The sequence below is a fragment of the Lysobacter hankyongensis genome (genome assembly GCF_039543145.1).
Classification (GTDB): domain Bacteria; phylum Pseudomonadota; class Gammaproteobacteria; order Xanthomonadales; family Xanthomonadaceae; genus Lysobacter_I; species Lysobacter_I hankyongensis.
Genome location: NZ_BAABJE010000010.1, coordinates 57025 through 114279 on the forward strand (window position 1 = coordinate 57025; position 57255 = coordinate 114279).

Consider the following 57255-nt stretch of genomic DNA (forward strand, 5'->3'; position numbering starts at 1 on the left):
GGTCGCATCAAGCTGAATCTGTCGAAGACCCGGCAGATCGACTTCCGTGTCAGCACCCTGCCCACGCTGTTCGGCGAGAAAGTGGTGCTGCGTATCCTCGACGGCAGCGCCGCGAAGCTCGGCATCGAAAAGTTGGGCTACGAGCCGGACCAGCAGAAACTGTTCCTCGACGCGATCAAGAAACCCTACGGCATGGTGCTGGTGACCGGCCCGACCGGCTCCGGCAAGACCGTCTCGCTGTATACCGCGCTCGGCATCCTCAACGAGGAAGAGCGCAACATCTCCACGGTCGAAGACCCGGTGGAAATCCGCCTGCCCGGCATCAACCAGGTGCAACAGAACCAGAAGCGCGGCATGACCTTCGCCGCCGCCCTGCGCAGCTTCCTGCGTCAGGATCCGGACGTGATCATGGTCGGCGAAATCCGCGACCTGGAAACCGCCGAAATCGCGGTCAAGGCGGCGCAGACCGGCCACATGGTGCTGTCGACCCTGCATACCAACGATGCGCCGCAGACGATCTCGCGCCTGATGAACATGGGCATCGCGCCGTTCAACATCGTCTCGTCGGTGAGCCTCGTGATCGCGCAGCGACTCGCGCGCCGGCTCTGCGGCAACTGCAAGAAAGAGTCCCACCTGCCGGAACACGCACTGCTGGCCGAAGGCTATACCTCGGATGAAGTGCGCGAGGGCATCACCATGTACGAAGCGGTCGGCTGCCCCGAATGCACCGGCGGCTACAAGGGCCGTACCGGCATCTACGAGGTCATGCCGATGACCGACAAGATCCAGGCCATCATCCTGCAGGGCGGCAACTCGATGCAGATCGCCGAAGCCGCACAGGCGTCCGGCGTGAACAACCTGCGCCAATCCGCGCTGCTCAAAGCCAAGAACGGCATCACCAGCCTCGCCGAAATCAACCGCGTCACCAAGGACTAACCCATGGCCGCTTCCCGCACCGCCGTCAAGAACGCCCCGACCGAACGCGCCGGCAACACCATGCCGATGTACGTCTGGGAGGGCACCGACAAACGCGGCATCAAGATGAAGGGCGAACAGCAGGCCAAGAACACCAACCTGCTGCGCGCGGAACTGCGTCGCCAGGGCATCACGCCGACCGTGGTGAAGCCCAAACCCAAGCCGCTGTTCGGTGCCGCCGGCAAGAAGATCACCGCGAAGGACATCGCGATCTTCAGCCGCCAGATCGCCACGATGATGAAATCCGGCGTGCCGCTGGTGCAGGCGCTGGAGATCATCGGCAACGGCCAGAAGAATCTGCGCATGAAGAACCTGGTCGATGCCGTACGCATGGACATCGAGGGCGGCTCCTCGATCTACGAGGCGATGAGCAAGCACCCGATCTACTTCGACGAGCTGTACCGCAACCTCGTGCGCGCCGGCGAATCGGCGGGCGTGCTCGAAACCGTGCTCGACACCATCGCGACCTACAAGGAAAACATCGAAACCCTGAAGGGCAAGATCAAGAAGGCGCTGTTCTACCCGGCCATGGTGATCGTGGTCGCGATTCTGGTCAGCTCGATCATGCTGATCTACGTGGTGCCGCAGTTCGAGGACGTGTTCAAGAACTTCGGCGCCGAATTGCCGGCCTTCACCCAGCTGATCGTGACCTTCTCGCGCTTCCTCGTGTCCTATTGGTGGATCATGCTGTTCGCGGTGGTCGGCAGCGTGGTGTCCTTCGTCTTCGCCTACAAGCGCTCGCCGGGCTTCCAGCACTTCCTCGACCGCGTGATCCTGAAGGTGCCGGTGATCGGCCAGATCATGCACAACTCGGCGATCGCGCGGTTCGCGCGCACCCTCGCCACCACCTTCAAGGCCGGCGTGCCGCTGGTGGAAGCGCTTGAGAGCGTCGCCGGCGCCACCGGCAACGCGGTCTACGAGAAGGCGGTGTGGCGTATCCGCGACGACGTTTCGGTCGGCTATCCGGTCAACATGGCGATGAAACAGGTGAACCTGTTCCCGCACATGGTCATCCAGATGTCCGCGATCGGCGAAGAGGCCGGCGCGCTCGACAGCATGCTGTTCAAGGTCGCCGAGTTCTACGAGCAGGAGGTCAACAACGCGGTGGACGCGCTGACCAGCCTGCTGGAACCGATGATCATGGTCATCATCGGCGTGCTGGTGGGCAGCATGGTCGTCGGCATGTATCTGCCGATCTTCAAGCTGGCCGCGGCCGTCGGCGGCTGATCGCCGGGCCCGCGCATCGATGGCATTTCTCGACCAGAACCCGGCCCTCGGTTATCCGATCGCGGCCGGGCTCGGCCTGCTCGTCGGCAGTTTCCTCAACGTGGTGATCCTGCGCCTGCCGAAACGGCTGGAGTGGGAGTGGAAGCGCGACGCGCAGGAAGAACTCGGACAGCCCGAACTCTACGACCCGCCGCCGCCCGGCATCGTGGTCGAACGCTCGCACTGCCCGCACTGCGGCCACCAGCTGTCGTGGTACGAGAACATCCCGGTGCTGAGCTGGCTGGCGCTGCGCGGCCGCTGCCGCAGTTGCAAGGCGCCGATCTCGATCCAGTATCCGGCGGTGGAACTGCTGACGATGCTGCTGGTGCTGACCTGCGTGTGGCGGTTCGGTTTCGGCTGGCAGGGCTTCGGCGCATCGCTGTTGAGCTGCTTCCTGATCGCCGGCGCGGGCATGGACCTGCGCACCAAGATCCTGCCCGACCAGATCACTCTGGTGTTGCTGTGGCTGGGACTGATCGCCAGCGTCGACAATCTCTTCATCCCTGCGAAGGCCGCGATCGCCGGCGCCGTGCTCGGCTATGTGTCGCTGTGGGCGGTGTACTGGGTGTTCAAGCAGCTCACCGGCAAGGTCGGCATGGGCCACGGCGATTTCAAACTGCTGGCCGCGCTCGGCGCCTGGGCCGGCTACAAGGCGCTGCTGCCGATCGCGCTGATGTCGTCGCTGGTCGGCGCCATCATCGGTTCGATCTTCCTCGCCATGAAGGGCCGCGACCGCAACACCACGATTCCGTTCGGCCCCTATCTCGCCATCGCGGGCTGGATCGTGTTCATCTGGGGCGATCAGATCATCGGCACCTACATGCGCATGAGCGGCCTGGACTGACACCGTGGCCGCGTATTGCGTCGGCCTGACCGGCGGGATCGCTTCGGGCAAGACCGCAGTCGGCCGCGCGTTCGAAGCGCTGGGCATCGCCGTCGCCGACGCCGACCTCGCCGCGCGCGAGGCGGTCGCCGCGGGCAGCGCAGGCCTGGCCGAAGTCGTCGCCGCCTTCGGACCCGACATCCTCGCCACCGACGGCAGCCTCGACCGCGCCGCGATGCGCCAGCGCGTGTTCGGCGACGACAGCGCGCGCAAACGCCTCGAAGCCATCGTCCATCCGCGCGTGCGCGAAACGCTGATGCGCCAGTGCGCGCAGGCCCCCGGTGCCTACGCCATCGCCGCGATCCCGCTGTTGACCGAAGTCGGCGGCCGCATCGCGTATCCGTGGCTGCAGCGCTTCCTCGTCGTCGACGCGCCGGTCGAGACCCAGCGCGCCCGGCTGATCCAGCGCGACGGCATCGACGCCGCACTCGCCGACAAAATGATCGCCGCACAGGCCACCCGCGAACAGCGGCTGGCGATCGCCGACGACGTGATCGTCAACAACGGCTCACTCGATGATCTGCAGCGACATGTCGCGGCGCTGGATGCGCGCTATCGTGCGTTTGCGGGCGCTGCATAATCGCACTTCCCGCGAAAAGGCGGCAGGCATATAGCCTTGATACCATCGTTGTCACCGACACCCTGATATCGACGAGTGAAGCTTCATTCACTGTGTAAAGTCGACCGACTTCCCGCAGATCGTTCCCGAAACGAAGGCGACAACCAAAATCCAACCCGACACACTCGCCGCTTAACCGCTTCTACCGAAGCCCGGGTGTCGGGTAGTTACCAAACTTGTACAAGCGGCCAAAACAAGAAGCCCGCGCACTGCGCGGGCTTCTTGTTTGATCGGCTAGCGAGAAGTCAACCTGATCCTACTCGCTTGGGTTGGAGACTTCACTCAAGGCAAATCGCTTTCGCTGTAGAGGCTAACTCTCTCGATGATTCATACGTAATCAGCCATTCCCCATCTCTTTGATGGCTAAACATCAACTCAACATCTCGGCCGGGAATACTTGCGCCCGCCTTTTGCCGCCGAAGCGCAACAGTGATGTACGCGGTATCAGCGTCACCCTCTCCAACTCCCTTGTAGTCTGCGCTTACGGGGCAGCCAATCTGATTCTTAGAGAGATATTCGTTAACTTGCTTCAAAATACGGTCTTCTTGAGGCCTGCCTGTGCATCCAACAAAAAAAATAACGATAAGCACGAGAGCAGCTGTCCGAAAATCAATAGCCATACATCACTCCAAGAGTGCAGCACTTCGTGCATTCATCAACAATAGAAGCCTCATCGCCTCCTGTGTTGGAGCAATTCTGCTTTTTAGAACAATCGAATCCTTTTTCATTCGCAGCAAGATCATCCGGCTGGAACGCCCAAGGTCTTTGTCTGCTATACCTTCCGCTCAAGTCCCAAAGATCATGGACATAGAAACCCTGATACTCGTTCACTATGCCGGAAAGACGGGTAATACCGACCCCATATTTTTTCGACAAAATGCAACTGACTGTGCAGTGCCTTTCGAACGAGTTTCTTTCTCCGGGGAAAGTTCTATGTCCCCACACACGCCAAGTTCTCATCCCATTATAAATTTCTGTCGGTGTCGGCCCTGATGGCCGAGTAACGCCGCCAACACGTCCACCTGATCTCCTAGGCGAACCAGGTGTTCCAAAGCCCATCAGTCCTTCTGGATCAATGGCTGTAAGCGGATTTCCACCGACGTAACCATACGTACTGATGCCGCCCGCAAGCCCAATCGGATCACTCTGACTGTATCTCCCTGTGCCGGACTCATAGTCCCGGAAGTAGTTGTAATTGAGCCCGCTTGCCGCATCATACCGCTGCCCCGGGAACCGCATATCGAACACAAACGCGATGCTGTCGCCGTCCGTGTCCTGATCCGGCGCGGTGTTACCGAAGGCCTCGCCCGTCAACTCCCAGCGCCACACCGCAGTGCCGCCCGCACCGCGCGCGGGATCGACCACCACCCGCGGCGTGCCCAGCGCGTCGGCTTCGATGTAATGCAGCTTCTGCGCAACGCCTGAGCCCGTGAGCACGCCCACCGGCAGATCGCCCAACCACACGATCTGCTGCGCCGGCGCACCGGCACTGTCGTACTCGCCTAACCATTGCCCGCTCTCGGCGTACAAACTGTAGCGGTCGTCGTTCGCCGCCAGCCACGTCCGCACCTGTTCGCCGCGGCCGTTGTAGGCGTAGTTGCGTTTCACGATTCCGGATTCGAGGTACTGGCTCATCCGGTTGAGGTCGTTGTAGGCAAAGGTTTTCGCCGCGCCGCCGATCTGCGTAGTGTTGCCGGCGTCGTCGTAGCCGCGCGCTGTCGCGCCGACGCTGTTCAGGCGATGACTGCCGCTGCCGTACCCATAGGCCGTCGTCGCGCCGCTCACGGTCGCACTCGTGCGGTTGCCGGTCGGGTCGTACGCATAGGCTTCCAACACCGCGGCGGTGGCGCCGTCCTTCGTTTCGACGAGGCGATTCAAGCCGTCATAACCGAAGGCACGCAGCGGCGGTTCGGCCTGCGCCGCGGTCCGCAACTTCTTGAGATTGCCGACTTCGTCGAACTCGTAGCCCAGGCTCAAGCCGCCGGGACCGATCACCTCGACGAAGCCCGGCTGATAGTTCTGATTGAGACTGCGCTTCATCACCCGACCATTGCCATAAATCCACTCGGCGACCGGGCCGAAGGGGTAATACGTCGCATTGGCGAGCACGACCTGCCGGGTCCCGCCCGCAGGCGTCGCGCCGACTTCGCTCACGCGGCCCAGCGCATCGTGGACGTAGTCCACCACGGCGCCATCGGGATAGACCATGCCGGTCATCTGCCCGGCGGTGTTGAACAGATAACGCAGCGTGAAGGTCTGGCCGTTGGTGACCTGCACCTTGCGCACGAGGTTGCCGAACCGGTCGTAGCAGTAGCTCGTGCTGCCGCTGCCATCGACGATCTTCGTCAGCCGGCCAACACTGAAGCCTTCGCCGCTCTGGCAGACCGCCTGCGTCGTGTCGTAGACGTAGCCGGTGTTGAGCGACGCGGTCGGATATGCGATCGAGGTCAATCGATTCAACGCATCGTAGCCGTAGGTCGTGGTCACGCCGCGCGCATCGATCTGCGAGGCCCGGTTGCCGGCGCTGTCGTAGGTGTAGGTCGTGATGCCGGTGTCCGGGCTCTGCAACTGGGTCAGATCGCCGAAGCCGTTGTAAGCGTAGTTGGTATCGAGACCCTTCGGATCGTTGACCTGGGTCAGGTTGTCCAGCACGTCGTAGCTGAACTTGGTTTCGGCCGCGATGCCGTTCATGTCCTGCAGGGTGCGGCTGAGACGATTCAACGGGTCGACGTTGTTGTCCGCGACCCGGCTGAGCGGATCGGTCGCCTGGTCAAGGTTTTCGTTCACGTCGTAGGTGAACGATACCGTTCGATTGTAGGCATCGGTTCGCGATTGGAGTTGTTCCAGCGCATTGAATGCGCGCGAGAGATTGCGCATCAACACGCCTTGATCGTCCTTGATCTGCTCCTGAGTTCGATTCCCGGCGCTGTCGAGCGTGTAGACGATGCTGTTTCCCTCGGCGTCGACGATTCCGACAAGACGCCGGGCGCCATCGTACGTGAACGACAGGAACGCCCCATCGGGCGAAGTAAACTTCTTGACTGTGCCCGTCGGCCAGTACTCGATCGTTGAGATCTGGTCGTCGCTCTCCAATGCGGGGTTCGCCCCACGGATCTTGTGCGCAGTCAGCCAACCCTGAAGGTTGTAGACGAAATCGACAACGATCCCATCGGCATCCTGCACGGACGTCGGCTTGCCGTACATGTTGTAAGCAAGATACTCGACGAACTGCCCGAGCGGGTTCGTGACCCGTTTCAACTGCCCTTTCCGATAGAGGCAGCCAGCCGGATTCGATGCGCACGAAGCATGATCGTTGGCATAGTACGAATACGTCGTCTTGTCCAGAACGTCGGTACGTGGCCCATCGACCGACGTGAGCAATGCGCGCATCGGACAACTTCCCGCCAGCACGTCGGCATCGGTGCAATGATTGTAGGTGACCGTCCTGGACGCACTGGTGGCGGGGTCGATGATCGTTTGCGTCTGGACCAGGCCCAGCGAGTCGTAAGTCCATTCGCGGCGCTGTTTGGTTATATAGCTCGATCCGGATTTTTTCTGGATGTCGATCGAACTGATTTGATAGAGGCTGTTGCGGCTCGTCCTCACCGCACGCTCGATGGTGGTGCCATAGGCATCTAATCTGGCCGCACGGTAAGACCCATCCGTCGAATATTCGTAACGGGTAATGTTTTGCGCCTTGTCCCGGCTTTCGAATATGCGCGGCCCGGCATATGTCGTGTACTCGCTGCCTCCCGAACCGACAACAGCGGTCGCGCGTCGATAGCCGCTGCTGTTCGACATGGTATACGTCTTTGTCTCGCCCGACGGCGTCGTCACCGTCGCCTGCGTATCGCCTGTATAGGTGAGTTCCGTCTTTTCGACCACGCCACCAGCCGAATGCAACTGGCTGAGTCTGACGCGGCCACGGCTGTCGTAGCCAAACGTCGCATATCGCTGACCGTCCTCGGCGGTGATCCCGGTCAACGCATGCGGATCGTTGGCATCCGAGTATCCCGACTCGTTGTAGTGGTAAGTCCTGACTCTTCCATCCGGGTACTGGACCGACTGCAGATTGCCGGCAGTATCGTAGGCATAGCCGACCTGGGAGCCATCCGGAAGCACCACCACCGAGAGTCGGTCGTTCGCATATTGAAAGGCGAGCGTACGTCCGAGGTTATCGACGGCCCCGATCAATCGATCGGAGTAGTACGTGAAATCGATCTTCCATCCGGAGCTGGATTGCGACTCGATTCTGGTCAGTCTCCCTGCAGAATTGAACGTTCGAAGGATGCCATTCTCGGAATACAGGATGTATGTTCCGTTCGCCTGCTGGTCCAGTACGCGCACCGAATCATCAACCGATGCGTATCGGGAAGTCGTACCCACGCGGGTAAAGGCTTCGATGTAACCGTCATCACGAATCATGCCGATACTGCCCGAAGGCGCGGTCACGATACGATCAGAGTAGGAATGAACCCAACCAGGCGCCAGTTCCGGCAACATCCCCGCCTGCCGTATGGAATGATAAGAACGGACGAAGGAACGACCTGAAAATTCGAAGTCGGTTTCGAACCGCGCCTTGTCCCCGGTCGCCGGATAGCATGGATTCTCGCTCGCCGGTTTCGAACATGACTGCATCACCTTGGCTGTGATGGTCGGGAACGGGCCGGAAGGCTTGCAGACCTGATACGCGTCGTAAAGCACGAGAGTGGGAGAGAGCCCTACGCTTGGATGGTAGCCGTCCTTCGGCTCATAACCCGCAGGGCATACGTAGGATGTGAACATGTACAGCGGCACGCTGCGGGCGACCGGAGCAGACCATCCAGGGCAGAAAATGGTCCATTTCAGGACTCTCGCATTCGACTGCCTGTTGTGGCGCAGGAATCCGGTCCAGAGTCCATTGTTGAATGCCCATATCTTCGACTGCCTGAATGGCACGTCATAAGTGTTCTCCGGACTCACATCCGTGATCGTGCAAGCGGGATTGGATGCCTGCTGTTGCGCCATGAAGTTGGTGATCATGACGGACTCGTTCAGGCACGAATTCGGATAGACAGGATCACCGCTGGGAGGACAATATGCTGGCGCCGGATTTCCGACGTCGATCAGATAGACCGATGAATTCATCGGCGGGACGATGTCATCGACCGTATATTCGATCGTCCATTTTTTCAGTTCCGATGCGTTCCCGATCGCGCCCTTCTTTTTCTTGAGGCGGGAGCCATAAACCGATGCGGCCCGCATGGCATTCTCGGCATCGACCTGTTTCTGATAACAAATTCCCGCGTAGCAATACTCGTAGGAGTCGCTCTGTGCCGAGACAGGCGCAGTCCCGAGCAGAGAAAGCACGGCGATCAACGCGAAACTGGCGAACCAGCCATATCCATGCACTGAAAGGAAAACCCGCAAGCGGCCTACGAAATGACGGGGCGCATCGGACCTCCTGCATCCCGCCGCCGATTTCGCGATCTCGCCTTCCAGGCGACCGTCAGCATTCATCCAACGCAGGAAGGCAATTCTCTTCATGGCACCGTCCTTGTGATCTCACGGGATTACCACGGCGAACAGCCGTCGGAAGACAGCCTTGAATCGCACCGCTCGACCAAATTAGCCGGAAGCCTCCCGCGATACCGGGAGGCTCGTCTCATCGCAGGAGATCAGGCATGGCAGGCAGCAACAGAAGCGTTCAGCTACCGCTCGATATGCATCAATCGCTTTTTATCACCACCCCACCCTTCATCACGAACGGCACCGCTTCCAGCAGGGTCACGTCCTGCGCGGGATTGCCCGGCACGGCGATGATGTCGGCGTAGCGGCCGGTTTCGAGAATGCCGACATCGCTGCGGCCGAGCGCGTCCGCGGCGTTGATGGTGGCGGACTGGATCGCCTGGGTCGGGGTCATGCCGTAACGCACCATCACCGCGAACTGCTTCGCGTTGTCGCCGTGCGGGTAGATGCCGGCATCGGTGCCGAAGACCATCTTCACGCCGGCCGCATGCGCGCGGCGGAAATTCTCGCGCTGCACATCGGCGAGTTCGCGGTCCTTGCGCAGGTTGTCTTCGAGCACGCCGTTCTTCGCGCCTTCGGATTGGGTGTAATCGGTGTTGTAGATATCCATCGAGAGATACGCACCGAACTGCTTTGCGAGGCGGATGCCCTCGTCGTCGAGCAGGCTCGCGTGCTCGATGGTGTCGACGCCGGCGCGGATCGCGTCGCGGATGCCGGAGGCGCCGTGCGCGTGCGCAGCGACCTTCACGCCCCACATGTGCGCCTCGTCCGCGGTCGCCTTCATCTCGGCATAGGTCATCTGCTGTTGGCCGGATTCGGTGTTGCGCGAGAACACGCCGCCGGTGGCGCAGATCTTGATCACCTGCGCGCCGTACTTGCGCACTTCGCGCACCGACTTGCGCGCCTCGTCGGGATTGTCGGCGTTGTAGGCGTTGCGATCGTGCATCGACGGCGGAAAATAGGTCGAATCGCAATGTCCGCCGGTGGCGCCGAACGCGTAGCCCGCGGGCACGATGCGCGGCCCCTGCACGCGACCTTCGTCGATCGCCTGCTGCAGGCCCACATCGTTCCAGTCGTCGGAGCCGAGGTTCCGGATGGTGGTGAAACCGGCCATCAGCGTCTTCTGCGCGTGCGTCACCGACACCGCCGACCAGAAGCGATCGTTGAACTGCAGGTAGCTGTAGCCGCTGTAGGTGGGATCGCTGTCGATATGCACGTGCATGTCGATCAGGCCGGGCAGCAGGGTGACATCGCCGAGGTTGTAGCGGCGCACATCGGGCGCGACGATGGCAGCGCCGGGGCCGTGGGCGACCTGTTTGATGCGCCCGCCTTCGACCAGCACCTGCACATTCTCCAGTACGCGACCGCTGCGGACATCGAGCATGCGCGCGGCGGTGACGACGGACGCCGGCGGCGGCGCTTCGCGCCCATGTGCGGAAAACGCGGCGGCGACGAGCGCGAGGCCGCACACCAGGGTGTTGAGACAAGGCCTGCCAGGACGCGGATGACGCATGATCGAACCCCCATCGACGGATCGGGCAAGCGTACGCGCTGGGCGTGCCGCGGTCGAGCCGACCAACGTCGAGGCTGGCTACGCGGCTCAGCCCGCGGGCTGGAATTCGATCGCCGCCACCGGGGCCAACCAGGGCAGGAGCCAGTGGTCCACCAGCAAAAACGCGAACAGCGCCATCAGATAGACGATCGAGTAGTTGAAGGTGCGCATCGCGAAGAACTCGTCCGGCGGATCCAGCAGCTTCCACGCGTACCACAGGAACACCGCGCCCAGCACCAGCGCGCCGCCGAGATAGAAATATCCGCTCATGCCGACCGCCCAGGGCAGCACGCTGATCACCAGCAGCAGCACCGTGTACAACAGGATCTGCCAGCGGGTGTATTCGACGCCATGCGTGACCGGCAGCATCGGCACCAGCGCGCGGGCGTAATCCTCGCGACGAAAGATCGCCAGCGCCCAGAAATGCGGCGGCGTCCACACGAAGATGATGAGCACCAGCAGCAGCGCGTGCGCCCAGTCCCATTCGTTCTGCATGCCGGTGACCGCGGCCCAGCCCAGCAGCGGCGGCGCGGCGCCGGCGATGCCGCCGATGACGATGTTCTGCGGCGTGGCGCGTTTCAGCCATGCGGTGTAGACGATGGCGTAACCGATCAGCGACGCGAACGTCAGCAGCGCGGTGATGCGGTTGACCATGGAGATCAGCATCGCCATCGACAGCGCGCCGAGGAACACCGCGAACGCCAGCACCTGCGCCGGCTTCAGCGCGCCGGTGGCCAGCGGGCGGTGCGCGGTGCGCGCCATCACCCGGTCGATGCGCTGGTCGATCAGGTGATTGATCGCCGCGGCGCTGGACGCGGCCAGCCAGATGCCGATGAAACCGAACACGCTTTCGCGCAGCGGCGGCAGACCGGGCACCGCGAGGAACATGCCCACCAGCGCGGTGAACACGATCAGCGCCACCACCCGCGGCTTGGTCAGGGCCCAGTATTCGCGCATCGGGAAGGTCATGTCAGTCCGTCGGCGGGCGCAGACGCGCGAGCAGCCCGACCAGCAGGAACAGCAGCAGCGCGGCGCCGGCGTTGTGCAGCGTCGCCACCCACAGCGGCAGCCCCATCACGACGTTGCCGATGCCGAGACCGACCTGGGCCAGCGTCAGCAGGCCGAGGACCACGCCCGCGAGCCACAGTCCCGGCGTGCGGATCAATTTGAAGGCCAACGTGAGCAGGTAGAGGAACACCACCACCGCCATGCCGCGATGGGCGAGCTGGATCGCGATGCGCGAGGCGCCATCGAGCACGCCGCCCTCGTAGTCGACGCCGATGCCGCGCCACAGCACGAAGCCTTCGCGGAAATCGGTCGGCGGCAGCCACTGGCCGACGCAGGTCGGGAAATCGTTGCCGCAGGCCAGCGCGGCATAGTTCGCGCTGACCCAGCCGCCGAGCGCGATCTGGATGCCGACGACGGCGACCGCGCCGATCAGCCAGCGGCGCATGACCGGGACGCCGGCGATGCGCACCGGGCTGCCGGTGGCGCGCCAGGCCATCCAGGTCAGCATCGCGAACGTGCTCATGCCGCCCAGCAGGTGGCCCATCACCACCACCGGTTTGAGCAGCAGCGTGACCGTCCACATGCCCAGCAGCGCCTGGAACACGATCAGCATCAGCGTGAGCGTGGAGGCGCGGGACAGATCGTCGTTGCTCCATCGCAGGGCTGCGAGCAGCAGAATCGATTCGCCGAGCACCGCGCACGCGATCGCGGCCTCGTGCATGCCGCGCATGTACAGCGGGATGCCCACCGCGATCAGCGCGGCCGCGGCCAGGACCTGGGCGACGCCGAAACGGCGCCGGCGTGCGGCCAACAGCGCGAGGATCAGCACCAGCGTCCCGAGCACGGCCGCGGCGTGGCGGTGCACCTGCTCGCGCCAGGCCTTGTGCACTTCCAGCGGCCGCACATCGAGCGCGGTCGGATGGTTCACTTCCGCGGTGACCGACGGCCAGGTGGCGCGGCCGTAGCAGGTCGGCCAGTCCGGACAGCTCAGACCGGCATGGGAGAGCCGCACGAACGCGCCGAACACGATGACGCACAGCGCCAGCGCCACCGCCAGCCACGCGATGCGGTGATAGTGGCGATAGATCGGCGCCTTCGGCGCGGCCGGCCGCGCATCGGCGGCCTGAAGCGATTCGTTCGACATGGGGGCGGGCGGGATGGGAGCGGACGACATGGCGGCGGGTCTGGCCTATTTCAGCTTGAGCAGCCGGGACATGTCCTGGCGGAGATGGGCCGGATCGAACCCGGGAGCGTAACGCAGAACCACGAAGCCGTTGGGGTCGATGACGTAGACCGGCACACCCTTGGGGTCGTCGAGGCGCGGCAGCCCGGCGCGCAGCGCCGCATCGTCGCGGAGTTCGCGGAATTCCGGTCCGCGCTCGATCCCCGCCGGCGGCACCCCGACCCACAGCAGATGCACGTCGGTGGCGTCGCGGCCGAACAATTGCCAGACCAGATCGAGCTGGCCCGCCAGCGCGACGCAGAGCTGGCCGCAATCGGCAGGAGGCGCCACCACGATCCGCCACCGCCGTTCCACCGGGTTCCATCGATAAGCGCCGCCACCGGCCAGGGTCGGCGTCAGCGCGCGCAGATCCGTCGGCGGCTGCAGCAGCTCGCCATGATTCTTCATGCCGGCCGGGCGCCAGCCGGAGAAACGCAGCAGGCCCGCCAGCGCGAATCCGCCGAAGAAGATCGCGAAGATCGCGATCAGCATGAGCCGGTTGCGATTGCGGACACCGCCGGGAGCGGCAGGCGGGGAGTCGGGGGTCGGGTTCATCAGGATGCACTCCGGTGTCGTTGCGCGGCGCGACGGGCGCGCCAGGTCAGCAGCAGCGCGGTGATCAGCACGGCCAGAGCCAGCGCGAACCATTGCACCGCATAACCCAGATGCCGTTCGGGCGGCAACGTGTTGGGCAGGATGTCGAAATCGCGCTGGAAACCGAAACCGGCGTCCGGCGCCGGGCGCAACACCCGCGGCGCGAGCGTCGGCGCCTGCAGCGGAACGCGCAGCGCCTGCAGGTCGATCGTCGTCGTCAGCAGCGTGCCGTCCGCCAGCGTCGCGGGCGCGCCCATGCCCAGGCCCGCACCGGGCGGTGGCAGCAGCAGGCCCGACAGCGCGGTCCGCGAGACATCGCGCGGGACCGGCGGCATGAGGCGGTCCAGCGGCAGCGCGACCCAGCCCAGATCGACCAGCAGCGGCGGCCCGCCACGCACGTCGAACCGCCGGTATGCGCGCACACCCACCCTGCCGGCGTGCTGCTGGTTGTCGAGCAGCACCGCCGGCGCGTCCGCGAAGCGGCCCTCGATCTCGACCCAGTCGTAGCGCTGCCGCCGCGAGGCGTCGCCGACGACCGACAGCGGCTGCGGCACGCGCGAAGCCAGCGCCCGGGACGCCGCCTCCAGCATCGCGCGCTTCTCGTGCGAGCGATCGAGCTGCCAGACGCCCAGGCGCGCGAACAGCGCCATCGTCAACAGAGCGATCGCCCACAGGAACAGCGGATGGCGGCGCGGATTCACCCCGGTGCCCTCAGCGCCTGCGATAATCGCACCCGCAAACCGCGCCGATCCGCGCGCCGTCGGAGTGCCTCATGAACGATTCGTTGAAGACCCTGCTCATCGTCGGGGTTCTGATCCTGATCGTGTGGAACCTGGGAGCCGGCCTGTACTACATGCTGGTCGACAAGGGACAGACCAAACGCACCGTTAACGCCCTGACCCGGCGCATCGCGTTGTCCGTGGGGCTGATCCTGCTGCTGATCCTGGCGATCTTCATGGGCTGGATCGAACCGCACGGCATCGGTCGCAATCCCGCGGGCTGATCGCTCGCACTCATACGGGCGACGGCGCCGGAAGGATTCGTTCCCCGGCTGACTGCCGCACGCGTCCGCAGACGTTTTCACAGACACGAAGGCCGGCGCAATGCCGGCCTTCGTTCGCGTGACGCGCCGATGCGCGTTACAGCACGTAGACGAACAGGAACAGGCCCAGCCACACCACGTCGACGAAGTGCCAGTACCAGGCCACCGCTTCGAACGCGAAGTGCTGGTCCTTGCTGAAATGGCCCTTCGCGCAGCGCAGCCACATGATCGCCAGCATCAGCGTGCCGAGGGTCACGTGCGCACCGTGGAAGCCGGTGAGCATGAAGAAGGTGGAACCGTAGATGCCCGAACCCAGGGTGAGGTTCAGTTCCTTGTAGGCGTGGATGTATTCCTCGGCCTGGTAGAACAGGAACAGGCAGCCGAGGGCGACCGTGGCGCCGAGCCACACCAGAAGCGCCTTGCGGTGCGCGGCCTTGAGCGCGTGATGCGCCAGGGTCACGGTCACGCCGGAGGTCAGCAGGATCAGGGTGTTGATCAGCGGCAGGCCCCAGGCCGGGATGGTCTGGAAGTGGCCGCCGACGTTGCCGGGGCCGCTGCTCGGCCAGGCCGCGGTGAAGTCCGACCACAGCGTGGCGTTGGTCATCGCGCCGTCGCCCTCGCCGCCCAGCCACGGCAGCGCGAACTGGCGGGCGTAGAACAGCGCGCCGAAGAACGCGGCGAAGAACATCACTTCAGAGAAGATGAACCACACCATGCCCATGCGGAAGGACACGTCGACCTGCTTGTTGTAGAAGCCGCTGACCGATTCGATGATCACATCGGCGAACCATTTGAACAGAATGAACAGCAGGCCGAGCAGGCCGGCGAAGAACACCGACTTGCCCCAGCCGATGTGGTTCAGCCAGCTGGCGAGACCAACCATGGTGGCGAAGAGGAAGACCGAAGCGAACACCGGCCACTTGCTGCCGTGAGGCACGAAGTAGACATTCGGGTCGTGGTGATCGGCGTGCGCTTGAGCCATGGCGGTCGTCTCGCGTGAAGTATTCGAATGGAAAATCGGGAAAAGGTCAGGGCGCGCTGCGCTGCGCATCGGCCGAGGCGCCGGACTTCGATCCGGAGAGCCTGGCCGTCAGCACATCGTTCTTGAAGAAGGTATAGGACAGCGTGAGCGTGCGCACGTCCTGCGGCAGATCCGGATCGACGATGAAACGCACCGGCATCTCGCGCGACTCGCCGGCGGCGAGCGTCTGCGCGGTGAAGCAGAAGCATTCGGTCTTGTTGAAGTATTTCGAACCGAGCGCCGGCGCCACCGACGGCGTGGCGCTGCCGACGATATCGCGGTCGCTGGTGTTGCGCGCGATGTAGGCGGTTTCGTAAATCTCGCCGGGCCGCACCTGCATGCTCAACTGCTTCGGGGCGAAGGCCCAGGGCAGCTTGGAATTGACGTCGCCGTCGAACCGCACCGTGATCATGCGGTCGTGGCCTGTCGCGGCGGCGGCGGTCTCGGCGGGGCCGCGTTCGAGGCGGATGCCGAACACCTTCTCGCAGGCGATGCGGTACAGCGGCACCAGCGCGAAGCTGAAACCGAAGGCCAGCAGCGACACGGCGACCATGCCACCGACGCCGAAGCGGCGCGCGCGTGCGGCGGATGTCTCGGCGCTCATTTCGCCACCACATTGAGCAGCATGAAGCCGACGTAAACCGCGACCGCGATGCCCGCGAACACCAGCGCCGTGCGCCGCGCGGAGGCGCGGCGTTCGGCCATCGGGTCCCGGGTGGGGGTCGGTTGTCCGGTCATGGCGTCGCGGGTGCTCGCAGGATCGATCCGCAGGGCGTCAGTGCGTGATGTCGCCGTGGGCGAGATCGCCTTCACGGATCACCGGCGGCGTGGTGAAGGTGTGGTGCGGAGCCGGCGACGGCACCGTCCATTCCAGGCCCTTCGCGCCTTCCCAGGCGCGGGCTTCGGCCTTGGCGCCGTGCTTCAGCGAATGCCACAGCACGTAGGCCATGATGAACGGGGTCGCGAACATGCCGAAGGCGCCGATCGAGCTGACGAGGTTCCAGTCCGCGAACACGACGTTGTAGTCGGGGATGCGGCGCGGCATGCCGGCCAGGCCGAGGAAGTGCTGCGGGAAGAACAGCAGGTTCACGAACACCACCGACCACCAGAAATGGAACTTGGCCAGCGTCTCGCTGTACATGCGGCCGGTCCACTTCGGCCACCAGTAGTACACCGCCGCGATGATCGCGAACAGCGCGCCGGTGACCAGCACGTAATGGAAGTGGGCGACGACGAAATAGGTGTCGTGGTACTGGAAATCGGCCGGGACGATGGCGAGCATCAGGCCCGAGAAGCCGCCGATGGTGAACAGGATCACGAACGCGATCGCCCACAGCATCGGCGATTCGAACGAGATCGAGCCGCGCCACATCGTGGTGACCCAGTTGAACACCTTCACGCCGGTCGGCACCGCGATCAGCATGGTCGCGAACATGAAGTAGATCTCGCCACCGAGCGGCATGCCGACGGTGAACATGTGGTGCGCCCACACGATGAACGAGAGGAAGGCGATCGAAGCGGTGGCGTACACCATCGCCTGGTAACCGAACAGCGGCTTGCGGCTGAAGGTCGGGATGATCTCCGACACCACGCCGAAGGCCGGCAGGATCATGATGTAGACCTCGGGGTGACCGAAGAACCAGAAGATGTGCTGGAACATCACCGGGTCACCGCCGCCCTTCGCGCTGAAGAAGCTGGTCAGGAAGAACTTGTCGGTGAGCAGCATGGTCACGGCGCCGGCGAGCACCGGCATCACCGCGATCAGCAGGAAGGCGGTGATCAGCCAGGTCCAGCAGAAGATCGGCATCTTCAGCAGATCCACGCCCGGGGCGCGCATGTTGAGGATGGTGGCGATGATGTTGATCGCGCCCATGATCGAGCTGATGCCCATCATGTGGATGGCGAAGATCGCGAACGACAGGTTGTATCCGCCCTGCAGCGACAGCGGCGGATACAGGGTCCAGCCGCCAGCGGGCGCGCCGCCCGGCAGGAAGAACGTGACCAGCAGCAACGCGAAGGCGAACGGCATGATCCAGAAGGACCAGTTGTTCATGCGCGGCAGCGCCATGTCCGGCGCGCCGATCTGCAGCGGCACCATCCAGTTGGCCAGACCGACGAAGGCCGGCATCACGCCGCCGAAGATCATGACCAGCGCGTGCACGGTGGTCATCGAATTGAAGAACTCGGGGCTGACGTGCTGCAGGCCCGGCGTCATCAGTTCGGTGCGGATCACCACCGACATGCCGGCGCCGATGATGAACATCACGAAGCTGAACACCAGATACAGCGTGCCGATGTCCTTGTGGTTGGTCGAGAAGAACCAACGCTCCACGAAGCCCTGCTTGTGGTCGTGCGCGTCGTGGTGATCTGCGGCGTGGGTGGTGGTGGCCATGACTTACCTCGAAAGTGGAGCGATCAACCGGCCTTGGCGGCGGTTGCGGCGGCGTTCTGGTCGGCAGCGGTGGCGGTCGCCGGCGCGGCGGCTTCGGCGGCGGGCGCCGCTTCGGCCGGCGCGGCATCGGCAGGCGCCGCTTCCGCGGGCGCGGCCGGCGCCGGAGGCGCGTTCTTCGCGCGCTGCTCGGCCAGCCACTGCTGGAATTCGGCCTTCGACACGGCCTTCACCACGATCGGCATGAATCCGTGGTCCTTGCCGCAGAGTTCCGCACACTGGCCGCGGTACACGCCCGGGGTTTTGATCTCGGTCCAGGCGTCGTTGACGATGCCCGGGATGGCGTCCTGCTTCCAGCCCAGCGCCGGCACCCACCATGCGTGGATCACGTCGTCGGCCTTGATCAGGAAATGGATCTTGGTGTCGACCGGAACGACGAGGGGATTGTCGACGTCGAGCAGATAGTTCGGATGGTCGGCGCCGCGCGCATCGACGCCGCTCTGGCGGATCTGGTCGCTCTTGCGATCGAGGCGGCTGGTGAAGCTGACGGTGTCGCCCGGCTTGTCGCCCGGGTATTCGTAGTGCCACAGCCACTGATAACCGGTGACCTTGATGGTCATCGCCGCATCGCGGGTGTCGTACATCGCGATCAGCTTGCTGGTGGCCGGGAACGCCATCATCACCAGCAGCGCCACCGGCACCACGGTCCAGATGATTTCCAGCTTGGTGCTGTGGGTGAAGTCCACGTCGGGCTTGGCGCCCTTGGACTTGCGGAACTTGAACATGGCGAAGGCCATGGCGCCGAAGACGATCAGGCCGATGACGACGCAGATCCACAGCGCGAGCATATGCGCGTCGTAGGCGTGCTTCGAGGACTCGGTGACCCCCTGCCCCATGTTCAGCTGCCAACGTTTCGGGTCGGCGGACTGGGCCATCGCCATCATCGGAATCAGGAGCGCGACCAGCGGCAGCGCCGCCAGCATCCGACCCCATCCCGTCACACACGCACGCGTTCGCACCATGGTCCAACACCCCGAAGTCGCGACTCGACCGAGTCGATGCAGATGAAAGAGTTACGTAGGAAGCCGGGCGGCAGAGGCAGGCGGAAAAACCTGTCCGGCCCGAAGCGATTCCCGGGAAACCCGAGAATGGTAGCCGTTCGCCGCAGACAGGGGCAAGGGAAGCCGGTCGCGCATACGCGGGCGAAGGGGTACAAATGCAGGCTTCGGCACTGCTAGTATCCGCGCCTCGCCGCCCTTCGGACCGCCGTGAACGCCCTTCTGACCCCCGAATTGCCGGCCACGCCCGACCCGCGCCGGGCCGCCATCACCGCGGCCTGGGTCCGCGACGAAGCCGAGCACGTCCGCGAACTGCTGGCCGCCGCCCGTCAGCCGGACCCCGACCGCGCCGCTGTCCAGGCCACCGCTGCCGACCTGGTGCGCCGGGTCCGGGCCCGGGCGCAGGACCAGGGCGCCATCGAGGCCTTCATGCGCCAGTACGACCTGGGCAGCGAGGAAGGCGTGCTGCTGATGTGCGTGGCCGAGGCCCTGCTGCGCATTCCCGACCAGGACACCGCCGACAAACTGATCCGCGACAAGCTCGGCGACGCCGACTGGAAACGGCACATGGGCCAGTCGGACTCGGTGCTGGTCAACGCCTCGACCTGGGGCCTGATGCTGACCGGCAAGCTGGTTGATCTGGCCGACGACACCAAGCGCGACGTCCACAACGCCTTCAAGCGCCTGATCGGCCGCGTCGGCGAGCCGGTGATCCGCCTTGCCGTGCGTCAGGCCATGCGGATCATGGGCCACCAGTTCGTGATGGGGCGCACCATCGACGAAGCCCTGTCGCGCAGCCGCAAGGGCGACAGCGCGAACTACCGCTATTCGTTCGACATGCTGGGCGAAGGCGCGCTGACGACGAAGGATGCGCTGCGCTATCTCGACGCCTACCGCATGGCGATCCACGCCATCGGCAGGAGCGGCCCGGGCGGCGATTTCGTTTCCGCGGATGTCTTCGCCGCGCCGAGCATCTCGGTCAAGCTCTCCGCCCTGCATCCGCGCTACGAACACGCCAAGCGCGCCCGGGTGTTCGCCGAACTCGGTCCGCGCCTGCTGGAGCTGTCGCAGCTCGCGAAGCGCTACGGCATCGGCCTGACCATCGACGCCGAGGAAACCGACCGCCTCGAAATGTCGCTCGACCTGATCTTCCAGGTGCTGTCCGACTCTTCGCTGGCGGGCTGGAACGGCTTCGGCATCGTCGTGCAGGCGTATCAGAAGCGCGCGCCGTTCGTGATCGACTTCATCGCCGACCGCGCCCGCGCGCTGGGCCGGACGATCCCGGTGCGACTGGTGAAGGGCGCGTACTGGGACAGCGAGGTCAAGCGCGCGCAGGTCGACGGCCAGGCCGGCTATCCGGTGTTCACGCGCAAACCCAATACCGACGTGTCCTATCAGGCCTGCGCGCGCAGGTTGCTCGACGCGACCGACGCGATCTATCCGATGTTCGCGACCCACAACGCGCAGACGATCGCCGCGATCCACCGGATGGCGCGGGACAGCGCCTACGAATTCCAGAAACTGCACGGCATGGGCGACGACCTCTATGCCGAAGTCATTCCGGCGGATCGCCTGAACGTGCCCTGCCGCGTCTACGCGCCGGTGGGTTCGCACGAAGATCTGCTGCCGTATCTGGTGCGCCGCCTGCTCGAGAACGGCGCCAATTCCAGCTTCGTCAATCGCATCACCGACGAGAGCGTCGCCATCGACGACCTCATCCGCGACCCGGTCGAAACCGTGTCCGCGTTCGACAGCATCCCGCATCCGCGCATCCCGCTGCCGGTCGATCTGTACCGCAGTTTCGGGCACGAGAGAGACAACTCCATGGGCATCAACCTCGCCAACGATTCGCAGCTGCAGGCCCTCGCCGAGCAGATCAACGCCGCGGGCGCCGGCAGTTGGCGCGCCATGCCGCTGGTGCCGGGCGCCAACCTCGCCGCCGACGCCGAATCGCGCGGCATGCTCGCGGTGACCAATCCGGCCGATCGCCGCGAAACCGTCGGCCGCTGGCAGCCCGCCGACAGCGCGACCGTCGAAAAGGCCCTGCAGAACGCGGTCGCCGCGCAGCCCGGCTGGGACGCCACCCCGGCCGCCAGCCGCGCCGCGATCCTCGAACATGCCGCGACCCTGCTGGAAGCGCGCATGCCGCAGTACATGGCGATGTGCACCAAGGAAGCCGGCAAGACGCTGTCCGACGGCGTCGCCGAAGTGCGCGAGGCCGTGGATTTCCTGCGCTATTACGCCGCCCAGGCGCGCAAGCACTTCGCGGTCGAAGCCCTGCCCGGCCCGACCGGCGAGTCGAACACGCTGCAGCTCGCCGGCCGCGGCGTGTTCGTGTGCATCTCGCCGTGGAATTTCCCGCTGGCGATCTTCATGGGCCAGGTGGCCGCGGCGCTGGCCGCCGGCAACAGCGTGATCGCCAAGCCCGCCGAACAGACCAATCTCATCGGCCATGCCGCGGTGAAACTGCTGCACGAAGCCGGCATCCCCGAAGCCGTGCTGCAGTTCCTGCCCGGCGATGGCGCCACCGTCGGCGCCGCGCTGACCCGCGATCCGCGCGTCGCCGGCGTCGCCTTCACCGGCTCCACCGAGACCGCCCGCGCGATCAACCGCGCGCTGGCCGGGCGCGAATCCGGCGCCATCGCCGTCCTGATCGCCGAGACCGGCGGCCAGAACGCGCTGATCGCCGACTCGTCCGCCCTGCCGGAACAACTGGTCAAGGACGCGCTGTCGTCCGCCTTCACCTCCGCCGGCCAGCGCTGCTCGGCCGCGCGCGTGCTGTTCGTGCAGGAAGACATCGCCGACAAGGTCGTGCACATGCTCGCCGGCGCGATGGCGGAACTGAAGGTCGGCGATCCCGGCCTGCTGTCCACCGACGTCGGCCCGGTGATCGACGCCGACGCCCTCGCGCTGCTGGAAGACCACGCCGCGAAGATGGCGAAGGACGCGACCCTGATCGCCACCGCGACCACCGACGACAGCATCGAACACGGCACCTTCTTCGCGCCGCGCGCGTGGGAGCTGAAGTCGTTGTCGCAGCTGACCCGCGAAAATTTCGGCCCGGCGCTGCACGTGATCCGCTGGAAGGCCGAGGATCTCGACCAGGTCGTCGACACCATCAACGCCACCGGCTTCGGCCTGACCCTCGGCATCCATTCGCGCATCGACGAAAGCATCGACCGCATCGTCCAGCGCGCGAAGGTCGGCAACATCTACGTCAACCGCAACCAGATCGGCGCGGTCGTCGGCGTGCAGCCCTTCGGCGGCCAGAACCTGTCCGGTACCGGCCCCAAGGCCGGCGGCCCGCACTACCTGCCGCGCTTCGCGACCGAGAAGACGGTCACCGTGAACACGACCGCCGCGGGCGGCAACGCGTCGTTGTTGACGCTTGGAGACTGAGCATCGGCGATGCATCGACGCCCTGCGCTCGCGAGGCTGCGCGGCGTTCCGCCACGCAGCCTGCGCAGGTTCGGATCGCTCGGATGGGCCGATACCGAGCGCGCAAAGCGTGTGTTGCTGACACCGGGCCCGCCCGAGACTGAAGACTGAATATTGAGAGCGGCCGCCATGGGGTTTTTCGACGATTTCTCCAGATTCTTCCAGACCAGCACCACCAGCCCGCTCCCGCACCGGCTGAACGGCCGCCACGACGCGATCATCGCGCGCAATGCGGCACGGCTGGCCGGCAAGCGCGTGCTCGACATCGCCAGCCACGACGGGCGCTGGAGTTTCGCCGCGCTGAAAGCAGGGGCAGCGCATGTTACCGGCATCGAACCGCGACAGTCGCTCGTCGACAACGCCAGACAGACCTTCGAGCATTACGGCATCGCAAGCGACGCCTACGCGCTGCACACCGGCGACGCCTTCGAATTCCTCAGGAAACGCGAATTCGACGTCGTGCTGTGCCTCGGCTACTTCTATCACACGATCAGGCATGCGGAACTGCTCGACCTGATCGAGCGTACGGGCGCCGGCTTCATCGTGATCGATACCGAAATCACCGCGCCGCAGGATGCCCTGCCGGACGTGGATTCCACGGATCCGCGCCTCGTGTTCGGCAACCCGTATGGCATCCAGCTGGTCCGCGACCAGGTCGAAGATCAGCAGATGGCCTTCCCCGACGCGCTGACGCGCAACGGATATACGCTCGCAGGGCGCACGTCGCGCGCGGCGATCCGCTATATGGCGGATCACTTCGGTTTCCGCACCGACGAATTCGACTGGCCGGCGCATTTCCGGGAACACCCTGAACAGCGGTCTGCAATGGTGGATTACGACGAAGGCTGGCGCAGCACGTTCTATCTCGACCGACGCTGACACATCCTGCGTTCCCGCGCCAGCCTGTACGCGCGCGACAGGCGCGGCCACAATCCGGCACAACGCTCATTCGCGCAATCCCGATGCCCAGTACCGAAATCGCAGTCGCCGCCCTCCCCGCCCCCACCCGCTCCGCCGCCGGCATCGCGACCGTCATCGCCGACACCATCGCCGCGGAAATCGTGGCGAAACCGGCGCAGGTGCGCGCGGCGGTCGAACTGCTGGACGAAGGCGCGACCGTCCCGTTCATCGCGCGCTATCGCAAGGAAGTCACCGGCGGACTCGACGACACCCAGTTGCGCGATCTCGAATCGCGGCTGGTGTATCTGCGCGAGATGGAAGAACGCCGCGACGCGATCCTCGCGTCCATCGCCGAGCAGGGCAAGCTGACGAAGCCGTTGCTGGACGAGCTGCTCGCCGCCGACAGCAAGGCGCGACTCGAAGATCTGTATCTGCCGTACAAGCCGAAGCGGCGGACGAAGGCGCAGATCGCGCGCGAGGCCGGGCTGGAGCCGCTCGCCGATGCGATCCTCGCCGATCCCTCGGTCGCGCCCGACGAACGCGCGAAGCCTTTCATCGATGCCGACAAGGGCGTGGCCGATGTCGCCGCCGCGCTCGACGGCGCCCGCGCGATCCTGATCGAACGCTTCGGCGAGAACGCGGCGCTGGTCGGCGAACTGCGGCAGTGGCTGCAGGACAAGGGCGTGCTGCGCGCGAAGGTCGCCTCAGGCAAGGAACAGGAAGGCGCGAAATACCGCGATTATTTCGATCATTCCGAAGCGTTGGCGACGATTCCTTCGCATCGCATGCTCGCGCTGCTGCGCGGCCGGCGCGAAGACGTGCTGACGATGGATCTCGAACCCACCGCCGACATCGAACAGGGCCACGCCTATGCCGAAGGCCGCGTCGCGCTGGCCGCGGGCATCGCCGCACAGGGCCGTCCCGCCGACAAGTGGCTGACCGACACCTGTCGTCTGGCCTGGCGCGCGCGCCTGCTGCTGAACCTGTCGCTGGAACTCGTCACCGCCGCGCGCGAAAAGGCCGAGGCCGAGGCCATCGCGGTGTTCGGCGACAACCTCAAGGACCTGCTGCTGGCCGCGCCCGCCGGCCCGCGCGTCGTGCTCGGGCTCGATCCCGGCCTGCGCACCGGCGTGAAGGTCGCGGTGGTCGACCGCACCGGCAAACTCGTCGCCACCGACACGATCTATCCGCACGAACCCAAACGCCAGTGGGACGCTTCGATCGCCGCGTTGAAGCGCCTCTGCGCCGAACACCGGGTCGAACTGATCGCCATCGGCAACGGCACCGCATCGCGCGAGACCGACAAGCTCGCCGGCGAACTGATCGCGAAGCATCCGGAGCTGAAGCTCACCAAGGTCATGGTCAGCGAGGCCGGCGCCTCGGTGTATTCGGCCTCGGAACTGGCGGCGCGCGAATTCCCGAACCTCGACGTCAGCCTGCGCGGCGCGGTGTCGATCGCGCGCCGGCTGCAGGACCCGCTGGCGGAACTGGTGAAGATCGAGCCCAAGGCGATCGGTGTCGGCCAGTACCAGCACGACGTGAATCCGTACGCGCTGGCGCGTTCTCTCGACGCGAAGGTGGAGGACTGCGTGAACGCGGTCGGCGTGTTCGTGAACACCGCATCGGCGCCGCTGCTGACTCGCGTCTCGGGCCTGTCGTCGTCGGTGGCGGACAACATCGTCGCGTTCCGCGACCAGCACGGCGCGTTCAGATCCCGCCGCGACCTGCTGAAGGTGCCGCGTCTCGGCGAGAAGACCTTCGAACAGTGCGCCGGCTTCCTGCGCATCGCCGATGGCGACCAGCCACTGGACGCCTCATCGGTGCATCCGGAAGCCTATCCGGTGGTCGAACGCATCGTGCAGGCCACCGGCAAACCCATCGCCCAGTTGATCGGTGATGCCGCGACGCTGCGCAGCCTGCCGCTCGACCGATTCACGGACGAGCACTTCGGCCTGCCGACCGTGCGCGACATCGTGAAGGAACTGGAAAAACCGGGCCGCGACCCGCGTCCGGAATTCAAGGCCGCGCGCTTCGCCGACGGCATCGAGACCATCGGCGACCTGCAGCCGGGCATGGTCCTGGAAGGCGTGGTCACCAACGTCGCCGCGTTCGGCGCCTTCATCGATATCGGTGTCCACCAGGACGGCCTGGTCCACATCTCCGCGCTGTCCGACAAGTTCGTGAAGGACCCGCGCAGCGTGGTGAAGGTCGGCGACGTGGTGAAGGTGAAGGTCATGGAAGTGGACGTGCCGCGCAAGCGCATCGCGCTCACCTGCCGGCTCGACGACGTGCCGGGCGAGTCGCGCGGCGGCGGTCGCGACGACGCGCGCCAACCCAACGCACGCCAGACCGGCCCGCGCCAGGGTGGCCAAGGTGCGGCTGGCCAGGGCCCGAAAGGCGGCGCCCCCGCGAAACCGCGCCCCGGCCAGTCAGCACCGCCCGCCAACACCGCGATGGCCGACGCCCTGCGCGCGCTGAAGCGCTGACGCCGACGTCCCGGGCGCATCGATCCGGGACGTTACAATGCCCCGATGCCTCCCAGCGCCGCCATTCCCGCAGAGCGACTCCGCCTGTCCGTCGCCCCGATGATGGACTGGACCGACACGCACTGCCGCAATTTCCACCGGCTGCTGGCGCCGCATGCGCGGCTGTATACCGAGATGGTGCATGCGAACGCCGTGATCCACGGCGACCGCATGCGCCTGCTGGCGAAGGACGACGGCCAGCATCCGGTGGCGCTGCAGCTCGGCGGCAGCGAGCCGGCATTGCTGGCGCAGGCCGCACGCATCGGCGCCGAGCACGGCTTCGACGAGATCAACCTCAACTGCGGCTGCCCGTCCGACCGCGTGCAGGCCGGGCGTTTCGGCGCCTGTCTGATGCGCGAGCCGTCGCTGGTCGCCGACTGCGTCGCCGGGATGATCGCGGCGACGCCCGACACGCCGATCACCGTGAAATGCCGGCTCGGCGTCGACGACGATCACGAGTGGGAGCGCTTCCTCGCCTTCATCGACACCATCGCCGCCGCAGGTTGCCGGATGTTCGTGGTCCACGCGCGCAACGCCTGGCTGCAGGGGCTGTCACCGAAGGAGAACCGCGAAGTGCCGCCGCTGCGGTACGACTGGGCCTATCGGTTGAAGCATGAGCGGCCTGCGCTGCAGGTGATCGTCAACGGCGGCATCGCCGATCTCGACGAAGCCACGGCGCACCTGGGCCACACCGACGGCGCGATGCTGGGCCGCGCCGCGTATCACGACCCGTATCTGCTGCATCGACTCGATGCCGCATGGTTCGCCGGCGAGACGCGCACGCGCGGCGAGTTGTTGCGCGCGTGGCGGCCGTACGTGCAGGCGCAGCTCGAACGCGGCACATATCTGAAGCACATGACCCGGCACATCCTCGGCCTGTACCACGGCGAACGCGGTGGTCGCGCGTTCCGCCAGATCCTCAGCGAAGGCGCGCATCGGCCCGGCGCCGACTGGTCGCTGGTCGAACAGGCTCTGGCCGTCACCGAAATACCGCAAGGCCTGCCGTTCGACGAACGCGCCGCCTGATCGCACCGAGACGCCGACGCCCATGCTGACCCGCGACACCGCCGCCTTCATCGATTTCGCGCGCAGGAGCGCGCACGATTTCGGCCCCGCCACCGCCAGCGCAGCGTTCCTGGTCGCACCGGACGGTTTCGGGCTCGCCACTGAATCCGCCACCGACAATCGCTACATGGCAGAAGCCGCGGCCTTCGATGCGGCCCGCGCGTCGGCACAGCACCGCGAGCTGCAGCGCGCACTGTCCTCGGAGCTGCCGGTGGTGTGCTTCGCCGGCGATCCGTCGACGCCCGACGCGGTATTCCCGAACAACGTGTTCGCGACCGCCCGCGGCGATGCCCACAGCGGCGCGCAGGGTTCGGCCCGCCTGATCGTGGGCCGCATGCGCCATCCGGTGCGCCAGCGCGAAGCGATGCGGCCCGATATCCGCAGGTTCTTCCATGAAAGCCTGGGGTACGCCGAGATCGACCTGTCGACCCAGACCCACGTCTGCGAATTGACCGGCGCGCTGGCGATCGATCGCGCGCGAGGGCTCGGCTTCTGCGGCCTGTCCGAGCGCTGCGACGAAGCCGGCGCACGCAGAATGCACGATGCGTTCGGGCTGCGGGCGACGCTGATGTTCGACCTCGCCCCGGGCGAGTACCACACGAACGTGGTGCTGGCGGTACTGGCCGGACGCGCTGCCCTGCTCTGCCCCGACGGCTTCGCGGACGCGGCCACGGTCGAAGCGATCGCGACGATCTACGCGCCGCATGCGATCCGGCTGTCGTCGGCGGAACGGTCGGCGTTCGCCGGCAACGCGATCTCGCTGCACCCGGACACGGTCTGGATGAGCGCGACCGCGGACCGGGCACTGTCCGAAGCGTCGCGCGCGGCCTTGGCGACGGCGGGCTTCACCGTCCGCAGCGTCGAGCTGGACGCCATCGAAGCCGCCGGCGGCTCGCTGCGCTGCTGTATCGGCGAGGTGTTCTGAGCGCGCAGGACGAATGACGGACTGAATGCCGCCCACCCGTCAGCCCGGCGTAAGAAAAAGTTAAGGACGGATTCACTGCCCGGTTTCGAGAATGCCTATCCCAAGCGCGATGATCCGTTCCAGTATCGTCGCCGCCACGACCAGAGTGATTGCCCATGTCGCTGTCCCGCCACCCGCTGAAGCTGTCCGTTCTGGCCGTCGCCCTCGCGGGCGCCACGCTGCCGGCGGTCGCACAGCAGGGACGGCGCCCCCAGCCGCCGCCGGAACCGCCGCGCAACGGCCAGGACGACTCGGTCTCGGACGCCGTGCGTCGGATCGAACGCGCCAACCGCGGACAAGTGCTCAGCGCCGAGCGCATGCAGTACGACGGTCGCGACGTGACCCGCATCAAGGTCGTCGACGACGAAGGTCGCGTCCGCATCTACATGGATGACCCGCAGCCCGCCAACGATGGTCGCCGCAAGCCGCAGCGCGACGAGAACCCGCCGCGTCGTCGTGGCGGCGACGACGACTGAGCACAATGCACGATTGGCGTTGCATCGTGCGATTCGCAGCATCCGCTTAAGCGAAATCTGAACAGGCCACCCCGTCGATGCCCGACGGTCGCGATGCGCGGCTATGCTCCAATCCTGAACGAAACGCCGGTCCCCCGCCGGCCTGGAGCGACCGATGCGCATTCTCCTCGTCGAAGACGAAGCCCCTCTCCGCGAAACCCTGGCCGCCCGGCTGAAACGCGAAGGATTCGCGGTGGACACCGCCCAGGATGGCGAAGAAGGCCTGTACATGGGACGCGAAGTGCCGTTCGACATCGCGATCATCGACCTCGGGCTGCCGAAGATGTCGGGCATGGAACTGATCCAGGCCCTCCGCGCCGAGGGCAAGCAGTTCCCGGTGCTCATCCTCACCGCCCGGTCGAGCTGGCAGGACAAGGTCGAGGGCCTCAAACAGGGCGCCGACGACTATCTGGTCAAACCCTTCCACGTCGAGGAATTGCTGGCGCGCATCAACGCGCTGGTACGGCGCGCCGCCGGCTGGAGCAAACCTTCGCTGGAATGCGGCCCGGTCACGCTGGATCTCGCCGCTCAGACGGTCAGCGTCAACGGCGGCAACGTCGACCTGACCAGCTACGAGTACAAGGTGCTGGAATACCTGATGATGCATGCCGGCGAGCTGGTCTCGAAGGCCGACCTGACCGAGCACATTTATCAGCAGGATTTCGACCGCGATTCGAACGTGCTCGAAGTCTTCATCGGCCGCCTCCGCAAGAAGCTCGATCCCGACGGCGCCCTCAAGCCGATCGAGACCGTGCGCGGCCGCGGCTATCGTTTCGCGATCGCGCGCACCGGAGACGCTTGAGCCGCCCGGCGCTGATCGTCTCTCGCCGCTGCGCATCGCCGCGCAGCGGCGGTGCGTCCGGTCTGTCGACATGCTCCCATCGGCGGCGCCATGCCCACCCGTGAACGTCTCTATCACTGGCGCCCGCGTTCGCTGCAGACGCGGCAGTTGCTGGCGGCCAGCCTCGGTCTGATCGCTTTCCTCGCGCTGGCGGGCTATGCGCTCGACCGCGCGTTCCTCAATACCGCCGAAAACATCATGCGCGAGCGCCTGCGCGACTACGCGCTCGACTTCGCCGGCAAGACCGAATTCAGCCGCGGCGGCGACCTCGTGCCGCCGATGGAAGGACAGCTGCCCGATCCGCGTCTGAAACGCCCCGGCAGCGGCCTGTACGCGCAGATCGTGCTGCCGTTCGCGGTGTGGGAGTCCGACTCGGCGCAGGGCCCGGAACTGCCGGACGTGAAGATGCTCGCGCCCAAACAGCAGAAGTTCGAAGGTCCGCTGGAGATCGTGCGTTCCAACGGCACCCGCGCGCGCGCCTATCGCTATGGTTTCGGCCTCGCGTGGCCCGGCGACGATCTGTCCGACGAAGTGCCGTACACCATCTACGTCATCGAGGACACCGCCCGGCTGCAGAATCAGCTGGTGGTGTTCCGGCGCGCGCTGTGGGGCTATCTCGGCGGCGTAGGCGTGCTGCTGATGCTGTTGCAGGTCCTGGTGTTGCGCTGGAGCCTGCTGCCGCTGCGCCGGGTGATCGACGAACTCAAGCGCGTGCAGCGCGGCATCGCCACGCGGATGAGCGAGCGCCATCCGCGCGAGCTGGAACCGCTGACCGAAAGCATCAACGCCTTCATCGAGAGCGAGCGCGAAAATCTCGACCGCCAGCGCAACATCCTCGCCGATCTGGCGCACAGCCTGAAAACGCCGCTGGCGGTGCTGCGCAGCCGCATGGACAGCGGCACCGACGGTCCGGAACTGCGCGCGGAACTGGACGAACAGCTCAAGCGCATGAACGACCTGGTCGGTTACCAGCTCAGCCGCGCGGCGTCGGGCGGACACAAGCTGTTCGCGGCGCCGCTCGCGGTCGAGGCGAACGCCGAAGAGCTGGTGCGCGGGCTGGAGAAGGTCTACGCCGCGAAGGGCGTGTTCTGCGAATTCGAGATCGACGCGAATGCGCGCTTCTATGGCGAGAAGGGCGATCTGCAGGAACTGCTCGGCAATCTGCTGGAGAATGCGTTCAAGTGGGCGAAATCGCGGGTACTACTTACGGTGAAGGCAGGCGGCACCGCACCCAACCGGCGTCCCGGCCTGCTGCTGGTGGTGGAGGACGACGGCCCCGGCATTCCGGAAGAGAAGATCGCGCTGGTGTTGCAGCGCGGCGTCCGCGGCGACGAGCGCGTGCAGGGCCACGGCATCGGATTGGCGATCGTGCAGGACATCGTGCGCAGCTATCGGGGCGAATTGAAGGTCGCCGCCTCGCAGGAACTCGGCGGTGCCCGCTTCGAGGTCGTGCTGCCGCCAGGGCTGTAAGCGCTATATCGCGCCGCGATCAGACGCCACGGGCCGCGAACGGCGAGGGCCCGTAGAACCGGTCGAGATGCGCCGCCACCGTCGGCAGATGCGTGCGCAGCAGCATCGGCGCGCTGAAGTGGTATTCGGTGCAGACCGCGAAGAATTCCTCCGGCGCTTCCGCGGCGTAGGGATCGATCTCCGTGTCGCGCCCTGCGTCGACCACGTCCACGAACGCATCGTAGGCAGCCTGGAAATCCCGGGCCCATGCGCGCTGCCAGTCGCGCGGCAGCGGCGGCGTGCCGTCGAGCGCGCCATCCAGCGCATCGAGCTTGTGCGCCATCTCGTGTACCGCCACGCAGCAGCCGACATCGGGCTCGGCGAGATCCGCCACCACATCGGCCCAGGACAGGATCAGCGGACCGCTCTCCCAAGCCTCGCCGATCAGGTCATCGTCCCACGCGTGCATGACGCCAGCGGCATCGGTGTATTCGCGCGCGACGCGGAAGGCATCGGGGTAGACGATCAGCTGCGACCAGCCGTGCAGGCCTTCGGCACCGAATTCGAGCAGCGGCAAACAGCAGAGCGCGGCGAGCATGCCGCGCTGATCGTCGTCCAGGACGAGACCGCCGAGCGGCGTGAGGGTCTTCTCGTGCAGGAACCGCGCACTGAGTGCGGCAAGCCGGGTGTCGCGTTCGGCATCCAGCGCACCGACCCACGGCACGGCCGCGCGCACACGGCGCCACTGCGCGGGATCGAGGGTCGGTGCGGGGCGGGCGATCAGCCCACGGAGCCAGCGCAGACTCAGACGACGCTCAGCGGATCATGCCGGGCAGGAAACGATGCCAGCGGGTGCCGCGCACCGGGGCCGGGGCATCGCCGCGACCCGCCGGACGGGGTTTGCCGGCAGCGGGCGCATTGCCGCGCTTCGCGGCGGCGGGTTTCGGGCTGGGTGACGCTGCGGTGATGTCTTCGTCCGCGGCGGCGATGTCCGGGCATTCCGCGGCATCGCCGTCGGCCGCCATCAACGGCGACGTACGGGCCAGCGCCGGCAGGCTGAACGCCAGGCCGAGCAGAGCGAACACGAGCAGCGTCAGCGGTGCGGAGCGGTTGCGGCGCATGGCGGTGTCCAGAGGGTGAATCCCCACAAGACGTCGACTATAGCGCGGATGTGACGACCGCTGTGCGACCGGAGGATGAACGGCAGCTTGCTGCGTCGCAACATCCAGCGCCCTCGCGTTGCGGCAGACTCGCGCCGTGAACACCTCAGCCCAAGGCCGGCAACCGGACGCTGCCGCCCGCCATCCATCCGCGCCGGACGCCACCTTGACCGCCGCAACCCTGCGGCGCGCGCTGATCGCCGGCGCGCGCCGGGTGATCGCCGCCCGCGACGGCCTGAACCGGATCAACGTCTTCCCGGTCGCCGATGGCGACACCGGCAACAACCTCGCCTTCACCCTCGGCAGCGTGCTCAACGGCGCGCTGAGCCGGCGCAGCCGCCACATCGGTGAGCTGCTGCGGCGGATCGGCGACGACGCCATCGACGGCGCCCGCGGCAATTCCGGGGCGATCCTCGCCCAGTTCCTGCACGGGGTAGCCGAACACGCCCGCGCCCAGCCCTCGCTGGACGCCCGGACCCTGGCCGCCGCGGTGCGTCACGGCGCGAACAGCGCCCGCGGCGCGCTGGCGCAGCCGGTCGAAGGCACCATCCTCAGCGTGATCGACAGCTTCGCCGACGCGATGGAAGAAGCGGCGACCCAGCTTCGCGACGATCCACGCGGCGGCTTCACCCGTGCGCTGGCGCAGGCGCGCAGCGCGCTGGCGCGCACCCCGCAGCAGATGGCGCTGCTGCAGAAGGCCGGCGTGGTCGATGCCGGTGCCCAGGGCTTCGTCGATCTGCTCGAAGGCATCGCCGAATTCGTCGAAGGCGGCCCGCGCGCGCTGCGGGTCCGCGGCCACGTGGCCGCAGCGAACGATCTCGATGCCCACGCTCTCGACATGCACGATCACGACGCGCATCCGGCCCACGATGCGGTCGACCCCGAACGTCGCTGGTGCACCGAGTGCCTGCTGATCGTGGACGGCGCCAGCGGACGAATGATCGAGCGCGAGCCGCTGCGCGCGGCGCTCGAAGCGATCGGCGCGGATTCGATGGTGCTCGCGGGCGGCGCCACGCGCATGCGCGTGCATGCGCACGTCGGCGCACCGCAACAGCTGTTCGACGTCTGCGCCGGGTTCGCCACGGTGGAAGGCATGAAGGCCGACGACATGCTGCTGCAGTCGCGCAGTCCGGACCGCGCGGACCGCGTCGCGGTGATCACCGACAGCGCCGTCGACCTGCCCGTGGCCATCGCCGAGCGCCACGGCGTGCACGTGGTGCCGGTGCGGGTGAATCTCGACGGCCGCGACTATCTCGACAAGATCGGCCTGGCCACCGGCGAGTTTTACCGGCGCATGGCCGCGTCGCGGCAACTGCCGCGGACCAGCCAGCCGCCGCCCGGCGACTTCCGTCGCTATTTCGATTTCCTCGCCGCGCATCATCCGGACGTGGTCTACGTCGGGCTGTCGCGCGCGATCTCGGGCACGCTGCAATCGGCCGAACACGCGGCCACGCGCGGAGACACCGCGAAGATCAGGGTCTTCGACACCGTGAACGTCGCCGGTGGCCAGGGCTTGTTGACCTGGCGCGCGGCCGAACTGGCCGATGACGGCGCGGATGCGGAAGCGATCCTGCGCGAACTGGAACGCCTGCGCCCGCTCACGCTGACCTGGGCGATGGCCCGCGACATCAGCCACGCCGTGCGCGGCGGCCGTATTCCGGCCTGGGCCGAACCGGCGGTGCGGTTCACCGGGCTGACGCCGGTGGCGAAAGTGAACACCGACGGCAAGCTGGGCGTCGCCGGCGGGCTGTTCGCGAAAGCGAAGGCGCCGGAAGCCTTTGCCCGCTATGTCGCCAGGCGCGCGCGCAGGTCGCTCGGCAGCACGACCCGCCTGCGCGCCATCGTCGGCCACTGCGATGCGGCCGCGGATGGCGAGCGTCTGCTTGCGGCGCTGCGCGCGCGGCTCGATCTGGCCGAGGCGTATCTGGTCGAAACCGGTCCCGCGATCGGCGCGCATGCCGGACATGGGACGCTGGTGGCGTCGCTGCACCCCGCGCCCGCGTGAGCCCGGCATGAAGGCATGGCTCGTTTTCCTCGCCGGCATCGTCCTCGGTGCCGCGAGCTGGGCGATCCCCGGCGCGATCACCGGCAAGTTCGAACCCTTCGACAACACGACCGGTTTCTTCCTGTGCCAGACGGTGTTGGCGGTCTCTGCGCTGATCGTCGGCCTGCGCGCCGGACTCCTGCGCGCCCTGCTCTGTCTGGTGGGCGCATGGGTCGGCATGAACGTCTACGCCTACACCTTCGGCAGCAGCGAAACGCGCGCCTGGATCCTGTCGCTGCTGTTCTCCTCGCTGGCGCTGCTGATGTTCCCGCTGGCGGCGGCGATCGTGGGCGGGGTCGTGTGGAGGGTGCGTGCGCGCCGATCGACCGCACCGTCGACGCAAGGGCGATAATCGGCACGGCAGACACCGCGGACATCGGCGAACGGCGCATGGGTTGGGCGACAGGACACATCGAAAGACTCCGTCGGGGCGAGACCGTCTCGTTCCGTCCGCGCGGCGGTTCGATGACCGGCCGCATCGAATCCGGCCAGTTGTGCACGGTGGCACCGATCGTCGACTGCACGACGCTAGGGGTGGACGACATCGTGCTGTGCAGGGTCAAAAGCGCGGAGTATCTGCACCTGATCAAGGCCATCGATGGCCAGCGCTTCCAGATCGGCAACAATCGCGGCTACGTCAACGGCTGGATCGGACCGAATTCGATCTTCGGCAGATGTGTGAAGATCGAACCATGAACAGCATCGTCCTGTCTTCGGGCCTCATCCTCGCGGCCTACCTGCTCGGTTCGCTGTCGGGCAGTCTGCTGCTCGGCAGACTGCGCGGCATCGACATCCGCACCCAGGGCAGCGGCAATGCCGGCGGCACCAACGCCTTCCGCACCCAGGGCGCGAAGTTCGCGCTGGGCGTGGTGATCATCGACATCGGCAAGGGTGCGCTGGCGGCATGGCTGGGGCTGCGCTTCGCGGACGCGTCGAATGCGGCCTGGCTGGCGTACGCGACCGCGTTCGCGGCGGCGCTGGGCCATGTCTGGCCGCTCTGGCACGGCTTCCGCGGCGGCAAGGGCGCGGCGACGGTGGTCGGCGGCATCGCGGTGCTGTGGCCGATGGCGATCCCGGTGCTGTTGGCGGTCTGGCTGGGAACGCTGATCCTCACCGGCTATGTCGGCTTGAGCACGATCCTCACCGGCCTGACGGTCGCGATCCTCGCGCTGGCGACACAGGCCGACGCGCCGCGACTCGCGTTCGCTGTGGCGATTGCGCTGCTGCTGCTCTTCACCCATCGCGCCAATGTCGCGCGGCTGCGCGCCGGCACCGAATCGCGCTTCGACAAAGCGCGGCTGCTGCACCGGATGACGCGGCGCGCATGATCACGGCTATCGACGACGGGCTCGAAGATCGGCCCGAGGATCGGCTCGAAGATCCGCTCGACGCGGCGACGCTGCATGCGCGGCTGCCGTCATCGGCCGCCGGCGCCTATGCCGCGATCGAGGTCGTCGACGCCATCGATTCGACCAACAGCGAACTGCTGCGACGGACGACCCCGACGACCGGCATCGCCGCGCTGTTCGCCGAGCGCCAGAGCGGCGGACGCGGCCGAATGGGGCGGGTCTGGGCATCGCCGCCGGGCGCGAACCTCTATCTCTCGCTCGCGCGGCGTTTCGACGGCGACCTGGCCCGCCTCGGCGGCTTGAGTCTCGCGGTCGGCGTCGCCATCGCCGAATCGCTGCAGGCGCTGGGCGCGACGGGCACGCGGGTGAAATGGCCGAACGATCTGGTCGTCGACGACGGCGCGGCGTTGCGCAAGCTCGGGGGCGTGCTGATCGAAGGCGGGCTGCAGGACGGCCGCGCGCGCGCGGTGATCGGACTCGGACTCAACGTGCGCATGCCAGCCGCGGCCGCCGACACCATCGATCAACCGTGGACCGACCTGCACACGCTGCTCGGCGACGCGCTGCCGTCGCGGAACGCGGTGGCGGTCGCGATTCTCGCCGGGTTGGCCGATGCGCTCGAACGCTTCGACTGCGAAGGCCTGTCGCCCTTCCTGCCGCGTTTCGCCCCACTGGACGCATTGTCCGGCAGCGACATCGCCGCGACCGTCGGCGGGCGACTCGTCGAGGGCATCGGCTGCGGCCTGACCGAAGACGGCGCCTTGCGCCTGCGCAGCGGCAACCAAGAAACGACGCTGCGCGCGGGCGAGGTCCGTGTCCGCAGGCGCGCATCCGCGCTGGCATCATGAGCGCACGATGACGACCTGGCTCTTCGATCTCGGCAACACCCGGCTGAAATACGCGCCGCTGCGCGACGACGGCGCGCCGGGCGAGGTGTTCGCGATCGCGCACGGCGGCGCGACGCTGCCCGATGGCTGGGATGCCGCACTGCCCGCGCGTTTCGAAGCGGCCGCACTCACCAGCGTCGGCGCGCCCGCATTGCGGGTCGCGCTGCTCGATGCGCTGACCGCGCGCTGCGGGCGGATCTCGATCGCGCGCACGGTGTCGCGCTTCGGCGACCTGCACATCGCTTATCCGCAGCCCGAAACGCTGGGCGCGGACCGCTTCCTGGCGATGCTCGGCGCGCGCGCGCGCCGGCCGCAAACGGCGGTGCTGGTGGTCGGGGTCGGCACCGCGATCACCCTGGATCTGATCGATGCGCACGGCGCGCATCGCGGCGGCCGCATCGCGCCCTCGCCGGCGCTGATGCGCGAGGCGCTGCATGCGCGCGCGGCGCAGTTGCCGGAACACGGCGGCGCGTACGTCGCCTTCGCCGACAACACCGTCGATGCGCTGCGCAGCGGCTGCGACGGCGCCGCCCTGGCGCTGATCGAACAGGCGCTGCGCGATGCGGAGATCCTGCTCGGCGCGCGGCCGGCGACGATCCTGCACGGCGGCGGCGCCGGCGCGCTGCCGGACGCGGCGGCCGGCGATCGCGACCACGTCCCCGGGCTCGTGTTGGAAGGCCTGGGCGTCTGGGCGACAATGCCGGGATGACGATGCGCGCATTGATCGTGTTGCTGGCGGTGCTGAATCTCGGCGTGACCGCATGGTGGCTGTTCCGTCCCGATGCCGCCCCGGTGGCGACGGTCGACGATGCGCCTTCGGGCATCGCGCGACTGCAACTGGTCAGCGAGCGCCCCGACCTGCAGCCGCCCGCGAACGCCGCACCGCCCCCGCCGGCCGTGGCTGTCGACACCGCAGCCACCATCGCAACGCCGGCCGAGCGCTGCTACAGCATCGGGCCCTTCAGCGATCCCGCCGCGATGGCCGCGGCGCAGGGCGCGCTTCGCCCGGCCGCGCTGCGCCTGCGCACACGCACCGTCCAGCGCGACAGCGGCCGCGGCTGGCGCGTGTTCCTGCCGGCGGCCCCCGACCGCGCCACTGCCGATGCCGCCGCCGCGCGCCTGCGGGCCGCCGGTTTCACCGACTTGCTGATCGTCGCCGACGGCGCCGAAGCCAACAGCGTCGCGCTGGGGCGGTTCAGTACCGAGGCCCGCGCCCGCCAGCACGCGCAGACGCTGGTCGCGGCCGGATTCCAGGCCCGTGCCGAATCGCTGGGCGAGGCGCGCAACAGCGGCTGGATCGATGTCGCCGCCAAGGCGGACTTCGATGCCGCGGCCGCCCGTCGATCCAGCGGCGTCGCGGAAGCGCGCAGCATCGACTGCGCCACCATCCGCTGACCGTCTTCGTCCCCCTGCTAGAATCCGGTTCCCGCCGGGTCGGCTCTTCGCCCGGTCGTTGCCCGCCGGCATAGCTCAGTTGGTAGAGCAACCGCCTTGTAAGCGGTAGGTCGTCCGTTCGAATCGGACTGTCGGCACCACCCCGGCCTTTCCCCGTCGCCCATCCGGATGTCCGTCATGTCGCGCAGTTTTCCGCCCGTATCCCTGATCGGCGCCCCCACCGACATCGGTGCCGGCCACCGCGGCGCGCGCATGGGGCCCGATGCCCTGCGCATCGCCGGTCTGGGCGAAGCGCTCGCCGCCCGCGGCATCGACGTGATCGACCGCGGCGATCTGTCCGGCCCCGACAACCCCTGGCTGCCGCCGACCGACGGCTATCGCCACCTCGACGAAGTCGTGGCCTGGAACCGGGCGCTGATGGACGCCGTCGGCGCCGAACTGCGCGCCGGCCGCCTGCCGATCGTGCTCGGCGGCGATCACTGCCTCGGTGTCGGTTCGATCACCGCGGTCGCCCGTCACTGCCGCGACACCGGCAAGAAGCTGCGCGTGCTGTGGCTCGACGCCCACGCCGACTTCAACACCAGCGACGTCACGCCTTCGGGCAACGTCCACGGCATGCCGGTCGCCTGCCTCTGCGGCCTCGGTCCCGACGCCCTCGTCCGCCTCGGCGGCAGCGCCCCGGCGATGCGCCCGGACGAGATCCGCCAGATCGGCATCCGCTCGGTCGATCCGGAAGAGAAGCGGCTGGTGAAGGACTACGGCCTCGACATCTACGACATGCGCTACATCGACGAAGTCGGGATGAAGCGCGCGATGGAAGAAGCGCTGGAAGACCTCGACGACGACACCCACCTGCACGTCAGTTTCGACGTGGACTTCCTCGACCCCAGCATCGCCCCGGGCGTCGGCACCACGGTGCCGGGCGGCCCGAACTACCGCGAAGCGCAGCTGGTGATGGAGATGATCGCGGACACCGGCCGCATGGGCTCGCTGGACATCGTCGAACTCAACCCCGCGCTCGACAACCACAACGGCACCGCCGAACTCGCGGTGGATCTGGTGGAAAGCCTGTTCGGCAAGTCGACGCTGATGCGGGATTGAGCGCGCCGCGAATGCCTCCGGCAGAGCGGCCTTCAGGCCGCTGTCTCGGAACGTCGGCCATTCGTTTCCACCAGCCGTAGGCACGGCCCGAATGTCGCTGCCGATCGAGTTCTACCTGGGCCGGCCTGAAGGCCGCTCTACCACGGAAGGTCCGGGCCTACCGGATCAGCGCTTCCGCGCGCCGTCCAACTCGTGCGGCAACAGCGGATACACGCGGCTGATCGAGCAGCCGAACCCCGCCGCAAGCCCGCCTTCGCTGAGCGGGCGCAGGATCGCGGCGCTGCCGAAGGACAGGTTTTCGTTGCGCGAGAAGAACGCGCGATCGCCCGGGGTGCCGCAGATCGCGCTGCCGCCGGTCGGCGATTCCAATCGCAGCGTCTGCATCGTGATCATCTCGTTGCATTGCCCGGCCAGTTCGACGCGGTAATAGCGATTGCCGCCGCTGCGCAGCGGCGAGACTTCGACCACGATGTCGTCGCCGTCCTCGCGCCAACCGCGCATGTGGCGCGCGTCCAGGCAGTACGCGGTGGTGCCGCCGAACACCCGGCGGCGTTCGCCGCGCACGGCGATGGTGTCGAGCGTCTCCACCGCGCCGCCGCGGCGGCGACCGCGCAACGCGTGGTCCGCGTATTCGCTGGCATCGATCTTCGCCAGCCCGGCCACCGCGCAGCGGCGGTCGCCCAGGTCGACATATTCCTCGTTGCTGCCGCAGACCCAACCGTCGCGGCTCACCAGCGTCGGCCGATCGCCGGCCAGCGCATCGGGACAGGCATCGGCCAGTTCGAGCCGATAGCGCGATTCGTCGTTGAGCCGCAGCGCGAGCGTGTGCGCATCGCTCTGATGGGCCTCGCGCACTTCGCGTGCGTTGAGGCAGTAGGGTGCGGGGGGCGGCGGCTGGGCCGCCAGCGCGTGACCGCCGCAGAGCGCAAGCAACGCGGCGAACGGAACGCGGCGATGCCATGCCTTCAGGGGCCATGCCTTCGGATGCCATGTCTTCATGCGAACCTCACTGTGCCATCGATCACCACGACCGGAACCGCGCGCAGCGACTGCCCGCGGCAGGGACCGGCGACACATTCGCCGGCATCGAGTTCGAAGGTCGCGCCATGCGCGGCGCAGACCAGTTGGCCGGCCTTGGAGAGCAGGAAACGCCCCGGCGCCCAATCGAGGCGGCGGCCGGCGTGCGGGCAGATGTTGAGCCAGGCGCGAACACGGTCGCCGCTGCGATGCAGGATCAGCGATTCCGCCACACCGTCGACCTCCGCATCGAGCGCGAACGGCACACCGTCGGGCAACGCCTCCAGCGCGACCAGCGGCGCGGCGCCGGGCTCGGGGTTTAACGAAGTTCTCACACCTTCCGTCATCGGGCGTCCGATACTGCGGCGACCGGCCGCAGGCCATTCCTAGTGTGTCACGACACGCCGCATGTTCGCTTCCTCCCTGTTCCATCGTCACCGCCACCGCCACCGCGATTTCTTCGCGCCGCGCAAGCCTCGCCATCGTCTGCTGCGGATCGTGCTCGCCCTGTTCGGGGTGGCCGTGCTGGCGCTGCTGCTGGTGATCGGGCTGGCCGTCGGCGCGGCGATGTTGACGGTAGGCTTGCTGTCGCGGGCATGGCGCCGTCGCGGCCAGCCGGTCGCGGCCGATCCGAAGACGCTCGAAGGCGAATACCGCGTCCTGCGCAAGCCGGTGCTCACCGCCGGCCGCTGAGACGCAATCTATCGACAGTCGACAGCCGGCGGACGGCCCTCGACGCGCCCCCGCTGCCCGCGCGATCATGCGGGCATGAACAACGACCTCATCCCCGCCGCCGTCGCCGCGCGCGTTCCCGTGCGCGGACGCGACACCTCCGGCATGTTCCCGGTCCGCCGCATCTACTGCGTGGGCCGCAATTTCGCCGATCACGCCCGCGAAATGGGCGCCGCCGCACCGGCCTCCAAGGCCGACCGCGGCACGCCGGTGTTCTTCCTCAAGCCCGCCGACGCGCTGGTCACCGACGGCGTCGCCGCGTATCCGCCGGGCACGCAGGATCTGCACCACGAAATCGAGCTGGTGGTCGCGCTGGGCGCGGATGCCCCGGCCGGCGTGATCGATCCAGCCGACGCAGACGCCCTGATCTTCGGCTACGGCATCGGTCTGGACCTGACCCGTCGCGATCTGCAGGCCGCCGCCAAGGCCAAGGGCCTGCCGTGGGACATCGCCAAGGCGTTCGACGAATCCGCGCCGATCAGCGTCCTGGTGCCGGCGGCCGAGGTCGGCGCGCTGGCCCCGCGCACGCTGTCGCTGCGGGTGAACGGCGTACTGCGCCAGCAGTCCACGCTCGACCAGTTGATCTGGGACGTCCCCGACATCCTGCACGAGCTGTCGAAGCTCTACGCCCTGCGCGCCGGCGACCTGATCTTCATGGGCACGCCGGCCGGCGTGGCCGCGCTGCAGCCGGGCGATGTCTGCGAAGGCGCGCTGGACGACCTGATCCGCCTCGATTGCCGGATCGCCCCGCCGCGCTGAAAAAAGCCGCGCACGCCTGCACAGCGCCGCGCCCGCGCACTAGACTCGTTCACACAATCCACCTCGGGGAGCGCGGTTCATGGGCATGATCTCGGAATTCAAAGAGTTCGCGATGAAGGGCAACGTCGTCGACCTGGCGGTCGGCGTGGTCATCGGCGCGGCCTTCGGCAAGATCGTCAGCGCGCTGGTCGACGGCGTGATCATGCCGATCATCGGCAAGCTCACCGGCGGCGTCGATTTCAGCAAGGCGGCCTACGTGTTGCAGGAGGCCGTGATCGGCCCCGACGGCAAGGAAACCGCGGCCGCGGTCGCGATCAAGTACGGGGCCTTCATCCAGACGATCATCGACTTCACCATCATCGCGTTCGTGCTGTTCATGGTGATCAAGTTCATGAACCGGATGAAGAAGGCGGAAGCGGCCGCACCGCCCGCGCCGGCCGAACCCACCGAAGAGGCGCTGCTGTTGCGCGAGATCCGCGACCTGATGAAAAAATAAGTGCTGGAATGGTCGGTTCCGGTTCGGTCGGGCCCGCCGTGACCGACGGCAGGGCCACGAGAAGCCGCGGGCTGTTACGCTCGCGGCTTCGTCTTTTCAGGCCGGAGACACCCGGGATGCGTTCCAGTCCGATGCTTGCCGCCATGCTCGCCGCCACCATCGCGGCGTCCGCCGCGCTGGCCGCGCCGCCGCGCGAAACCCGCATTCCCGATCCGGCCTTCGCCACCGCCGCGCAGTTGCGCGAACGGGCGCTGCAGGACCGCACTTCCTGGCAGGTGGTGGAATCGCTGACCACGGAAATCGGCCCGCGGCTGGCCGGCAGCGAGGCCGACGCGCGCGCCGTGCGCTGGGCCGAAGCGAAGTTCAAATCGCTGGGTTACGACAAGGTGTGGCTGCAGCCGGTGAGTTTTCCGAAATGGGTGCGGCGCAGCGAGCACGGCGCGGTGCTGGGCGACCACGCGCAGCCGCTGCACCTGACCGCGCTGGGCGGCAGCCCCGGCGGCACGGTCGAAGGCGACATCGTGCGCTTCCCCGATCTCGCCGCGCTCGAAGCCGCACCGGCCGGATCGCTGGCGGGCAAGATCGCCTTCGTCGACTACACCATGCAGCGCGCCCGCGACGGCAACGGCTACGGGCCCGCCAGCCGGATCCGCAGCCGCGGGCCGAGCGCGGCGATCCGCGCCGGGGCCATCGGTTACGTGATGCGCTCCGCGGGCACCGAACAGCACCGCTACCCGCACACCGGCGTCACCCGCTTCGACGAAGGGCTCACGCCGATTCCCTCGGCCGCGCTGGCGCTGCCCGATGCGGAACAACTCGCCCGCCTGCTGTCGCGCGGCAGGCCGATCCGCATCCGCATCGCGCTGGACTGCGGCTGGGACGGCACCGCATCGTCGTTCAACGTGATCGGCGAGATCACCGGCAGCGATCGCAGGCTGCGCGAGGAAGTCGTCGTGATCGGCGGCCATCTCGATTCCTGGGATCTCGGCACCGGCGCGGTGGACGACGGCGCCGGCGTCGCCATCACCATGGGTGCGGGCCATCTGATCGCGCAGTTGCCGAAGGCGCAGCGTCCGCCGCGCACGATCCGCGTGATCGCGTTCGCCAACGAGGAACAGGGCCTCTACGGCGGCAAGGCCTACGCCGAGCAGCACAAGGCCGCGGTCGCACGGCATCAACTGGTCGCCGAAAGCGATTTCGGCGCCGGTCGCATCTACGGGTTCAACACCAATGCCGCGCCGCATGCGCAGGCGGCTGCCGCGCGCATCGCCGACGCGCTGAAACCGCTGGGCATCGAGGCGATGGCCAAGGGCGGCCCCGGCCCGGACGTGGGCCCGATTGCCAGCGAAGGCGCGGCCTGGGCCTGGCTGGGCCAGGACGGCAGCGATTATTTCGATCTGCACCACACGCCCGACGACACCCTCGACAAGATCGATCCCGCGGCGCTGGCGCAGAACACCGCCGCCTATGCCGTGTTCGCCTATCTCGCCGCATCGGCCGAAGGCGGTTTCGGCAGCGCGCCGAAGCCCGCGCCCGCCAAACCCTGAGCGGCGACGCCGCACACCCACGTCCCACAGCACCCACCCCGGATCAAGGAGAGACCCATGGCATTCCCGACCGCCGTCAACGACCAGATCACCGATTCCATCACCCAGAGCAACATCAAGGTCGTCGGGGAATCTCCCGCGTTCGCGATGAGTTCGATCTACCAGTCGCTCGCGCATTCGACCGGCATTCTGTTCGAGAATGCGGTCGCGGCGCAGCAACAGCAGAATACGCTGGCGCAGGCGGCCGCGAATCAGGGCGTGATGCAGATCTATTCGCTCGATACCACCGCCGCGGCCGGCGCGACCGACAAGATCGGGCAGACCGGCCTCACCGACAATCTCACCAGCCTCTTGACGGTGCTGAACGCGTTCCGCAATCAGCCGATGTCGCTCAAAGCGGCGCCGATGGCCGACGCATCGCAGGCCGCCGAAGCCGACGCCGCGAGCGCCGACACGGCGGGGCGCGAGATCGCCGATCAGATCCGCGCCGCGGTGACGTTCTCCAACGAGACCGTGCTGGGCCACTCGCAGGCCTTCCTGTCCGGCCTGCACGGCGGCGTCGACGCGATGGCGCACGCGCTCGACACCATGAACCGCGTCACCCACGACAACATGGTGCACATCCTGCAGGAAGCGGCGCTCGCGGCCACCCTCGCGGCGATGCTCCGCGAGCCGGAAAAGTCGACGGAATACGAAGCGGTGCTGCAGGCGATCAAGCGGATGGCGTGATGGCACGCGGTGGCGATGCGCCCGCCGCGCATGGGCACGTCCAGCGCTTGTCGCGTTACCGGCGCTGCGCTCGCACCCACTCCGCCAGCAGTACCGCTGTCGCCGCGGCGACGTTGAGGCTTTCGACCGCGCCGCTGCCGGGGATCGACAGACGCAGGTCGCAGGCCTTGGCGAGCTCCGCGTCCATGCCTTCGCCTTCGGCGCCGAGCACGTAGACCAGACGCTGCGGGAGTTTCGTCGTGAACAGATCGCCGCCGCCGCGGACCACGGTGGCGGCGAGCGCGAAGCCGGCGCCGCGCAACTGCGCGATGGCGTTGTCCTCGCGCCCCAGGCGCACGAACGGCACCGCTTCGCCACCGCCTTCGGCCACCCGCGCCGCGGCGCCGGACAGCGTCAGCGGCGAGTGCTTCGGCAGCAGCGCGGCGGCGATGCCGAAATGCGCGGCCGAGCGCAGGATCGCGCCGAGGTTGTGCGGATTGCCGACGCCGTCGAGCCACAGCGCGCAGCACGGGCCGGGCGGCAGTTCGCGCAGCCAGACCGTCAGCGACTGCGGCTCTTCGCGCAGCACGTCCGCGACCACGCCTTCGTGATGCGCGCTGGCGGCGAGTTTCTGCAGATCGGCCGGATCGACCACGCGATAGCCGACACGGTTGGCCACGCACCATTTCAGCAGCGGCTGCAGTTGCGGAATCCGCGCTTCGGCCAGATAGAGCTTGCGGATGGCCTGCGGGCGATGCGCGAACACCGCGCGTACCGCGTTCAAACCATGGATGCGGAGTTCGGCATCGCGGCGCTGGCGCGTGGCGTCGCCGGAAGGCGGGACGGCGCGGCCGTAGGGAGAGTGTTCGGACATGGCCGCATTCTACGCCCGACGGCGCGATGCCCCGACCCGCGTCATCCGCGACCGAAGAAGAACCAGCCAGCGGCCAGCACGATCAACAGCCACCAGACCAATCCGCGGCCGCCCTTGTCGCCCGGCATCACCGTCGGCACGCGCCGGCCGGCCATGATGTCCTGCGTATGCTCGCGGCTTTCCCGCTGGCCCTTGGTTTCGGGGGTGGTGTGCGGGCCGGAATGGTCCTTGCCCTGCACCTGCAGTTGCGTCGCGACCTGCTGCACCATCTGCATCGCCGCCTTGAGGTCGTCGCCGGTCAATTCGCGGACCAGCTTGATCGCGGTCATCTTGTCGCCGCGTCGCAGGGCATCGATGACCGCCTGCGGGACCTGGTTCGGAGCGTTCATGCGGTTTCCATCCTGTTCCCCCGGAATCGGCGCAGGCTCAGCATAGCGCGGCACGGGCTATGCTGCCCGGATGCGCCTGGAAGCCCTGCAGACCGACATCACCACCTTGGCGGTGGACGCCATCGTCAACGCCGCCAACCAGGCCCTGGCCGGCGGCGGGGGCGTGGACGGCGCGATCCATCGCGCGGCCGGACCGGAACTGCCGCAGGCCTGCAAGCGCATTCCGATGGTGCGCCCCTTCGTGCGTTGCCCCACCGGCGAGGCGCGGATCACGCCCGGCTTCGACCTGCCGGCACGCTGGATCATCCACACCGTCGGACCGGTCTGGTCGGGAGGTCGCGCGGGGGAACCCGAGCAACTGGCGAGCTGTTATCGCGAAAGCCTGCGGCTGGCGGCGGAACACGGCATCGTCTCGATCGCGTTCCCGGCGATCGGCTGCGGCGTGTTCGGCTATCCGCCGGACCAGGCCGTGGAGATCGCGGTGCGCAGCGTGCGCGCGCATGCGGACGACGGCATGCACGTGCTGTTCTGCGCATTCGATGCGGCGATGGCCGAGCGCTACAGGCAACGGCTCGCGACATCCTGACGTTGCATGCGGCTGATTCTGCCTGCGCGCAACCCCTGTCAGGGACCGCTCATCGATGCCCGGCCGAAACGAACCGACGAGGCTGCGGAACGAGAGTCGCCCGATCGCGCAAGTCCACCTCGTTCACAGGGCACATCCTGCCCGGAAGATCAGAAGCTGCGACGGAACGACGCCCACGCGAACCACACACAGACCAGTACGACGAAACCCAACAACAGCGTGCGGCGGCGGTGCTGCGGCGGATGACGCAGCACCCGATAGCCGGCAAACGAGAAGGAGAATGCAAGCAGCGCGACGAACACCAGGCCTGCCGGCTCCCAATCGCGACTGGGTCGTACACCGTCCATGCCCTGCGACGACAGCATCCCGGCCATGCACATCGCGCCGATCGCCAGATAGGTCCAGCCGACGGCCAGCGTGAGGTGCCTGCGCGAGTTGCTCAACGCGGCCATGGCATCGCTCAATGCCCGCCCACCTGCGGCGTTTCCGCTTCGAGCTTTTCCAACCGGTGCTTCACCGCTTCCGGCGAGCGCGTGTACGGCGCCAGCAGGCGATAGAACACCGGCACCACGAACAGCGACAGCAAGGTCGAGAACGCGACGCCGAAGATCACCACGATGCCGATCGTCGAACGACTGGCCGAACCGGGACCGCCGGCGACGACCAGCGGGATCGCGCCCATGATCGTCGCCACCGACGTCATCAGGATCGGGCGCAGGCGCACCGCGCAGGCTTCGAGGATCGCGCCGCTGATGTCGCGGCCTTCGTCGCGCAACTGGTTCGCGAATTCGACGATCAGGATGCCGTTCTTCGCCGCGAGTCCGACCAGCATCACGATGCCGATCTGGCTGAAGAGGTTGAGGGTGCTGCCCGCCATCCACAGCCCGAGCAACGCGCCGAGCACGCCCAGCGGCACGGTGAGCATGATCACCAGCGGATGGATGAAGCTCTCGAACTGCGCCGCGAGCACCAGATACACCACCAGCAGCGCCATCGCGAAGGTCAGCAACACCGCGCCGCCGGCCTTCTGGAATTCGCGCGACTCGCCTTTCCAGTCGATCTGCGCGGTGTCCGGCAGTTCCTCGCGCACCACCTGCTCGGCCCAGGCGATGGCGTCGCCCATGCGATAGCCCGGCGCGAGACCCGCGGAAATGGTGATCGCGCGCAGACGGTTGAAGCGGTTGAGGCTGCCGGCTTCGGCCAGTTCGCTGATGGTGACGAGATTCGACAGCGGCACCAGCTCGCCGTTGTTGCCGCGCACCTGGATCGCGGACAGATCCGACGGCGTCGCGCGCGCGGCGCTGGCGGCCTGCAGGATCACGTCGTACTCCTCGCCGTTGTCGACGAAGGTGGTGACGCGACGGCTGCCCATCATCGTTTCCAGCGTGCGCCCGATCTCGGTCACCGGGACGCCGAGATCGGCGGCGCGCGCGCGGTCGATCAGCACCCGCATCTGCGGCCGGGTTTCCTTGTAATCGGAATCGGCGGCGAAGAAGTTCGGATTCTTTTCGAGACGCGCCAGCACGCGGTCGCGCCACTGCGCGAGTTCCGCGTACTCCGGGCCGCCGAGCACGATCTGGAACGGCTGGCCGCCGCCGCGGGTGAGACCGCTGCGGACCTGGGGATTCACGCGCACGCCGGGCAGCACGCCGAGATCCTTGCGCACCTGCGAGACCACGTCGTCGGTGGTGGCGTCGCGCTTGTCCCAATCCTGCAGGAACACGATCGCCTGGCCGGTGTGCATTTCCTCGCTGGCGCCGAACCCGCCGGGCACGCGCGTGTTCACGCGCTGCATCGGCTTGCCCTCGCCCACCTGCTTGAGCAGGACGTTCTCGACCTGACGGATCTGGCCGACGGTGTAATCGAACCCCGCGCCCTCCGGCCCGACCACCGACGCGAAGAACACACCGCGATCCTCCGGCGGCGCCAGTTCGCTCGGCACCAGCTTGAACAGGAATCCGCTGGCCACCAGCGCGCCGACCATCAGCGCGCCGAACAGCCACACCCGCTGGATGCTGCGTTCGAGCAGCTTGCGATAACCGCGCGAGACCGCATCGAGCCCGCGGGCGATGCCGGCGTGCATGCGGTTCGGTTTCTCGGTGTCGTGCGGGCGCACCAGTTTCGACGACATCATCGGCGTCAGCGTCAGCGCGACCAGCGCCGAGATGGCGACCGCCGCCGCCAGCGCCACCGACAGTTCGCGGAACAGGCGACCGGTATTGCCTTCGAGAAAACCGATCGGCAGGAACACCGCGACCAGCACCGCGGTGGTCGAGATCACCGCGAACGCGACCTGTTTGGTGCCGCGCTTGGCCGCGACCAGCGCAGGCTCGCCGAGATCGGCGCGACGCTGGATGTTCTCCAGCACGACGATGGCGTCGTCCACCACCAGGCCGATGCACAGCACCAGCGCCAGCAGCGTGAGCAGGTTGATCGAGAAGCCGAACGCGTACAGCGCGATGAACGCGGCGATCAGGCACACCGGCACCGTCACCGCCGGAATCAGCGCCGCGCGCATGCTGCCGAGGAACAGCCAGATCACCAGCAGCACCAGCGCGATCGCCTCGAACAGCGTCGCCCACACCCGCTCCACCGCGGCCTCGATGAAAATCGTGCTGTCGAAGGCGACGAAGATGCGGGTGCCTTCCGGCAGGCTCTTCTGGATCTGCTCGGCCTCCGCGCGCGCCGCCAGCGCGACGTCCAGGCTGTTCGCGGTCGAGGTCTTGACGATGCCCAGACCGACGTTCGGCACGCCGTTGCTGCGGAAATACGCACGGCGCTCGGACGAGGCCAGCTCGGTGCGCGCCACGTCGCCCAGGCGCACGACGTAGCCGTCGTCGCCCTTGCCCAGCGGGATCTGCGCGAAGTCTTCGGGCTTCAGATACGTGCGCTCGACGCGCAGGGTGAAATCGCGGGCCTCGGATTCGACCCGGCCCGCCGGCAGTTCGACGTTCTCGGCACGCAGCGCGCTTTCGACATCGCCCGCGGTGAGCCCGCGCGCGGCGAGCGCGTCGCGATCCAGCCAGATCCGCATCGCATAGCGCTGCTGGCCGCCGACCCGCACCTGCGACACGCCGTTGAGCGCGGACAGGCGATCGACCACGTAACGGTCGGCGTAATCGGTCAGTTGCAGGGTGTCCATGCCGGTCGAACTCATGTTCAACCAGAGGATGACTTCGGAATCGCTGTCCGCCTTCTGCACTTCCGGCGGATCGGCTTCCTCGGGCAGGCGTCCGGCGACGCGGCTGACCGCATCGCGCACGTCGTTGGCCGCGGCCTCGATGTCGCGATCCAGAGTGAATTCGATGGTGACCGAGGAACGTCCATTGACGCTGCGCGACTGCAGGCTCTCGATGCCTTCGATGCCGGCCAGCGCGTCCTCCAGCACCTGGGTGATGCGGGTTTCGACCACGCCGGCAGACGCGCCGGGATAGGTCACGTCCACGGACACCACCGGCGGATCGATCGCCGGCAGTTCGCGCAGGGTCAGTCGCGTGTACGACATCAGCCCGAGCACGATGAGCAGCAGGCTCATGACGGTCGCGAAGACCGGGCGTTCGATCGAGATGTCGGACAGACGCATGGATCAGCCTCCCGGCGCCGCCGCGGGCGCCTGCGGTTTCGCGTCGCCGCCGGCGGCGGCCGCGGGCGCCGCCGCTTCGACGATCTTCGCGCCCGGACGCAGTTTGCCGGTGCCGTCGACGACGATGCGGTCGCCGGCCTTCGCGCCTTCCACCACTTCGGCCTTGCCGCCGCTGCGCGCGCCGATGACGACGTCGACCTGTTCGACGCTGCCGTCGTCCTTCACGCGATAGAGGAAACTCTCGCGGCCGACCTGCACCACCGCGATCTCAGGCACCAGCAGCGCTTCGCGGGTGGCGCCGGGCAACTCGACGTTGACCAGCATGCCCGGCCGCAGCAGGCGTTCGGGATTCGGCAGATCGGCGCGCACCATGACCGCGCGCGTCGCGGGATCGATGCGCGCATCGATGATCGCGATCGCACCGGTGAATTCGCGCTGCGGCCAGGCTGCCGCGGTGCCGCGGATGACGCGGCCCGGTGCCGCCATCGACAGCTGCGCCTCGGGCAGCGGGAAATCGACATAAACGCGGGCGAGATCGTCGAGCGTGGCGATGGCGACTCCGGGCGTCACCAGCGCGCCGGTGCTCACCTGGCGCAGGCCGAGCACGCCGGAGAACGGCGCGCGGATCACGCGATCGGCGAGCTGCGCGCGGATCTGGGCGACGCGCGCCTTCGCGGCATCGCGGGTCGCGCGCTGGTTGTCGAGCTGCGAACGTGCGATCAGCTGCTGCGCCGCGAGTTCGCTCTGGCGGCGATACAGGCGCTCGGCCTCGTCGGCGGACGCCTGCGCTTCGGCCAGCGCGGCCTGCTGCTGGCGGTCGGACAGCGTGATCAGCGGCGCGCCCGCGCGCACTTCGTCGCCGCTGTCGAAATGCACCTGCTGCACCAGCTCGCTGACCTTCGCGGTGATGGTGACGGATTCGCGCGCCTTGACCGTGCCGATGGCCGAAATGCGCTCGGCGAAGGATTCCGGCTGCAGCCGGGCCGTGGTCACCGGCACCGGTCGATCGGCGCCGCCCTGACCGCCGCCGGGGCCACCGCCCGGACCGCCGGACGACGCCTTGTCGCCGCCGCATGCGGCCAGCGCAAGCATCGACGCGAGCAGGACCGGCGTGCGGAGTGGAATGCGGAACGCCATGAGATTGGAACAGCGCCAGGACATCGGACAGCCCGTCGTGGGATCGGTCCGCGATTGTAGCGGCTGCGGATTACGCCACCCTTGCGCGCAACGCCGTGCAGGATGCATCGATGCTGCGCGGAGACGCCTTTCGACGCGCAAAACGCACGAAAGCATGACCTTCGGCCTACATCGCAGCGTGACCTTCGGCCTAGCCGGCGCGCGCGGCCGGCAACAGATCGTTTCGCCCGCGCGAACGATGGCGGCGATGCGTTTGGTCGGCAGACACGAAAACGCCGGCACGGGGCCGGCGTTCGTCGACGTCGAAAGTCGTGCCGCGCGATTGGATCGCACCGCCATCCGTGGCGACACTTGACGGGCTTCGGATCGCCCGGCCCGCACATCCATGTGCGGGCGCTCGCTGACGCGCGCGGCAGTGCCGCGCAAACGCGTCAGCTCTCCCATTCGCCCAGGGCGGCGAGACCGTTCTCGCGGGCGCGGGCGTAGACCGTTTCCTGCGCCTTCGCGAGGTTGCCGACGAGATCCTGCGACCAGATCTTCAGCGCCGCCGACTGCATCGCGCGGCCGTAGGAGAACGACAGCGGCCACGGCGTCTCGTACTGGTTCATCGCGTTGAGATGCGCGGTGGCGTCGTGGTCGTTCTGGCCGCCCGACAGGAACACGATGCCCGGCAGGATCGCCGGCACGGTGGACTTGAGGCAGGTCAGCGTCGCCTCGGCGACTTCCTCGACCGACGCCTGCTCGGCGCAATCCTTGCCGGACACGACCATCGACGCCTTCAGAATCGTGCCGGTGAGATCGACATCGAACAGGTGCAGCGCCGAGAACAGGGCGCGCAGGGTGGCTTCGGTGACGCTGTAGCACTCGTCGATGTCGTGGGTGCCGTCCATCAGCACTTCCGGCTCCACCATCGGCACCAGACCGCATTCCTGGCACAGCGCGGCATAGCGCGCGAGGGCGTGGGCGTTGGCTTCGATGCAGGTGCTGGTCGGCAGGCCGTCGTCGACGTTGATGGTGATGACCGCGCGCCATTTGGCGAAGCGCGCGCCGAGCGCGGCGTATTCCTTCAGGCGTTCGCGCAGACCGTCGAGACCTTCGGTGATCAGTTCGCCCGGGCAGCCGGCCAGCGGATGCGTGCCCTTGTCGACCTTGATGCCCGGGATGATGCCGTTGTCCATCATCACCTTGGTGAACGGCACGCCGGCCTTGGTGGACTGGCGGATGGTTTCGTCGAACAGGATCGCGCCGGAGATGTGCTCGTTGAGATTCGGCGTGGTCAGCAGCAGCTCGCGGTAGGCGCGGCGGTTCTCTTCGCTGTTCGGAATGCCCACGGCCTCGAAACGCTTGGCGATGGTGGCGTTGGATTCGTCGATGGCGATGATGCCCTTGCCCGGCGCGACCATGGCGAGGGCGGTATCGGCAAGCTGTTCGATGCTCATGAGAGTGGTCCTGGGTTGGGCGGAAGGGCGGACGGGAAAGTCCGCCATTATACCCGCAGCCCGGACCCCGAGGCGCGCCGAAAGATCATTGCGGATCAATGACATAGGCCGCGCAAACAGCACCGATGGCGCAGCGCCTGCATACGAATTCACCGGCGGCCGCTGGCCGCCGCGGCGTCGGTCAGGCGCTCTGCCGGATCTGCTGCACGAGTTTGGTCAGCACGTTGCCCGGGCCCATCTCGCGGAACTCGTCGACGCCATCCGCCACCAGCCGGCGCACGCTCTGCGTCCACTGCACCGAATGGCTGATCTGGCGCACCAGCAGCGACTTCACCGCTGCGGACGCATCGTCGGTCGGATACGGCTCGGCGGTGACGTTCGCCACCACCGGCAACGCCGGCGCCGCGAAGGTCATCGGCGCGAGGAACTCGGCGAATTCGTTCGCCGCATCCACCATGTAACGCGAATGGAACGCGGCGCTCACCGGCAGCGGCATGTACATGCGGGCACCCGCGGCCTGCAGCAGAGGACCGACCTGACCGAGTTCGTCCAACGGCCCGGAAATCACGGTCTGCGTCGGCGAATTGAAATTGGCGACATCGATGCCGGCGAGGCCGTTGTCGCGCAGCACCGCGGCGATCGCGTCCGGGCCGAGGCCGATGACCGCGCCCATGCCGCCACCGGTCGCCTGCGCCATCAGCGCACCGCGCTTCTGCACGAGCCGCAGGCCGGTCAGGAAATCGAACACGCCCGCGGCGTGCAGCGCGTTGTATTCGCCGAGACTGTGGCCGGCGAGCCGGTCCGGGCGCGCACCTTCGGCCATGGCCTTGTAGCCGTGCAGCGCATTGACGACATACAGCGCGGGCTGGGTGTAGCGCGTGTCCTTCAGCCGGTTGTCCGGATCCTCAAGGCACAGTTCGCGCATCGAATAGCCGAGGATCGCATCGACCTCGCCCTCGACCTCCACGTATTCGCGCACCTCGTCGAACAATCCCTGTCCCATGCCTTTTTTCTGCGAGCCCTGGCCGGGAAAGACGAATGCGAGCATGGAAACCCTCCGGAATGGCGTGAGGCGCGCATTCTGGACGCGGCGGCGGCGCGGGGGCAAGCGTATGGAACGCCGTCAGTCGACGATGAACAAGCTGGCGCCGATCTCGGTGGACGAACGATGCGCCTCGGCGCCGTCGGCGACCTGATAACTCATGCCGGGCATCAGCGTGAACGCGCGGCCATCGGCGAGTTCGGTGCGCAGCTCGCCCGCCAGGCACAGCAGCACATGCCCTTTCTCGCACCAGTGATCGGCAAGATAGCCGGGCGAATACTCGACCATGCGCACGCGGATCTCGCCGAAGCGCTGCGTGCGCCAATGCGCCACGCCGGTGATGCCCGGATGTTCGGTGCGCGCGATCGCGGACCAGTCGGTGACGCAGAAGGAGATGTCGCTGAGCTTCATTGGGCAATCTTCATCAGGCAATCTTCATGACGGCATGGCACGCATCATTGCGCCGTGCGCTTCGCGATCGCGCTCTGCACGATGCCCACGATGTCGGCCACCGGAATATCGAACACACCGGCTCGACCCGCATCGAAGACTTCGCGCCATTCACCGTAGCCCCTGAGGTATTCCGGATTCGGTTCGCGCACGCCCTGCAATTCCAGACAGCTCTTGTCGAGGGTTGCTCGCGATACCGGAAAATGCGCCAGGTCCGTCGTCACACCACCTGGCGCACGCGGGTTGTCGAGGCGCACGCCGAACACGCTGATGTGATAAATCTCACCCAGGCGCGGGTCCTGTTCGATCCTGTTGATCAGAAGGGTCGCGCCCTCTTCGCCCGCACGCGCACGGAACGTCCACACCTGACCTTCCGCATATCGCCTTTCCACGGATTCACCCGCCATCGCACCCTCCACGTTCGTCATCGAGATCAACAGCGCGAACAGCAGCGCGATCCATGCCTGCGTCGGACGGACGCATCGCAACCGGATCATGTTCGCACCCCCAGCCATACCAGCACCGCCACGCCGAGCAGCCCGACCCAGCCCGGATGCCGACCGCGCGTGCCGGCCAGCACCAGTAGCGAGCCACCGAGCATCGACACCGCGATGGCCTGGGCGATGAAGTCGTGCTCCGCGGTGCGCGCGGACGACGCCAGGCGCAGCAGGATCGCCGCCATGCCCAGACCGAACACCGTCAACACGTGCCAACTCGCCCACAGAATGCGGACGTTCGATCCGAGCAAGCGATTGCCGCCATCGGTCGGAATCAACCAGCCCGGCTTGCGCAGTCGCCGGAAGATCATGATTTCGCCGAGAATCGAATGCACCAGCGCGACGACGATGGCGAGGATCGCGGCGGCGGTGAAGGCAGCAGTAAAGCTCATCGGCGATGATCTCCGGCGTCAATCGATGGCCCGCGGAATGCTGCGCGAGAATTCGGACAGCAGATCCGCGCATTTCAACCCGGCAGGCACCCTGACATCCACGCTGTAGCCGTCGAAGTCTTTGCCGGGCGAGAAATCATCTTCCAGCATCGCGTGGATCTGACGAATGAAGACCTCGATGTCGCCATTCGAGCACAAGTAGCTGGTGGCATAAGCCCGCCGAGCGTTGATCATGCTGCCACCGCTCAGCAGCTCCATGTTCTGCGGGTGAAATCCGAACCCCAGAAACACCAATGTTTCGGCCCCAGAGACGCTATGACGGATTGCCTCCAGAAACTCAAAATCTTCGATCTGCTCGGTGAACGTACGAATCCTGCCGGCCGCCTCGATCAGCGCAGCTTCGTCCAGCCTGGCCCCATAAGGCACGATCGAATCCCCTCCCTCGAACGGCAAACGGCCGATCGAACCATAAGGATGGATGATCTCCAGCTTCGAGATCAGATTCGCCGCCCGCCCGGAGTCGATTCCGTAATACTTTTGCAACGCGACATGCAGAAACTTCTGGATGCAACGGTCGTAGTTGAATGTGATGAACGATACGTTCTCGAAAATGGATTCGATTTCATCCAGATCGATCCGCTCGACCAGCATCTTCATGAACGCCGTGTACCAGGTGCCGCCCAGATGGCTCAGATCAACATGATCATTGCCATGCCCATCCCCGAACAGCTTGCTTTTTCTCTCAGCCTCGAGAATCGACGCCACGATGCCGAGTTTTCCGCAGAACTGGAGATGCTCGTCATTTTTATGGGCATCCAGAAAGTTGTCGATCGAGGGAGCGACTGAAACCGCCTCATGGATCATTCTTGCTTTCTGGTAATAGATGTTCTGGTTTTCGTTGCGGCGACGCGCGTGGAGACGAATCACATCGGCAATTTCGGGATCTCCCGAACTCAAACGGATGCCGTCCTGAAAAAAAATTTTCAGCTTCGTGGCAATTGTCTCGAGCAGCGCAGACCCGACCGGCAAACCGATCTCGGCGCTCGCTCCCGCACCAACGACGAACAACGTATCCGATTCGAACATTCCACCCCGCCTTTCCGTCTTCACTACGCCTGACGATCGATCTTACAGGGCGTCCGGCCGATCAACCATCACGGCCCAGGCCCTTTGCGCGAGCGGAAAATGAAACCAGGGACTGGCGTGATCGTCCCGATGACGGCACAGGAAAGACGCCCCAACTCCCAACCGTAGACCCGGAGGGCGGCGGACAGGAGGTCCGCCGCTTTTCGACAAGGCATGGACGCCTTGTCGAAAAATCCCGGCCATGCTGCAGACGGCAGATTTGAATTGGACTTGAGTGTTTTCTTTCGTCCCTTTCTTTTCGAAAAGAAAGGGACCCGCGCACCAGCGCGGAAAAGGTTCCGGGCATTACCCGCACAGCGCCAACCATCGATGTCGGCAGCAAGAAGAGCTGGGTCCCGGCCTGCGCCGGGACGACGACGGAAGTACCCTCGCGATCGACGCCGCGCGGAAACCATGCGGGCACCGAAGAATGTCCGCGTTACAACTCCCCCAACCCCTCCGCCGTCCCGTCCTCGCCCACCTGCAGCAGACGCAGCGTGTTGGTGGCGCCATGCGTTTCCATGTGCTCGCCGCTGGTGAACACCACGCGGTCGCCGGGGCCGAGCAACTGCGCTTCGACGAGTTTGCGGATGCTGCCGCGCGCGGCCTGGCGCGGCGTTTCGCCGCGGCTGTCGTAATCCATCGGAAACACGTCGCGCATCATCGCCATGCGCCGACGCGCGCTGCCGAGACGGGCGAAGGCGAAGATCGGCGCGCGGCCGCGGAAACGCGAGAGGAACCGCGCGGTGCCGCCGGATTCGGTCATGGCCACGATGGCGCCGACGCCGATGTGCTCGGTGAGGAACATTGCGGCCATCGCGATGGCCTGATCGGCGCGTTCGAGATTGCGCGGCGCATCCTCGAAATCGGTGTCGTGTTCGAACTGCCGTTCGGCACCGAGGCAGATGCGCACCATCGCTTCGACCGCCTTGACCGGATACATGCCGGCCGCGCTTTCCTGCGACAGCATCACCGCGTCGGTGCCGTCGATCACCGCGTTCGCCACGTCCAATACTTCGGCGCGGGTCGGGATCGGGCTGCTGACCATCGACTGCAGCATCTGGGTCGCGGTGATCACGACCTTGTTGCGTTCCAGCGAGGTGCGGATGATCTTCTTCTGCAGGCCCGGCAGTTCGGCGTCGCCGATCTCCACGCCGAGATCGCCGCGGGCGACCATCACCACGTCGCTGGCGTCGACGATTTCGACCAGATTCTCGATCGCTTCGGCGCGTTCGACCTTGGCCACCAGCCAGGCGTCGCTGCCGGCGGCGCGGGCGACGCGGCGGGCCTCGTTCATGTCTTCGGCGTTGCGGCAGAAACTCACGGCGATGAAATCGGCGCCGAGCTGCGCGGCGATCGTGATGAGCTCGCGGTCGCGTTCGGTTAGCGCGCCCAGCGACAGGCCGCCGCCGAGTTTGTTCAGGCCCTTGCGGTTCGACAGTTCGCTGTCGTTGAGCACGTTGGTGACGATGCGTTCGCCTTCGACCGCGGTCACCTGCAACTGCACCACGCCGTCGTCGAGCAGCAGCACATCGCCGGGGGTCACGTCGCCGGGCAGGCCGAGATAACTCACGCCGACCTGGGTTTCGTCGCCGGGCGGCGCGTCGTCGCTGGCGATCAGGGTGAAGGTGGCGCCGGCCAGCAGTTTCACCTTGCCGTTCGCGAACGTCTCGATCCGGATCTTCGGGCCCGGGAGGTCGACGAGGATGCCG

General features: G+C 66.9%; 54 protein-coding genes, 1 tRNA gene and 1 pseudogene (2 of these 56 cut by a window edge). 28 read left to right on the forward strand and 28 right to left on the reverse strand.

What is annotated here, in order from left to right:
- The 4 genes in view from pilB to coaE are tightly spaced (at most 19 nt apart) and all read left to right on the forward strand, a layout consistent with a single transcriptional unit that may run on beyond the window.
- Window positions 1-936 carry the 3' portion of a type IV-A pilus assembly ATPase PilB gene (gene pilB, locus ABD974_RS09950; protein ID WP_425562671.1) on the forward strand. The gene continues 825 nt to the left of window position 1, outside the view, so the window shows 936 of its 1761 coding nt (coding positions 826-1761); its start codon lies off the left edge, out of view; the stop codon is at window positions 934-936.
- Window positions 937-939: 3 nt separating this feature from the next.
- Complete coding sequence (locus ABD974_RS09955) at window positions 940-2202, forward strand: type II secretion system F family protein (protein WP_425562672.1); 1263 nt, start codon at window positions 940-942, stop codon at window positions 2200-2202.
- A 19-nt stretch (window positions 2203-2221) separates the two neighbouring features.
- Window positions 2222-3085, forward strand: coding sequence for a prepilin peptidase (locus tag ABD974_RS09960; RefSeq protein WP_345303168.1), 864 nt, complete (start codon window positions 2222-2224; stop codon window positions 3083-3085).
- A 4-nt stretch (window positions 3086-3089) separates the two neighbouring features.
- On the forward strand, window positions 3090-3704 hold the full coding sequence (gene coaE / locus ABD974_RS09965) for a dephospho-CoA kinase (protein ID WP_345303169.1): 615 nt from the start codon (window positions 3090-3092) through the stop codon (window positions 3702-3704).
- A gap of 317 nt (window positions 3705-4021) precedes the next feature.
- Here coaE and ABD974_RS09970 read toward each other — a convergent pair whose 3' ends face one another.
- The 7 genes from ABD974_RS09970 to ABD974_RS10000 all read right to left on the reverse strand — a co-directional run bounded on the left by ABD974_RS09970 (window position 4022) and on the right by ABD974_RS10000 (window position 14328).
- On the reverse strand, window positions 4022-4363 hold the full coding sequence (locus ABD974_RS09970; protein ID WP_345303170.1) for a hypothetical protein: 342 nt from the start codon (window positions 4361-4363) through the stop codon (window positions 4022-4024).
- The gene (locus ABD974_RS09975; RefSeq protein WP_345303171.1) at window positions 4353-9269 is read right to left on the reverse strand and encodes an RHS repeat-associated core domain-containing protein; all 4917 of its coding nucleotides are present in this window, start codon (window positions 9267-9269) and stop codon (window positions 4353-4355) included. Before ABD974_RS09975 ends, ABD974_RS09970 begins: the two co-directional genes overlap by 11 nt.
- 181 nt (window positions 9270-9450) lie before the next feature.
- Window positions 9451-10764 (reverse strand): Xaa-Pro dipeptidase, encoded by a 1314-nt coding sequence (locus ABD974_RS09980; protein ID WP_345303172.1) that lies wholly within the window; start codon window positions 10762-10764, stop codon window positions 9451-9453.
- Window positions 10765-10851: 87 nt separating this feature from the next.
- Window positions 10852-11772 (reverse strand): heme o synthase, encoded by a 921-nt coding sequence (cyoE, locus tag ABD974_RS09985; RefSeq protein ID WP_345303173.1) that lies wholly within the window; start codon window positions 11770-11772, stop codon window positions 10852-10854.
- Window position 11773: 1 nt separating this feature from the next.
- Complete coding sequence (locus ABD974_RS09990; protein WP_345303174.1) at window positions 11774-12955, reverse strand: COX15/CtaA family protein; 1182 nt, start codon at window positions 12953-12955, stop codon at window positions 11774-11776.
- Between the two features lie 45 nt (window positions 12956-13000).
- Window positions 13001-13588: a hypothetical protein gene (locus ABD974_RS09995; RefSeq protein ID WP_345303175.1), complete on the reverse strand. Its 588-nt coding sequence runs from the start codon at window positions 13586-13588 to the stop codon at window positions 13001-13003.
- The gene (locus ABD974_RS10000) at window positions 13588-14328 is read right to left on the reverse strand and encodes an SURF1 family protein (protein ID WP_345303176.1); all 741 of its coding nucleotides are present in this window, start codon (window positions 14326-14328) and stop codon (window positions 13588-13590) included. The genes ABD974_RS09995 and ABD974_RS10000 overlap by 1 nt, the downstream gene beginning before the upstream one ends.
- A 71-nt stretch (window positions 14329-14399) precedes the next feature.
- Here ABD974_RS10000 and ABD974_RS10005 point away from each other — a divergent pair, with 71 nt between their 5' ends.
- A complete protein-coding gene (locus ABD974_RS10005; RefSeq protein ID WP_345303177.1) occupies window positions 14400-14630 on the forward strand; it encodes a twin transmembrane helix small protein in 231 nt (76 codons plus the stop codon).
- Between the two features lie 136 nt (window positions 14631-14766).
- Here the strand turns inward: ABD974_RS10005 and ABD974_RS10010 are convergent, their stop codons facing one another.
- From ABD974_RS10010 to coxB, 5 genes are read right to left on the reverse strand one after another with little or no spacing between them, the layout of a single operon-like run.
- Entirely contained in the window at window positions 14767-15651 is an 885-nt protein-coding gene (locus tag ABD974_RS10010) for a cytochrome c oxidase subunit 3 (protein WP_345303178.1), read from the reverse strand.
- Between the two features lie 46 nt (window positions 15652-15697).
- Entirely contained in the window at window positions 15698-16294 is a 597-nt protein-coding gene (locus ABD974_RS10015) for a cytochrome c oxidase assembly protein (RefSeq protein WP_345303179.1), read from the reverse strand.
- Window positions 16291-16428, reverse strand: coding sequence for a hypothetical protein (locus tag ABD974_RS10020; protein ID WP_345303180.1), 138 nt, complete (start codon window positions 16426-16428; stop codon window positions 16291-16293). The genes ABD974_RS10015 and ABD974_RS10020 overlap by 4 nt, the downstream gene beginning before the upstream one ends.
- A gap of 37 nt (window positions 16429-16465) precedes the next feature.
- Window positions 16466-18082, reverse strand: a complete 1617-nt coding sequence (ctaD, locus tag ABD974_RS10025) for a cytochrome c oxidase subunit I (RefSeq protein WP_345303181.1) — start codon at window positions 18080-18082, stop codon at window positions 16466-16468.
- A 23-nt stretch (window positions 18083-18105) separates the two neighbouring features.
- Window positions 18106-19062, reverse strand: coding sequence for a cytochrome c oxidase subunit II (gene coxB, locus ABD974_RS10030; protein ID WP_345303182.1), 957 nt, complete (start codon window positions 19060-19062; stop codon window positions 18106-18108).
- 285 nt (window positions 19063-19347) lie between these two features.
- On the opposite strand from coxB, the gene putA reads away from it, so the two are divergent.
- The 8 genes from putA to ABD974_RS10070 all read left to right on the forward strand — a co-directional run bounded on the left by putA (window position 19348) and on the right by ABD974_RS10070 (window position 30855).
- Window positions 19348-22536, forward strand: a complete 3189-nt coding sequence (gene putA, locus ABD974_RS10035; protein WP_345303183.1) for a bifunctional proline dehydrogenase/L-glutamate gamma-semialdehyde dehydrogenase PutA — start codon at window positions 19348-19350, stop codon at window positions 22534-22536.
- Window positions 22537-22704: 168 nt separating this feature from the next.
- The gene (locus ABD974_RS10040; protein ID WP_345303184.1) at window positions 22705-23454 is read left to right on the forward strand and encodes a class I SAM-dependent methyltransferase; all 750 of its coding nucleotides are present in this window, start codon (window positions 22705-22707) and stop codon (window positions 23452-23454) included.
- An 83-nt stretch (window positions 23455-23537) separates the two neighbouring features.
- A complete protein-coding gene (locus ABD974_RS10045; RefSeq protein WP_345303185.1) occupies window positions 23538-25961 on the forward strand; it encodes a Tex family protein in 2424 nt (807 codons plus the stop codon).
- A 45-nt stretch (window positions 25962-26006) separates the two neighbouring features.
- On the forward strand, window positions 26007-27026 hold the full coding sequence (dusA, locus tag ABD974_RS10050; RefSeq protein ID WP_345303186.1) for a tRNA dihydrouridine(20/20a) synthase DusA: 1020 nt from the start codon (window positions 26007-26009) through the stop codon (window positions 27024-27026).
- 22 nt (window positions 27027-27048) lie between these two features.
- A complete protein-coding gene (locus tag ABD974_RS10055; RefSeq protein ID WP_345303187.1) occupies window positions 27049-27990 on the forward strand; it encodes an arginine deiminase-related protein in 942 nt (313 codons plus the stop codon).
- A 155-nt stretch (window positions 27991-28145) separates the two neighbouring features.
- On the forward strand, window positions 28146-28505 hold the full coding sequence (locus ABD974_RS10060) for a hypothetical protein (RefSeq protein ID WP_345303188.1): 360 nt from the start codon (window positions 28146-28148) through the stop codon (window positions 28503-28505).
- 154 nt (window positions 28506-28659) lie between these two features.
- A complete protein-coding gene (locus ABD974_RS10065; RefSeq protein WP_345303189.1) occupies window positions 28660-29346 on the forward strand; it encodes a response regulator transcription factor in 687 nt (228 codons plus the stop codon).
- A gap of 90 nt (window positions 29347-29436) precedes the next feature.
- A complete protein-coding gene (locus ABD974_RS10070; protein ID WP_345303190.1) occupies window positions 29437-30855 on the forward strand; it encodes an ATP-binding protein in 1419 nt (472 codons plus the stop codon).
- Window positions 30856-30874: 19 nt separating this feature from the next.
- On the opposite strand, the gene ABD974_RS10075 is transcribed toward ABD974_RS10070, so the two are convergent.
- On the reverse strand, window positions 30875-31636 hold the full coding sequence (locus tag ABD974_RS10075) for a M90 family metallopeptidase (RefSeq protein WP_345303495.1): 762 nt from the start codon (window positions 31634-31636) through the stop codon (window positions 30875-30877).
- A gap of 13 nt (window positions 31637-31649) precedes the next feature.
- Window positions 31650-31955 (reverse strand): hypothetical protein, encoded by a 306-nt coding sequence (locus ABD974_RS10080; protein WP_345303191.1) that lies wholly within the window; start codon window positions 31953-31955, stop codon window positions 31650-31652.
- Window positions 31956-32160: 205 nt separating this feature from the next.
- On the opposite strand from ABD974_RS10080, the gene ABD974_RS10085 reads away from it, so the two are divergent.
- The 9 genes from ABD974_RS10085 to rocF all read left to right on the forward strand — a co-directional run bounded on the left by ABD974_RS10085 (window position 32161) and on the right by rocF (window position 38770).
- Entirely contained in the window at window positions 32161-33999 is a 1839-nt protein-coding gene (locus tag ABD974_RS10085; protein ID WP_345303192.1) for a DegV family protein, read from the forward strand.
- 7 nt (window positions 34000-34006) lie between these two features.
- Window positions 34007-34390 (forward strand): hypothetical protein, encoded by a 384-nt coding sequence (locus tag ABD974_RS10090; RefSeq protein WP_345303193.1) that lies wholly within the window; start codon window positions 34007-34009, stop codon window positions 34388-34390.
- Between the two features lie 113 nt (window positions 34391-34503).
- Window positions 34504-34734, forward strand: a complete 231-nt coding sequence (locus tag ABD974_RS10095) for a hypothetical protein (protein ID WP_345303194.1) — start codon at window positions 34504-34506, stop codon at window positions 34732-34734.
- Window positions 34731-35366 carry a glycerol-3-phosphate 1-O-acyltransferase PlsY gene (plsY, locus tag ABD974_RS10100; RefSeq protein ID WP_345303195.1) on the forward strand — a complete coding sequence of 212 codons (636 nt, stop codon included), beginning with the start codon at window positions 34731-34733 and terminating at the stop codon, window positions 35364-35366. The genes ABD974_RS10095 and plsY overlap by 4 nt, the downstream gene beginning before the upstream one ends.
- On the forward strand, window positions 35363-36235 hold the full coding sequence (locus tag ABD974_RS10105; protein WP_345303196.1) for a biotin--[acetyl-CoA-carboxylase] ligase: 873 nt from the start codon (window positions 35363-35365) through the stop codon (window positions 36233-36235). Before plsY ends, ABD974_RS10105 begins: the two co-directional genes overlap by 4 nt.
- 7 nt (window positions 36236-36242) lie before the next feature.
- A complete protein-coding gene (locus ABD974_RS10110) occupies window positions 36243-36983 on the forward strand; it encodes a type III pantothenate kinase (protein ID WP_345303197.1) in 741 nt (246 codons plus the stop codon).
- A 2-nt stretch (window positions 36984-36985) separates the two neighbouring features.
- Window positions 36986-37669 (forward strand): SPOR domain-containing protein, encoded by a 684-nt coding sequence (locus ABD974_RS10115; RefSeq protein ID WP_345303198.1) that lies wholly within the window; start codon window positions 36986-36988, stop codon window positions 37667-37669.
- 64 nt (window positions 37670-37733) lie between these two features.
- Window positions 37734-37809 (forward strand) — tRNA-Thr (locus ABD974_RS10120).
- A gap of 37 nt (window positions 37810-37846) precedes the next feature.
- Complete coding sequence (rocF, locus tag ABD974_RS10125) at window positions 37847-38770, forward strand: arginase (protein ID WP_345303199.1); 924 nt, start codon at window positions 37847-37849, stop codon at window positions 38768-38770.
- Between the two features lie 165 nt (window positions 38771-38935).
- Here the strand turns inward: rocF and ABD974_RS10130 are convergent, their stop codons facing one another.
- The gene (locus ABD974_RS10130; protein WP_345303200.1) at window positions 38936-39769 is read right to left on the reverse strand and encodes a hypothetical protein; all 834 of its coding nucleotides are present in this window, start codon (window positions 39767-39769) and stop codon (window positions 38936-38938) included.
- The gene (locus tag ABD974_RS10135) at window positions 39766-40083 is read right to left on the reverse strand and encodes a Rieske (2Fe-2S) protein (protein ID WP_425562680.1); all 318 of its coding nucleotides are present in this window, start codon (window positions 40081-40083) and stop codon (window positions 39766-39768) included. The genes ABD974_RS10130 and ABD974_RS10135 overlap by 4 nt, the downstream gene beginning before the upstream one ends.
- A 112-nt stretch (window positions 40084-40195) precedes the next feature.
- On the opposite strand from ABD974_RS10135, the gene ABD974_RS10140 reads away from it, so the two are divergent.
- The 5 genes and pseudogenes from ABD974_RS10140 to ABD974_RS10160 form a co-directional block, all read left to right on the forward strand.
- Window positions 40196-40480 (forward strand): hypothetical protein, encoded by a 285-nt coding sequence (locus tag ABD974_RS10140; RefSeq protein ID WP_345303201.1) that lies wholly within the window; start codon window positions 40196-40198, stop codon window positions 40478-40480.
- A gap of 75 nt (window positions 40481-40555) precedes the next feature.
- A complete protein-coding gene (locus tag ABD974_RS10145) occupies window positions 40556-41278 on the forward strand; it encodes a fumarylacetoacetate hydrolase family protein (protein ID WP_345303202.1) in 723 nt (240 codons plus the stop codon).
- 79 nt (window positions 41279-41357) lie between these two features.
- Window positions 41358-41774 (forward strand): large-conductance mechanosensitive channel protein MscL, encoded by a 417-nt coding sequence (gene mscL / locus ABD974_RS10150; protein ID WP_345303203.1) that lies wholly within the window; start codon window positions 41358-41360, stop codon window positions 41772-41774.
- 116 nt (window positions 41775-41890) lie between these two features.
- Complete coding sequence (locus ABD974_RS10155) at window positions 41891-43321, forward strand: M28 family peptidase (RefSeq protein WP_345303204.1); 1431 nt, start codon at window positions 41891-41893, stop codon at window positions 43319-43321.
- 57 nt (window positions 43322-43378) lie between these two features.
- A pseudogene (locus ABD974_RS10160) lies at window positions 43379-43693 on the forward strand (RebB family R body protein); the annotation flags it as partial.
- Between the two features lie 412 nt (window positions 43694-44105).
- Here ABD974_RS10160 and ABD974_RS10165 read toward each other — a convergent pair.
- Complete coding sequence (locus ABD974_RS10165; protein ID WP_345303205.1) at window positions 44106-44903, reverse strand: TrmH family RNA methyltransferase; 798 nt, start codon at window positions 44901-44903, stop codon at window positions 44106-44108.
- Window positions 44904-44944: 41 nt separating this feature from the next.
- Complete coding sequence (locus ABD974_RS10170) at window positions 44945-45292, reverse strand: hypothetical protein (RefSeq protein WP_345303206.1); 348 nt, start codon at window positions 45290-45292, stop codon at window positions 44945-44947.
- Window positions 45293-45362: 70 nt separating this feature from the next.
- On the opposite strand from ABD974_RS10170, the gene ABD974_RS10175 reads away from it, so the two are divergent.
- The gene (locus tag ABD974_RS10175; RefSeq protein ID WP_345303207.1) at window positions 45363-45878 is read left to right on the forward strand and encodes an O-acetyl-ADP-ribose deacetylase; all 516 of its coding nucleotides are present in this window, start codon (window positions 45363-45365) and stop codon (window positions 45876-45878) included.
- 149 nt (window positions 45879-46027) lie between these two features.
- On the opposite strand, the gene ABD974_RS10180 is transcribed toward ABD974_RS10175, so the two are convergent.
- The 10 genes from ABD974_RS10180 to pyk all read right to left on the reverse strand — a co-directional run.
- On the reverse strand, window positions 46028-46330 hold the full coding sequence (locus ABD974_RS10180) for a hypothetical protein (RefSeq protein ID WP_345303208.1): 303 nt from the start codon (window positions 46328-46330) through the stop codon (window positions 46028-46030).
- A gap of 8 nt (window positions 46331-46338) precedes the next feature.
- Entirely contained in the window at window positions 46339-49461 is a 3123-nt protein-coding gene (locus ABD974_RS10185) for an efflux RND transporter permease subunit (RefSeq protein WP_345303209.1), read from the reverse strand.
- 3 nt (window positions 49462-49464) lie between these two features.
- Entirely contained in the window at window positions 49465-50565 is a 1101-nt protein-coding gene (locus ABD974_RS10190; RefSeq protein ID WP_425562681.1) for an efflux RND transporter periplasmic adaptor subunit, read from the reverse strand.
- 464 nt (window positions 50566-51029) lie between these two features.
- Complete coding sequence (locus ABD974_RS10195) at window positions 51030-52037, reverse strand: class I fructose-bisphosphate aldolase (RefSeq protein WP_345303211.1); 1008 nt, start codon at window positions 52035-52037, stop codon at window positions 51030-51032.
- A 181-nt stretch (window positions 52038-52218) separates the two neighbouring features.
- Entirely contained in the window at window positions 52219-53085 is an 867-nt protein-coding gene (gene fabD / locus ABD974_RS10200) for an ACP S-malonyltransferase (protein WP_345303212.1), read from the reverse strand.
- Window positions 53086-53160: 75 nt separating this feature from the next.
- A complete protein-coding gene (locus ABD974_RS10205; RefSeq protein ID WP_345303213.1) occupies window positions 53161-53490 on the reverse strand; it encodes a DHCW motif cupin fold protein in 330 nt (109 codons plus the stop codon).
- A gap of 44 nt (window positions 53491-53534) precedes the next feature.
- The gene (locus ABD974_RS10210) at window positions 53535-53936 is read right to left on the reverse strand and encodes a hypothetical protein (RefSeq protein WP_345303214.1); all 402 of its coding nucleotides are present in this window, start codon (window positions 53934-53936) and stop codon (window positions 53535-53537) included.
- Window positions 53937-54022: 86 nt separating this feature from the next.
- Window positions 54023-54418, reverse strand: coding sequence for a hypothetical protein (locus ABD974_RS10215; protein WP_345303215.1), 396 nt, complete (start codon window positions 54416-54418; stop codon window positions 54023-54025).
- A gap of 18 nt (window positions 54419-54436) precedes the next feature.
- Window positions 54437-55504 carry a hypothetical protein gene (locus tag ABD974_RS10220; protein ID WP_345303216.1) on the reverse strand — a complete coding sequence of 356 codons (1068 nt, stop codon included), beginning with the start codon at window positions 55502-55504 and terminating at the stop codon, window positions 54437-54439.
- Between the two features lie 478 nt (window positions 55505-55982).
- A protein-coding gene (gene pyk / locus ABD974_RS10225; protein WP_345303217.1) for a pyruvate kinase crosses the window boundary here: on the reverse strand, window positions 55983-57255 show its 3' portion. The gene runs 194 nt beyond the window's last position; 1273 of the gene's 1467 nt are visible here — the last part of the coding sequence; its start codon lies off the right edge, out of view; its stop codon occupies window positions 55983-55985.

What these genes read in the sequence shown, in the direction of transcription:
- ABD974_RS09955 (WP_425562672.1), top strand. Translation starts at nt 940, where the DNA reads ATGGCCGCTTCCCGCACCGCCGTCAAGAACGCCCCGACCGAACGCGCC.
- ABD974_RS09960 (WP_345303168.1), top strand. Translation starts at nt 2,222, where the DNA reads ATGGCATTTCTCGACCAGAACCCGGCCCTCGGTTATCCGATCGCGGCC.
- ABD974_RS09970 (WP_345303170.1), bottom strand. Translation starts at nt 4,363, where the DNA reads ATGGCTATTGATTTTCGGACAGCTGCTCTCGTGCTTATCGTTATTTTT.
- ABD974_RS09975 (WP_345303171.1), bottom strand. Translation starts at nt 9,269, where the DNA reads ATGAAGAGAATTGCCTTCCTGCGTTGGATGAATGCTGACGGTCGCCTG.
- ABD974_RS09980 (WP_345303172.1), bottom strand. Translation starts at nt 10,764, where the DNA reads ATGCGTCATCCGCGTCCTGGCAGGCCTTGTCTCAACACCCTGGTGTGC.
- cyoE (WP_345303173.1), bottom strand. Translation starts at nt 11,772, where the DNA reads ATGACCTTCCCGATGCGCGAATACTGGGCCCTGACCAAGCCGCGGGTG.
- ABD974_RS09990 (WP_345303174.1), bottom strand. Translation starts at nt 12,955, where the DNA reads ATGTCGAACGAATCGCTTCAGGCCGCCGATGCGCGGCCGGCCGCGCCG.
- ABD974_RS09995 (WP_345303175.1), bottom strand. Translation starts at nt 13,588, where the DNA reads ATGAACCCGACCCCCGACTCCCCGCCTGCCGCTCCCGGCGGTGTCCGC.
- ABD974_RS10005 (WP_345303177.1), top strand. Translation starts at nt 14,400, where the DNA reads ATGAACGATTCGTTGAAGACCCTGCTCATCGTCGGGGTTCTGATCCTG.
- ABD974_RS10010 (WP_345303178.1), bottom strand. Translation starts at nt 15,651, where the DNA reads ATGGCTCAAGCGCACGCCGATCACCACGACCCGAATGTCTACTTCGTG.
- ABD974_RS10015 (WP_345303179.1), bottom strand. Translation starts at nt 16,294, where the DNA reads ATGAGCGCCGAGACATCCGCCGCACGCGCGCGCCGCTTCGGCGTCGGT.
- ABD974_RS10020 (WP_345303180.1), bottom strand. Translation starts at nt 16,428, where the DNA reads ATGACCGGACAACCGACCCCCACCCGGGACCCGATGGCCGAACGCCGC.
- ctaD (WP_345303181.1), bottom strand. Translation starts at nt 18,082, where the DNA reads ATGGCCACCACCACCCACGCCGCAGATCACCACGACGCGCACGACCAC.
- coxB (WP_345303182.1), bottom strand. Translation starts at nt 19,062, where the DNA reads ATGCTGGCGGCGCTGCCGCTGGTCGCGCTCCTGATTCCGATGATGGCG.
- ABD974_RS10040 (WP_345303184.1), top strand. Translation starts at nt 22,705, where the DNA reads ATGGGGTTTTTCGACGATTTCTCCAGATTCTTCCAGACCAGCACCACC.
- ABD974_RS10045 (WP_345303185.1), top strand. Translation starts at nt 23,538, where the DNA reads ATGCCCAGTACCGAAATCGCAGTCGCCGCCCTCCCCGCCCCCACCCGC.
- dusA (WP_345303186.1), top strand. Translation starts at nt 26,007, where the DNA reads ATGCCTCCCAGCGCCGCCATTCCCGCAGAGCGACTCCGCCTGTCCGTC.
- ABD974_RS10055 (WP_345303187.1), top strand. Translation starts at nt 27,049, where the DNA reads ATGCTGACCCGCGACACCGCCGCCTTCATCGATTTCGCGCGCAGGAGC.
- ABD974_RS10060 (WP_345303188.1), top strand. Translation starts at nt 28,146, where the DNA reads ATGTCGCTGTCCCGCCACCCGCTGAAGCTGTCCGTTCTGGCCGTCGCC.
- ABD974_RS10065 (WP_345303189.1), top strand. Translation starts at nt 28,660, where the DNA reads ATGCGCATTCTCCTCGTCGAAGACGAAGCCCCTCTCCGCGAAACCCTG.
- ABD974_RS10070 (WP_345303190.1), top strand. Translation starts at nt 29,437, where the DNA reads ATGCCCACCCGTGAACGTCTCTATCACTGGCGCCCGCGTTCGCTGCAG.
- ABD974_RS10080 (WP_345303191.1), bottom strand. Translation starts at nt 31,955, where the DNA reads ATGCGCCGCAACCGCTCCGCACCGCTGACGCTGCTCGTGTTCGCTCTG.
- ABD974_RS10090 (WP_345303193.1), top strand. Translation starts at nt 34,007, where the DNA reads ATGAAGGCATGGCTCGTTTTCCTCGCCGGCATCGTCCTCGGTGCCGCG.
- ABD974_RS10095 (WP_345303194.1), top strand. Translation starts at nt 34,504, where the DNA reads ATGACCGGCCGCATCGAATCCGGCCAGTTGTGCACGGTGGCACCGATC.
- plsY (WP_345303195.1), top strand. Translation starts at nt 34,731, where the DNA reads ATGAACAGCATCGTCCTGTCTTCGGGCCTCATCCTCGCGGCCTACCTG.
- ABD974_RS10105 (WP_345303196.1), top strand. Translation starts at nt 35,363, where the DNA reads ATGATCACGGCTATCGACGACGGGCTCGAAGATCGGCCCGAGGATCGG.
- ABD974_RS10110 (WP_345303197.1), top strand. Translation starts at nt 36,243, where the DNA reads ATGACGACCTGGCTCTTCGATCTCGGCAACACCCGGCTGAAATACGCG.
- ABD974_RS10115 (WP_345303198.1), top strand. Translation starts at nt 36,986, where the DNA reads ATGCGCGCATTGATCGTGTTGCTGGCGGTGCTGAATCTCGGCGTGACC.
- rocF (WP_345303199.1), top strand. Translation starts at nt 37,847, where the DNA reads ATGTCGCGCAGTTTTCCGCCCGTATCCCTGATCGGCGCCCCCACCGAC.
- ABD974_RS10130 (WP_345303200.1), bottom strand. Translation starts at nt 39,769, where the DNA reads ATGAAGACATGGCATCCGAAGGCATGGCCCCTGAAGGCATGGCATCGC.
- ABD974_RS10140 (WP_345303201.1), top strand. Translation starts at nt 40,196, where the DNA reads ATGTTCGCTTCCTCCCTGTTCCATCGTCACCGCCACCGCCACCGCGAT.
- ABD974_RS10145 (WP_345303202.1), top strand. Translation starts at nt 40,556, where the DNA reads ATGAACAACGACCTCATCCCCGCCGCCGTCGCCGCGCGCGTTCCCGTG.
- mscL (WP_345303203.1), top strand. Translation starts at nt 41,358, where the DNA reads ATGGGCATGATCTCGGAATTCAAAGAGTTCGCGATGAAGGGCAACGTC.
- ABD974_RS10155 (WP_345303204.1), top strand. Translation starts at nt 41,891, where the DNA reads ATGCGTTCCAGTCCGATGCTTGCCGCCATGCTCGCCGCCACCATCGCG.
- ABD974_RS10165 (WP_345303205.1), bottom strand. Translation starts at nt 44,903, where the DNA reads ATGTCCGAACACTCTCCCTACGGCCGCGCCGTCCCGCCTTCCGGCGAC.
- ABD974_RS10170 (WP_345303206.1), bottom strand. Translation starts at nt 45,292, where the DNA reads ATGAACGCTCCGAACCAGGTCCCGCAGGCGGTCATCGATGCCCTGCGA.
- ABD974_RS10175 (WP_345303207.1), top strand. Translation starts at nt 45,363, where the DNA reads ATGCGCCTGGAAGCCCTGCAGACCGACATCACCACCTTGGCGGTGGAC.
- ABD974_RS10180 (WP_345303208.1), bottom strand. Translation starts at nt 46,330, where the DNA reads ATGGCCGCGTTGAGCAACTCGCGCAGGCACCTCACGCTGGCCGTCGGC.
- ABD974_RS10185 (WP_345303209.1), bottom strand. Translation starts at nt 49,461, where the DNA reads ATGCGTCTGTCCGACATCTCGATCGAACGCCCGGTCTTCGCGACCGTC.
- ABD974_RS10195 (WP_345303211.1), bottom strand. Translation starts at nt 52,037, where the DNA reads ATGAGCATCGAACAGCTTGCCGATACCGCCCTCGCCATGGTCGCGCCG.
- fabD (WP_345303212.1), bottom strand. Translation starts at nt 53,085, where the DNA reads ATGCTCGCATTCGTCTTTCCCGGCCAGGGCTCGCAGAAAAAAGGCATG.
- ABD974_RS10205 (WP_345303213.1), bottom strand. Translation starts at nt 53,490, where the DNA reads ATGAAGCTCAGCGACATCTCCTTCTGCGTCACCGACTGGTCCGCGATC.
- ABD974_RS10210 (WP_345303214.1), bottom strand. Translation starts at nt 53,936, where the DNA reads ATGGCGGGTGAATCCGTGGAAAGGCGATATGCGGAAGGTCAGGTGTGG.
- ABD974_RS10215 (WP_345303215.1), bottom strand. Translation starts at nt 54,418, where the DNA reads ATGAGCTTTACTGCTGCCTTCACCGCCGCCGCGATCCTCGCCATCGTC.
- ABD974_RS10220 (WP_345303216.1), bottom strand. Translation starts at nt 55,504, where the DNA reads ATGTTCGAATCGGATACGTTGTTCGTCGTTGGTGCGGGAGCGAGCGCC.